We start from the raw sequence: 56,171 nt of genomic DNA, 5'->3' as shown, positions 1-56,171 counted from the left end.
GTCACGCATCCGGACGACGTCGAGGAGCGCTTCACGTGGGACGGCGCAGGCAACCTGCGCACCTACCGGGACGGCGCGGACCAGGTGACGGAATACGCGTTCAACGCGCGTCGGCAGCCGACGTGGCGCCAGGATGCGGCGGGACGGCAGCTGACGTATGCGTACGACCGGCAGTGGCGGCTGACCGCGCTGACCAACGAGAACCAGGAGCAGACCCGGTTCCGCTACGACCCGCTGGGGCAGCTGATCGAACAGACGGATTTCGACGGCAGCACGACCCGCTACCGGTGGGATGAGGCGGGGCGGCTGGCCGGCTCGCAGCAAGACGACGTCAACACGACCTACACGCGCGACCCGCTCGGGCGGCTCACGCGGCGCGAGATCGAAGGACCGGATGGCCGCGGCCGGGTTGCCGAGCACTTCTATTACGACGCGCGAGGCCGGCTGACGACCGCGCAGGGCCATGGCAGCAAGGTCCGGCTCCATTACGACGATGCCGACAACCTGATCGCCGAAGAGCAGACCCACTGCCCGGACACGGGCGTCGCCTACACGGCGGTGACGCGGCACGAATACGACGCGCTCGGCAACCGGATCCGCACGCAGTTGCCGAATACGCGCACGATCGACTGGCTGCGCTACGGCTCGGGCCACGTGCACGGGGTGCTGCTGGACGGCCAGCCGCTGGTCGACTTCGAGCGCGACAAGCTGCATCGCGAGATCACCCGCCGTCACCGCAGTTTCGAGCAGAAGCGCGAATACGACCCGGCCGGGCGGCTGCAGCGGATGATCGTGCGCCGCGATGCGCGCGCGCTGCCGACGGACTGGATCGCCGCACGGCAGTACCGATACGACGCGGCGGGCCACCTGACGCGCATCGAGGATCGCACGCGGGGGGCGACGGACTACACGTACGACCCGGTCGGACGGCTGCTGAAGGCGGTGACGCCGGATCTGAAGGAAGTCTTTGCGTTCGATCCGGCGGGCAATCCGGTGGACTCGGAGCAGCTGACGCCGCGCCCGACCGAGGAAACGCTGGACGAGATGACGGCGCGGCACGGCCGGGCCGCCGGGCGAGATGCGGAATGGCGGCGCGCGCATCCGGGCCAGGAAGAACCGCGGGCCCACTTCGAGCGACGCAAACAGGAGGCGGCGGAATACTGGAAGCTGATCGAGTGGGAACGTGCGCTGCCGAAGTGCGTGGGCAACGTGCTGAAGGCGCTGAACCGTACCCGCTACGACCATGATGCGCACGGCAACCTGATCCGCAAAACCGAGCCGGGCGGCGTGACGTGGCTGTACGCCTACGATGCGGCGAACCGGCTGAAGCGGGCCGATCGCTACGCGAAACCGCCGGCGGCGAACGAGATCGACCGGCTCGAGCGGACGCAGGACGGCACCGCGTTCATCCCGGGCACGGTGCGGCCGGCCTTGCAGGTGCGCTTCGAATACGACGCGTTCGGGCGGCGCACGCTGAAGGAGACGGGACGGCCGGACGGCAGCCTCGACCGGACGGTGTTCACGTGGACCGGCGACGTGCTGCTGATGGAGGAGCGTTTCCACCTGCCGCCGCGGCAGCCGGGCGAACGTGAGCCGTTGACCTTCCGCCCGGTGCAGATCGTGCGCGAGGATCCGGACGACGCGGACGCGCTGCCGGTGGCGCAGCGGATGCATACGCTGAGCGAGCGGCATCAGTGGCAAGGCGCGTCGCTCTATCTGCACGAACCCGGCACGTTCGTGCCGCTGGCGCGGCTGGACGAGACGCTGGTGGAGGCGGCGTTCATTGCGACGGGGACGGATGGCCGGTTCGTGCAGGTGCCGGCGAAGACGCGGCATGCGACGCTGTTTTATCAGAACGATCATCTGGGGACGCCGCAGGAGCTGCTGGACGAGTCGGGGAACGTGGTGTGGCTGGGCCGGTACCGGGCGTGGGGGGCGGAGAAAACCGTTTGGCAGCCGCAGCCGGAACGCCATGAAGCGGGGAACCCGGTCCGGTTCCAGGGGCAGTACCATGATGACGAGACGGGGCTGCATTACAACCGGCATCGGTACTACGATCCGACGTCGGGCCGCTTCGTTAGCAAGGACCCGATCGGGTTCGCTGGCGGCATCAACGTTTATCAGTACGCGCTTAGTCCGATTCAGTGGATCGACCCGCTGGGACTGGCCAAGACAACGTGTGACCTGTATGCGTTCGGAAACGCAAGTGGTCCGCGAGATCCACGTATCGCCGGAGTGAACAGGCCACTTGGAGAATCGGGAGACTTAACCGCGAACGCGGAAGGAATGGTCGGCCCAACAATCAAGGACGGCGCATCGACGTTTGGCGATCCCAATATGGCCCCTGTTTCTGGGGTGTACTACAAGATCCCGACTGGAACGGAACTTCCAGATGGAATTGACGTGGTAGCAGACGGTAAGGAGGTTGGCGGGAAGCACGCAGAAACACACCACACCATTTGTCCAAAGAAAAAAATGAAGGGCACAACTTTCATTGAAAAATTTAAATCACTACCGTGGATACGGGCAGGTAAGAAGTGAGATGAAAAATTTCAATTTAGAGGCTTGGGAAGACTTGGAGCGGAGATGTCAGGGCAAGATCGAATCACCGAATGAGTTGGTGCGTTTATTGATTTCCGAGAGGGAGCTAATTTTTAATGCCATCTCGATTAATGAGTCAAGGTTCAGGTCGGGGGCTTTGGAACTGATCAGGCTGCTTCCGAATTGCGAGAGGACATATTTCTTTCCTCAATTGATGCGCATTGCTAGTTTTGTAAATGGATTTACGGAGGATTATCGAAATATAATAAACGATCTTCCGCGCGATTGGGTTATGGCTCATATTGAGAATCAGGTCGAGGAGATTTTGAGGAGTGGGGGGTACGAGGAATATAGATGTCTACTGGAAGTTTGTCGTCAAGTAGATCGCGACTTAATGAAAAAAATAGCACGAAAGGCTGCCAACAATATCGACCCAGATATAAGGGAGGCGGGTTGCGATTACCTTGATATGTGAATTAAAAATATAGAGATGTAGGCTCGATTCTATATATTTCTACTCGACAGTAATAGTCAGGCTCCCTTTGTTCAATTGCAGCTGCACTATACGGTGTTCAATCAGAGCGACCACCTCGGTGAGATAAGGTCATTCGAGTACGGCTCGTTCGGGCGGCGCACACTGAAGGAGGCGGGACGACCGGACGGCAGCCTCGACCGGACGGTGTTCACGTGGGACGGCGACGTGCTGCTGATGGAGGAGCGTTTCCACCTGCCGCCGCGGCAGCCGGGCGAACGTGAGCCGTTGACCTTCCGCCCGGTGCAGATCGTGCGCGAGGATCCGGACGACGCGGACGCGCTGCCGGTGGCGCAGCGGATGCATACGCTGAGCGAGCGGCATCAGTGGCAAGGCGCGTCGCTCTATCTGCACGAACCCGGCACGTTCGTGCCGCTGGCGCGGCTGGACGAGACGCTGGTGGAGGCGGCGTTCATTGCGACGGGGACGGATGGCCGGTTCGTGCAGGTGCCGGCGAAGACGCGGCGTGCGACGCTGTTTTACCAGAACGATCATCTGGGGACGCCGCAGGAACTGCTGGACGAGTCGGGGAAAGTGGTGTGGCTAGGCCGGTACCGGGCGTGGGGTGGGGAGAAGACCGTCTGGCAGCCGCAGCCGGAACGCCATGAAGCGGGGAACCCGATCCGGTTCCCGGGGCAGTACCATGATGACGAGACGGTGCTGCATTACAACCGGCATCGGTACTATGATCCGCAATCAGGACGCTTCGTGTCGAAAGATCCGATCGGATTGGCCGGCGGGATCAATGTCTATCGATACGCACCAAATCCAGTACAGTGGGTTGATCCTCTCGGCTTGAGTGGTACGCCCGCAGGCAGGCTTGCAGATAAAGCGCAAAGTTTGCAGGCATCGCAGCGACCGAATACCGTTGCTGTGATTGTTTCCAAGGATGGGCGCGTCGTGATCGGGCGAAACCAGGGGGGCGTTACCAATCCGGAGGTCCAGGGTGCTTTGAAGGATATTCAGCCGAATGAGTTCGATGCTCAATGTGCCGAGGTGAATGCGATAGCTAGAGCAAGAAACAAGGGAGTCGATTTGGATGGTGCAACGATATCTGTTGCCAACGTGCGTGGTAAAAATAGTACAAGTGGAGTTCATGGAACGGACAAGACGCCGTGCTCCGTATGTAATCCATTGCTCAAGAAATTTAATATGAATTTGATTCAGCGATGTGGTCATCATGAATAGAACCGATCTGCTTAAAAAATTGGCGAGTTGTTCTTCAGAAGATAAACAGCTCTATGCATCTTTGTGCTTGAGACGGTATTGCGAATCTAAGGGGATTTCTCATCCTGCTATTGACGCCTTGTTGGATCATCTGGATTCGATGGCTTCCAGTCGAAGTTTGGCGGAATGGGATTCGCAAGGCGCATTGCTTGATCTAAACGGGCGAGGGGATCCAATACCGGATGGCATTAAAGGCATGCTGTCTAGCGAGGATTTGATTGAATTTTCAAATTTGGTTGATAGTGTAGTGGAGGTCGGAATTATCGATCTTTATGGGGAAAAGACAGATCTTCCATTGAGGTTTTTGGATGAGGTAATGTGTATATTGGAGCGAAATGATATTTATATTCCGGAGCTGACTCGTGGATCATGAGTCGCGAATATAAATTGGTGTTTGACGATTCTGATGTGGTGTGGCATGTTATAGATTCATTGAAGTCGAGTGACGCCTGTATAAAGGCACAAGCACAGGGCGTCTGCTTAGACTCTAGTTTCAAGTGCAAGGGCCACGGGAATTACTTCCAGAAATTCTCTATGGTTTCAGGGGCAGTAGTTCGATGAAGAGACCGGGTTTGCTTATAACCGGCATCGGTACTATGATCCATTCCATTACACACAAGTCGGCGTGAGCGGCTTGTAAACTGTCGCGGCTTGCCGTTTACTCTTGCTTTTTGCGCGGCACGCGAATGGCACGAGCAACGGAGAGCTGGGCAGCAATGGAATTCAAGGGCATCGATCTGGGCGACAAGCGGCTGAACCGGCGGGCGATCCTGCTGGCCGAGCAACTGTCGGGCAATCCGACGGCGAGCATTCCGCTGGCGTGCGGCGGCTGGGCTGAGACGGCGGCGGCTTATCGGTTCTTCGCGCAGGACAAGCTGGAATGGACCGACGTCATGGAGCCGCACTGGCAGAGCGCGACCGAGCGGATGCGGGCATGCGAGGTGGTGCTGTGCCTGGATGACACGACCGAGCTGAACTTTAACGGGCAGGAGATCGCTGGACTGGGGCCGTTGTCGTATGAAGCCCAGCGCGGCATGTACGTTCATGCGACCTACGCGGTCACGCCACAGCGTGAACCGTTGGGCGTGCTCAATGCCTGGATGTGGTCGCGTGAGCGCAAGGACGCCCGAGGCAAGCGGGGCGGTATCAAGGAAAGCACGCGCTGGATCGAGGGATACGAACGGGTGGCCGAGCAGGCGGTGGATCTGCCCGGCACACGGTTGGTGTATGTCGCGGACCGGGAGTCGGACATTGTCGAGCTGATGGCCAAAGCGCGCGATTTGGGTTACCCGGCCGACTGGCTGATTCGCGCCCAGCACAATCGCGTGTTGCCCGAGGGTCAAAGGCTCTGGGATCACGCCACGCAAGCTGAGCCGCTCGGTGAAATCCGCTTCACCTTGCATGGTCGCCAGCGACAGAAGACGCGGGAGGTTCAGCAGCAAATCTGGAGTCGTCGGATCGACGTGCCCGATGGCCAGGGCGGTGTGGTGTCGATCAATTGCCTTGTTGCGCGCGAGATTGACGCGCCCGCCGGGGTGACGCCGATCGAATGGCGCTTGCTGACCAATCGCGACGTGCCGGATATGACCGAGGCTGCACGGCTGATCGATTGGTACCGCGCCCGCTGGGAGGTGGAAACCTTCTTTCATGTGCTGAAGAACGGTTGCCGAGTCGAGGCGCTACAACTGAGCACGATCGAGCGCATCGAGCGGGCGCTGGTGGTGTTCATGGTGGTGGCGTGGCGCATTGCTCGTCTCATGCGGTTAGGTCGAACGTGCCCGGACCTCGATGCCGGACTGCTATTCGAGCCCGATGAATGGAGGGCCGCCTTCATCCTCAACAAGAAGGCCCCACCCGACAAACCGCCGCGGCTAAACGAAGTGGTACGGCTCGTCGCCAGGCTCGGCGGCTTCCTCGCCCGCAAAGGCGACGGCGAGCCTGGCGTCAAAACCATCTGGCTAGGCATGCAGCGAGTGGTGGATTTTGCTGCCGGCATCACATACGCGCGCGAGCTTGAGCAGCAGACTTGTGTGTAATGGAATGCCGTATGCGGCCCTTCGATCACGTGCAATTAGTCGTGCTCCAGCGCCGAATTCCATACGTCGTCCCCCTCAAATCGAACCGAACAGCGCGCGCGGCCGGTCCTTCAGCGTGCCGGCGAGAATCCGCAGCCCGTTGACGAGTTCGTCGCGCGAAGCCGGACACGCGAGGTTGATGCGCACGCCGTGCTCGATCTCCGCGCGATCGACCGCGAACGTCGACGACGGCATCACGATCACGCCGCGCGCCTTCGCGTTCGCGGCGAAGTCGTCGGCGCGCCACGGCGGCGGCAGGCGCAGCCACACGAACATGCACGCCGGGTCGGATTTCAGCTGCCCGGCCGGCAGCAGCTCCCGCGCGAGATCGACGCGCGCGCGGATCTCCGCGAGTTGCGCGCCCATGATCCGCTCGGCGGTGCCGTCCTCGATCCACATGGTCGCGATCAGCATCGACGTGGGGGCCGGCATCCATGCGGTCGTGCGCACCGCCTCCGCGCACAGTGCGACGCTGTCGCGCGGGCAGCTCAGGTAGCCGAGGCGCAGCCCCGGCGCGAGGATCTTCGACGTCGCGCCGATATGAAACGTCAGCTCGGGGCACAGCCCCGCGATCGCCGGCAGCCGGTCGCGCACGAGCGGGCCGTACACGTCGTCCTCGATGATCGTCACGTGATGGCGGCGCGCGATGTCGACGAGCGCCATCCGGCGCGCGAGGCTCATCGTCGTGACGGTCGGGTTCTGCAGGTTCGGCACGACGAAGATCGCCTTGACCGGCATGCGCTGGCAGATCCGCTCGATCTCGTCGGGCAGCAGGCCGTCGTCGTCGGCCGGCGCGCTGACGATCTCGAACTGGAACACCGGTGCGAGCGCCTTGAGCCCGTAATACGTGAGACGGTCGGCCACGATCACGCCGTCGGTGCCGATCAGGCTGTTCAGCACCGCGTACAGCCCGTGCTGCGCGCCGCTCGTGACGACCACCTGGTCGCGCGACGGCACGAAGCCCGGCGCGGCGAGCCACTGCGCGCCGGCGGCGCGCGCCCAGTCGGGGCCCTGCGGCGGCTGGTATTCCTGGAGGGCGGCGAAACGCGGGTCATTCGGCAGCGTGCCGAACGTCTGCGCGAGGCTCGCGAGAAACTCGCCGGTGGCCGGGCGGTTCACCGTCAGGTCGATCACACCGTTGCCCGCCGCGAGCGACGCGCGGGCCGGCTCGATGCTCGGCATCGCGCCGCCGGTGACGAGCGAGCCGCGCCGTTTGCTGCCGATCACGAGGCCGCGCAGCTGCAATTCCTTGTACGCCCGGGACACGGTCGACACGTTGATGCCGAGCTCGGTCGCGAGCTGGCGCTGCGGCGGCAGGCGGCTGCCCGGCGGATACATGCCGCTGCGGATTTCCTCCTCGATCGAGCTCGATACCTCGACGTAGGTCGGCCGCTTCACCGGCGTGCCGTTGCCGCGCGTGTCGGAATGTTTGTCTGATGCCATTTGTCGCCCGTGACCACACAAAAAGCGTTTGTCTGATGCGTTTGCCTGCAGCGATTGTATCCGACACCCCCGGGACGTCAAACAGCATCATAAAAATCAGACATTTACGCGCGAATCGGATCGGGTAAACACCGGTCCCACACAATGCAATTTTGATTGCACACAAAAATGCAATGTGTGATTCTAGATTCCATCTTTGTATGCTTTTTGGGTCCTGAAGGAGGGCGGTCATGGCGAATGTCGCCATCGTGGGTGCAGGCTTCATCGGGCTCGGTGCGGCGGCATGGCTGCAGCGCGACGGGCATCGCGTGACGCTGTTCGACCCGGCCGGCATCGGCCAGGGCGCGTCGTTCGGCAATGCCGCGACGTTCGCGCCGTACGGCTGCGTGCCGGTGAACAATCCGTCGGTGTTCGGCGCGATCCCGCACTACCTGTGCGGGCGCGACAGCCCGCTGCGCATCCGCTGGCCGTACCTGCTGCACGGCGCGCCGTGGCTGGCCCGCTTCCTGATCGCGTCGCTGCCGGCGCGCCACCTGCGCAGCGCGGGCGCACTGGCCGCGCTGCTCGCGCTCGCCCGCGACGGCTATGCGCCGCTGCTCGACGCGCCAAGGCTTGCCGCATTCGTGCGGCCGCGCGAATGCCTGTACCTGTATGCGCGGCAGGCGTCGTTCGACGCCGCGCAGCCGTCGCTCGCGCTGCGGCGCCGGCTCGGCGTGCCGTTCGAGACGCTCGACGCGAGCGCGATCCGCCGGCTCGAGCCCGCACTCGCGCCGATCTTCACGCGCGGCGTGCTGTTCGTCGGAAGCTGGCACTTCTCCGATCCGCACGGCTTTCTTGGCGCGCTGTTCGCGCATCTGGCGGCGGGCGGCGTGACGCTGGAGCGCACGAACGTCGAGCACGTCGCGCCGGCGGGCGACGGCGTGCGGCTGCTGGCCGGCGGCGCGACGCGGACGTTCGACCATGTCGTGATCGCGGCGGGCGCGCGTTCCGCGCCGTTCGCGGCGTCGTGCGGCGACCGCGTGCCGCTCGATACCGAGCGCGGCTATCACGTGCAATTCGGCGCGCACGAGCCGATCGTCTCGCGGCCGGTCGGCTGGGCCGAGCGCGGCTTCTACATGACGCCGCTCGACGAAGGGCTGCGCGCGGCCGGCACCGTCGAGCTGGGCGGGTTTCGCGCGGACAAGAACCCGGCGCTCGTCGCGCTGCTCACGCGTTCCGCGCGCGAAGCCGTGCCGTCGCTCGGCGCACCGACGCGCAGCTGGCTCGGCTTCCGGCCGACGCTGCCGGACGGCGTGCCCGTGATCGGCCGCGCGCGGCGCAGCGCGCGCGTGATCCATGCATTCGGCCATCAGCATCTCGGCGTGACGCTCGCCGGCATCACCGGGCAAATCGTCGCCGACCTCGTCGCCCAGCGCGCACCGCCGCTGGACCTCGCACCGTACCGGGCCGCGCGATTCTGACGCGGCCCCGGATGGCCGGCCCCCCGGTCCCCTATACAGCTTCGAGGCGTCGCGATCGAAGCGGCTGATCGCAAGGACGGCAACCCGCGACTTCAATCACCGCAAGGAGGCATCATGAATCGTCGTAACTGGCTGGCTTGGCTGGCCGTCTGCTCGATCGGCACGGCCGTCACGTCCGCGCAGGGTGCGGATGCGCAGGCCGTCAAGATCGGCTTCGCCGGCCCGCTGACGGGGCCCGTCGCGCGCGTCGGCAAGGATCTGCAATACGGCGCGCAACTCGCGCTCGACGAAGAAAACGCGAAACATCCGACCGTGGGCGGCAAGCCCGTGCGCTTCGTGCTCGACGTGCAGGACGACCAGGCCGATCCGCGCATCGCGATCCAGGTCGCGCAGAAGCTCGTCGACGACGGCGTGGTCGGCGTGATCGGTCACTACAACTCGGGCTGCAGCATTCCCGCGTCGGCCGTCTACAAGCAGGCGAACGTCGCGATGATCACGCCCGGCTCGACCAATCCGCAGCTGACGATGCAAGGCTTCAGGAACGTGTTCCGCACGATGGGGCACGACGGTGTCGGCGGCGTGGTGGCCGGCCGTTTCGCGGTCGAGCAGTTGAAGGCGAAACGGATCGGCATCATCGACGATCGCACCGCGTTCGGCCAGGGTCTCGCCGATGCGTTCGAGAAGGGCGTGAAGGATGCGCACGGCAGCATCGTGTCGCGCGAATACACGAACGACAAGGCCGTCGATTTCCGCGCGATCCTGACGACGATGAAGAGCAACAACGTCGACCTGCTGTTCTTCGGCGGCCTCGACGAACAGGGCGCGATGCTCGTCAAGCAGATGCGCTCGCTCGGCATCCGCGCGCAGCTGTTCGGCGCCGGCGCATTGAAAAGCAATGCATTCCTGAAGATCGCCGGCACCTCGGGCGAAGGCACGCAGGATCTCGAACCGGGGCCGGCGCTCGACAAGCTGCCGTCCGCCGTCGCGTTCGCACAGCGCTACAAGGCACGCTTCAACCAGGATGTCGAGCTCTATGCGCCGTTCTCGTACGACGCGGCGCTCGCGATGATCGCGGCGGTACGCAAGGCCGATTCGCTCGATCGCGGCAGGATCGTCGCGAGCCTGCCCGGCGTATCGGTCACCGGCGTGACCGGGAAGATCTCGTTCGACGAGCGCGGCGACCTGATCAAGCCGCCGTATACGCTGTTCCGCGTCGAACAGGGGCAGTGGCACAGCATCCGCACGGTGGGCGGCTCGGGGAGCTGAGCGCGTGGCCGCGGCGGTGCTGCGTCAACGGGAATCCCGCACCGACACCGCCCGAACGTCCGACGCCGGCGCGCTCACCGGCATCATGCCCGCGTTCGCATCGTCGCGCGGCTCGAGCACGAAGCGGAACGACTCGACGCGTTGCAGCACCTTCGACGCATACGCGTGCGAGCCGCCGTAGCTTTTCAGCGCGGCGCCGATGTCGCCGCCGGCGGCCTTCACATAGCCGGACAGGATCGCCGAGCCCGCGTTGACGTTCGCATTCGGTTCGGTCAGGTCCTTCACGTTACGCAGCATGCCGCGGTGTGCGGACGGCACGACCTGCATCAGTCCGGTCGCGCCGTGCTGGCCGCGCGCCTTTTCCTGGAAGCGCGATTCGATCGAGATGATGGCGTAAACGAGTGCGGGAGGCAGCGAATATTTCGTCGCAGTGACGCTCACGATGTCCGCGAGCTTCGTGGCCTTTTCCCTGGCAACGCCGAATTTCTTCGTCAGGTAGGACGTGATGCGGCGGTTTTCCTCGTTGGGCTGGTTGGCGGCGAGCGGCGCGGAGGCGTCGGACGCGGCGGCGGCAGGCGCGGACGCAGGTTGCGCAGGCAACGGTTGCGCAGGCATCTGCTGCGCCGACGCGTATTGCGCACTGCCGAGCAAGAACACGATCAGCCAGAAAAACCGTCGCATGGTCAGGGTGGTGGAAACGGGAGGCGCATAGTATATCGGCCAATTGTCGCGATTGTCCGCAAACCGCGCGTGGATGAAAGCCGGATGTAGGTTGTTGCCCGGACACGTATCGGAGTCCGCATGAAGCGCATGCTTCACGGCGCGCCGCGACTACGCACGCGGCCCCATCATCCCGGCGATCGCGCCGATCGCATCGCTGACGAGCACCGCAAGCAGCCCGACGATCACGCCGCCCTGCAGCACGAACGCGGTATTCGACGTCTGCAGGCCCGCGATGATCACGTCGCCGAGGCCGCGCGCGGCGACCGTCGAGCCGATCGTCGCGGTGCCGAGATTGATCACGACCGCGAGCCGGATACCGTTGACGATCACCGGGAACGCGAGCGGCAGCTCGACCGACACCAGTTGCTGCCAGCCGCTCATCCCCATCCCGCGCGCGGCGTCGACGACATCGCGCGACACGTCCTCGAGCCCCGCAATCGTGCTTTCGAACACGGGCAGGAGGCCGTACAGCACGAGCGCGATCAGCACGGGCTTCAAGCCGAAGCCGACGGCCGGCACCGCGAGCGCGAGCACCGCGACGGGCGGGAAGGTCTGGCCGATGTCGACGACGCTGCGCGCCACCGGCAGGAAATCCGCGCCCCACGGCCGCGTCACCGCGATGCCCGCGGCGATCGCGAGCAGCGTGCCGATCAGGCTCGACAGCGCGACCGTGCCGAGATGCGCGAGTGTCAGGTCGAGCAGGCTCGCGCGATCGTAGATGACGGGCGCGCCGTTGTCCGCGAACGGTGCGAAAAGGCCCTGCAGCCACATCGGCCGCACCAGCAGCACGAGCAGCAGCGCGAGCGCGGCCACGCGTGCGGCGGCGGGCGCGAGATTGCGCGGAGCGATTGCCGCGGGCCGCATCGTCATGCGGGCTGCCTGGCGTGCGCGCGGATCGCATCGAGCGTGATACGGCGCGCGCCGAGGCCGGCACCGGCCGCGTGCGGGGACGGGTTCCCGTCGTCGTCCGCGACCGGCAGCGCATCGACCCCGCGCCACAGCAGTTCCGACACCGCATCGCGCAGCGTGCGCGTCGCGTCGATCGGCGGACCGTTTGCGACGCCGGGCTCGGCCACGTCGCCGATCGGCGTCAGCGCGAGCAGGCGCAGCGGCCGGTCGACGCCCGCGACGAGCTGCTCGACGACGCCGGCCGCCGGCTTGCCGAGAATCTCGGCCGGCGGCGCGACCTGCAGCAGCCGCCCGCCGTCCATCACCGCGATCGTGTCGCCGAGCTTCAGCGCTTCCTCGATATCGTGCGTGACGATCACGACCGTGATGCCGAGGCGGCGCTGCAGCGCGAACAGGTCGTCCTGCGCCTTGCCGCGGATGATCGGATCGAGCGCGCCGAACGGCTCGTCCATCAGCAGCATCGCGGGCTCGGCCGCGAGCGCGCGCGCGACGCCGACACGCTGCTGCTGGCCTCCCGACAGTTCGTGCGGCAGCTTGTCCGCGAACTCGGCCGGCGCGAGATGGAACAGGTCGAGCAGCTCGTTCACGCGCGCGTCGATGCGCGCGGCCGGCCAGCCGAGCAGGCGCGGCACGGTCGCGATGTTGCGCGCGACGCTCCAGTGCGGAAACAGCCCATGCCCCTGGATCGCGTAGCCGATGCCGCGCCGAAGCTGTTCGGGCGCGACGGTCGCCGTATCGACGCCGTCGATGCGGATCGTGCCGCTGGTGGGCGCGATCAGCCGGTTGATCATGCGCAGCAGCGTCGACTTGCCGCTGCCCGATGCACCGACGAGCGCGGTGATCGTGCCGCGCTGCATCGTCAGCGAGACGTCGTCGACGGCGACGACATCGCCGAAGCGTTTGCCCGCACGTTCGATCTCGATCATCCTGTACGCCCCTTCGCGAGCGTGGTCGCGGCTTCGAATATGACGGCGGCCACCAGCGCGAGCGCGATCGTCGGGATCGCGCCGAGCAGCACGAGATCGGCGGCCGATTGCCCGATCCCCTGGAAGATGAAGGTGCCGAACCCGCCGCCGCCGATCAGCGCGGCGACCGCGGTCAGCCCGATGTTCTGCACGAGCACGATGCGCACGCCGCTCAGGATCACCGGCAGCGCGAGCACGAGGTCGACGCGCAGCAGCCGCTGAGCGCGCGTCATGCCCATCGCACGCGCGGCTTCGGTCACGTGCGGCGGCACTTGCCCGAGCCCGACCACGACACTCGACGCGATCGGCAGCAGCGAATACAGGAACAGCGCGAGCACGGCCGGCGCGACGCCGATGCCGCGGATGCCGAGCGCAGCCGCGAGCGGCACGTGTGCGGCGAGCAGGCCGAGCGGGGCCATCATCAGCCCGTACATCGCGATGCTGGGGATCGTCTGCACGACATTGAGGACCGGCAGCAGCGCCGCGCGCACGGCCGCGATGCGCGCGCAGGCGATGCCGAGCGGCACGCCCGCGACGAAGGCGGCCGCGACCGAGCCGCCGGCCAGCGCGACGTGCCGCACGGCCTCGCGCCAGAAATCGTCGCTGCGCACCGCGTATTCGCGCATCACGGAGAGGCCGTCCCACCAGCCGCTCGCGAGCGGCACCGAGATCGCGGCAATCGCGACGGCGAGCGCGGCGAGGCGCCGCCACGGCCCGAATGCGAGGCGTGCGAGCGCGTCCGCGACGAGCACGGCCCACGCGAACAGCAGCAGCCAGACGCCCGCGTCGGGCGACACGCGCGCGAGCGCGTCTTCCGGCGCAACCAGGTGCGCCGCGGCCGCGCCGGCCGCGTAGCCGAGCGTCGCGAGCAGGCCGCAGCCCGCGGCGAGGCGCGATGCGGGGCGGCTCGCCGTCATCGCCCACAGCGCGCCGACGATCCACAGCGCGGCTAGCGCGGCGGCCTGCGCGGCCGGCAGCGAGCCGAACACCGGCAAGCCGGCGCCCGCCGCGATCCGGTTCGGCCGCAGCACGACGAACGGCGCGAACAGCACCGCGCCGATCGTCAGCGCGCCGGTGAGGACGCCGACCTTGTCGATCGCGATGCGTCGCGCGCGTGCCGCCGCGCGCGCCGTCATTTCACGAAGCCCTTCGCTTTCAGGTAGCTTTTCGCGACGCCGGCGGCCGGCTCGCCGTTGATCTGGATGCGCGCGTTCAGCGACTGCAGCGTCTTCAGGTCGAGGCTCGCGAACACCGGTTTCAGGTAGTCGGCGATCTGCGGGTGCGCTTTCAGAACGGCTTCGCGGATCACGGGTGCCGGCGCGTAGACGGGCTGCACGTGCTTGTCGTCGTCGAGCACCGCGAGGCCGCTCGACGCGATGCCGCCGTCGGTGCCGTACACCATCGCCGCGTTCACGCCGTCGGTCTGGTTCGCTGCGGCCTTGATCGTCGCGGCCGTATCGCCGCCCGACAGCACGACGAGCTGCTCGGGCTTCAGCTTGAAGCCGTACGCTTTCTCGAACGACGGCAGCGCCGACGCGCTGTTCACGAATTCGGCGGACGCGGCGAGCTTCACCTTGCCGCCGCCCGCGACCCACTTGCCGAAATCGGAGAACGTCTTCAGGTGCTGCGACTGCGCGACGGGCGCGAGCAACGCGACGCCCCACGTGTTGTTCGCGGGCGCCGGGGCGAGCCACACGAGATGGTTCGCCGCGTAGTCGAGTTTCTTCGCGGCGTCGTAGCCCTGGCTCGCGTTCTTCCACAGAGGATCGTCGGCCTTGTTGAAGAAGAACGCGGCGTTGCCCGTGTATTCGGGATAGATGTCGATCTCGCCGCTCGTGAGCGCCTTGCGCACGATCGGCGTGGTGCCGAGCGCGATCTTTTCGGTGACGGGGATGCCGTGCGCCTTCAGCACTTGCGAAATCAGGTTGCCGAGCAGGTTGCCTTCGGTGTCGATCTTCGACGACACCACGACGGCGTCGGCGGCGTGCACCGCGGGCGCCGCAAGGGCGGCGGCGGCGAACGCGAGGCCCAGGATCCGGGCGGGCAGGGCATGCTTCATCGGGGCCAACCTCCTGCGAATGACGAGAAAGGGACGTACGCCGAAACTTACTTGACCGGGCCAGCTTTGGCAAACCGCCCGACCCGCTGCGCGTGCGGGTTATCCCGGGCATGGCCCGACGTCTTGCTATACACTGCCACGCATCCCTGCCGATGCGGAATTCCATCATGAAGCCCGAGTTGCTGGTTCTCATCGCATTGCGCGGCGACGCGCACCGCGAGATCGCCGCGTCGTTCGACGTGCACGATGCGCCGAGCGGCGACGCACGCGAACGCGCGATCGCCGAATACGGCGGCACGATACGCGCGGTGCTGACCAACGGCAGCACGGGGCTCACCGGCGCCGAGATCGACCGGATGCCTGCATTGACCCTGGTCGGCTCGCTCGGCGCGGGCTACGAGCACATCGACGTCGCGCATGCGAAGGCGCGCGGCGTCACGGTCGTGACGGGCGCCGGCACCAACGACGATTGCGTGGCCGATCACGCGTTCGCGCTACTGCTCGCGGCCGTGCGCAGGATCGTGCAGCTCGACGACGCGACCCGTGCGGGCATCTGGCGCGACGGGCTGCCGATGCCGCCGAACGTGTCGGGCAAGAAGCTCGGCATCGTCGGGCTCGGCAAGATCGGCGAGAAGTGCGCGCGTCGCGCAGCCGGCTTCGACATCGAGATCGGGTATCACAACCGCGCGCCGAAGGACGGCGCGCCGTATCGCTATTTCGATCGCGTCGACGCGCTCGCGCAGTGGGCCGATTTCCTGATCGTCGCGACGCCGGGCGGCGCGGGCACGCGGCATTTGATCGACCGCACTGTGCTCGACGCGCTCGGCCCCGGCGGCTTTCTCGTCAACGTATCGCGCGGCAGTGTTGTCGATACCGCTGCTTTGGCAGACGCGTTGCGCGAAGGGCGCATCGCGGGCGCGGGGCTCGACGTGTACGAAGGGGAACCGGAACCGCCGCGCGTGCTGACGGATCTCGACAGCGTCGTGCTGACGCCGCACATGGGCGGCTGGTCGCCGGAGGCACTCGATCGCTCGGTGCAGCAGTTTCTCGACAACGCGGCGCGGCATTTCGCCGGCGAGCCCGTGCTGACGCCGCTCTGATCTGAACGGGAACGCTTTTTCGGTCAACGAAGGAACCACGATGTCCACGTATTTCGCAGAAGTCGAATGGCAGGCGGGACCGGACGAGAAGTTCACCGACAACCGCTACAGCCGCCGGCACGAATGGCGTTTCGACGGCGGCGTGACGGTGCCCGCGTCGAGCTCGCCGCATGTGGTGCGGACGCCGTTCTCGGACCCCGCCGCGGTCGATCCCGAGGAGGCGTACGTCGCGGCGCTGTCGAGCTGTCACATGCTGTGGTTTCTGTCGATCGCCGCGCAGCGGCGCTTCGTCGTCCTGCGCTATCGCGACGCGGCGGAAGGCACGATGGCGAAGAACGACGCGGGCAAGGAGGTGGTGACGCGCGTCGTGCTGAAGCCGGCCGTGACGTTCGGCGGCGAGCGCGCGCCGACGGACGACGAGGTGACGGCGCTGCATCACGCCGCGCACGAAGCGTGCTTTCTCGCGAACTCGGTGCGCACGGTGATCGATGTCGAAGGGACGTGGGAGCATCGCGGCGCGCAGTGAGCGACGCATGCAGGGGAAATTTCTGCAGAAAGAGCACCGTGCCGACCTTTCGCGCTCCGCTTCGGCGTGCTCGGCAAGCGCCGCCCTGAACTGCCGCAAGTCTGCGCGCCGTTCCCGGGCGGCTCAAGGAGAGGCCGGTCTCCGATCGGGGAAGCTGCCACCGCAGCATGCTGCCGCAGTGGGCCGATGCGCATCCTGCGAGAAGTCCGGCCTCGTTGATGGGTTATCGACTGCTTTCACCTCACGCCGCGCGATCCGTTGCGTCCGTGCCCGTCTTCTTTCCTTCCAGCTGCAGGTAGGTGTCGGACGCAACTAGCCCGAACACGACATGACTGAAGAGGCTTGCCCAGTTTCGGGCGTCGGCAAACCAGGGGAACCACCGCGTCATCCCGTAGAAGTTGATCACGTACAGCGTGGCGCCAAAGACGGCTCCCACCAGCGAAGCCATCCCGACGCTGGAATCCAGGCTGAACGGTGCGATGATCACCGCGAGGATCACGGCGAAGAGGATGGACAGCGCGAAATCAACCACCAGCGCCACTAGCATGACGTCCGGTTCGAACATGGCGGGATGCGCTAGCGTATTCCGCCCGGTGACGATTGCCGCGATCATTCTTGGCGCGTCCCACAGGCTTCGCCCCGCCACTTGCATGGCAAGCATTTCAATCGCGAGAAAAACCACGCCTGCCACGCACCCGCCGATTATGGCTGCGCGCCAGTCCGGCATGCGTCGCGCGAAATGATGCGAATGCATGTGAAGTTCCATGACGACCTCCTTGAAAACTGCACACCAGCGATCCTGCCTCTCGATCAATCCGTCCGATCAATGTCGACGCATCCGCGCTGTTTCGCGCCGAACCGTCGACCAGGCGCCGGCAGCGCGCTCGGCGAGCGTGTGACAGGCGCGCGCCATCGTCGGCCGGACCTGGCGGGAGACCTGGGTTGTCTTGCGATGGAAACGCTCGAACAGGGCGGACAGATTCGAACGCAAATGGAAGTTGCCCATCGTTTTTCCTCCGACGCAGCAAGGAAGGAAATGGGCTTGCGCGCTCCAGTTCGCTTGCCATGCCGCGAGCAAACAAATCGAAACACGAACTATGCGACCCTCAACGGAAGGCGTACTGCCTGAGCAGGTGTAATTTAGTTTCCCTGATCGAAAACTTCAAGATCGAGCGTGGCGATTCGGTACCGAATTCCACGATGCCCTCCGGCCGAGCGCCGCTTGCCCGCGATGACGGCAATTGACTGAGGATTTTCAAGGGTGGAATTCCGCTTTCACCTCCATGCGTCAGTCGACGAGGACGGCATCATGAGTGATCTCTGCTTCGGCTCCGATCGCAGCATGCCGATCCCGACAAGGTTCAGGCGCGTTACGAGAATCAGCGATTCGCCGCGCCGTACCCGTCTTCGCCTTTTTCGTCGCGTAACGGACTTGCCCCTCTAGAGTGAGCGTGCCGTATCGGTTCGATCAACTCACTTGGAGAGGAGGCATTGCCATGCCTGCATCACGCATTTCCGGTCATTCTGTCGGCGGCAATTACGACAACCACGACTCGTCTTCCGACGAGCAATCGACATCGCGGGCGGGGTCCAGCCGCAACTCGCGCCAGACGTCGACGCTCACGGAGCATCTGCAACCCGCGCGGCAACGCGTGCCCACTTCGGCGGGCGGCGTGCGGCCGCACCGTCACGACGTGGGCCGCGATTTCCACTTGAATCTGTCTCCGGGCAGCGGCCACGACGTTGGCCGGTACATCGGTCCGTCGCAGAATGACGGGCGCCACGTGTTCCAGGTCGGCGGCCGGCAGGTCGAAGTGGCGGAGTCGCATATCCACGGCTATCGGCCGACTGTCGGCTTGATGCATCCGCCGGGCCAGATGCGCAGGCCCGAGGACAACCTGCGCGGTCGCGATCAAGTGTACCTGTCCGAAGGCGACCTTTCTGCGGCGGTGGCGCGCCAGCGCCGCGATCCGTCGCTCGCGAACCGGATGGCCGTCACGACGTACGAAACCGATGAGAATCGCCCTCATTACGCGCAATACCGGCAGAATGAGCGCGACCTGGCCGCGCTCGGCGTGCCGATCCTGCACGGCGTCGACCTCAGCCAGGCCGAAGCCGCGCAGCGATTGTCGCAGGTTCCGCCGAATTCGAACCTGCACTTCCAGATGCCGCGGGTGCCGCAGGGCACGCCCGGTTATTCGACGCAGCGCCTCGTGAACGATACGTTGCGCATGCCCGAGCGGATGGGCCGCCACGACGTGAGCGTGAGCATCACAACGCCGCATCCCAATGTCTATCCGCAACCGTCGACGCACAATCGCATCTATGGACTCGAATCCGGCAACGCGGTGAGGGGAACCAACATGCAGCGCTATGCATCGGGCAGCGATTCCGAAGGGGATCTCGAGGAATACGGGTACGGCCATCGGCGCACGACCGTCGACGAATCGACGGGCGCGGCCGAACGTCGCAAGAAGTACAAGTTCGAGCGGTCCGAATGAACGCGTGTTGTTGCAACCGCTGATGCGCGACGGGTGGCACGATGGCGCTGTGGTACTCCGCAATTCCTCCGGCGAGGCGGATCGTGTCCGCCTCGAGCGTTGCGCGTCGCTCACCGTCGCTGCAGCACCGTGCGCATTGCCGTGACGTCGTCGGGCGCGCGTTCGCCCGACGCGGCCTCTTCCGCGTACTTCCGGCCCGCGTCCGTCGCGCGGGCGCGCGACGTCGCCGCATCGTTCGCGAGACCGATCTCGATCCGCCGCACGATCAGGCTTTCGATTGCAACGCGCGCCTCGCCGTCGCGCATGCCGAGATCGCGCATCAGGTTGAGCGCGTCGACGAGGTCGGCATCGTTGTCGATCGCGTCGCGCAGCGCGCGCTGCTTCTGCGACGTCGACGCGTTCTTCACATGAATGCCCGCATAAAACGCATGCAGCTTCGCAGGGCCGGCACCGGCGAAGCGATCGATGCTGCGGTCGACGATCGTCATCGCGTGCTTGGCCGTCAGGTCGGCCATCTCGTTCTTGTTCGCCGTCGATTTCTTCTCGTTGATCCAGCGTCCCGGAAAGAACGTGCGGAACCTTTTCTGATTGGCCTCGATCCGGCCGTTGTCCTTCAGCACCGCATGGATGCCCTTGATCACCTCGTCGGGCGTTTCGTCGTCGATGACGCTCACATTGAGCATCATGCGGCCTCGCAACGCGTTGCGGTCGATCTCGCGCGCCTTGTCGTTGCGCATCCGCTGCTTCAGGCCGCGCACGCCCTTGCCGATGTCGAGCGCGTTCGCCAGCGCGAGCGCGAAGCCCGTCTGTTTTGCCGCGACGGCGCCCGCGCTCGCCGGCGCGACCGCGAGCCCGTGCGTGCCGGCGACCAGCGCCGCACCCGACGCGATGCCGAGCGCGTTGCGCCCGAGCTCGTAGGCGGCGCGGCTCATCCGCTTGCCGGCGACTTCGTGGCGAATGTACAGCGTCAGCAGCACGTCCTTCGCATGCGCGCTTTCGGCCGCGAGCAGCGGATCGTCGTTTGCCGCGAGCTTCATCACCTTGTCGACGTTGTAGTCGAGCTTGCCGTTGCGATCGCGCCCGAGAATCAGCCGGTCGAGCCGGCGCGCATCGCTGTCGATAGCGGCGTTGCGGAACGCCGCAACGTCGTGCTCGCGCATCGCCGACAACTGCCGGTCGTAGCGCTGCCGCTTGCGCCACGACGCGAACAGCGCATGGCCGTTCATGCTGGCGCCGGCGGTCTCGTGCGCGAGGCCTGCCCCGAGCCCGCCGATCGCGAGGCCGGTTGCGGCCGCGCCGTGCTGGTTGGCGGCGATGGCGCTGAGCAGCGGCGCGAGCGGGCGGATGCCGTTCGCCTCGACGAGCGTGAAGCCCGGCTTGCTGCGGTCGTAGGCCTGGCCGGGCTGGTGCCCGGGGTTCGGTGCGTGGAACGCGTTCGTGGCCGGCTGCAGTGGCGGGTCGGTCTGCGGGGGCGCGGTCGGTGTCGCTGGCGGAGGAGGAGGCTCGACCGGTTCGATGATGTCCGCCGCGGCGAGCGGAGGCTGCGCACGTTCGTTCGTCGGCGACGTAGTGCCGTGCGAGCCGGGCGTTTCTCCTGGCAGTTGCGTATGCGCCGGCTCGCCGATCAGGCCGCCGAACGCCAGCGGCGGCAACTGCGGCGGTTCGTCGTTGCGGGTCTGATGGGCCGAGGCGGGCGCGTGGCGACTGCGCAACTGGCCGTGCGAAAACACGCCGAGCGGGCGCGTCGGCCGCTGAGGCGGCCGGCTCGACGAGGGGTCCGACGCGTTCCGATCCGGATCGGCGACGGTGGACGACTGCGTTGACTGCTGAACGGATCTCAACATGACGACGTGCCTCCTGAGTGGATGAGTACGGGCAAAACGACATGAACGACGATGCCCGCTAATGACCGGCAAGCTGTTTAACCTGCTGCGCGAGTCCCGCCAGCGAAATCTGCCCGCGCATCTCGCTGACGAAACTCCCCGCCAGCACCGCGACGATCAGCACCGCGATCGCGCCCTTGAGCGGCTGGCTGACCGACATCAGGTCGAGCTTCTGCGCCGATCGCGAGACGAACGCGAGGCCCAGGTCGACGAGCAGCAGCATCGCCATCATCGGCGTCGCGATCCGCGCGACCATGTTCATCAGCATGTCGATCCGCGCTTGCGCGAACAGTTCGAGCAGCGGCGCGGGAACCGGGTCGAACGACCCGAGCGGCCACCACGCATACGATTCGTACAGCGCACCGAGCAGGAACGTCATGCCGCCGAGCATCCAGAACGACGCGATCGTCAGTTGCCCGAACAGCGTCGCCATCAGCGACGTCTGCGTGCCCGAACTCGGGTTTTGCATCTGCACGTTGTTGAAGCCGGCGAGGTCGTCGACGTAGGTGCCGATCGCCTCGGCGGCCCAGAACACGGTCGACGCCGCGATGCCGAGCACGAGCCCGATCACGGCCTCCTTCGCGCACGTGATCATGAGAAACGCGCCGTGAAGCTGCGGCATCAGCGCCTGTTGCCCGCCCGCGACGAACAGGCACCAGACCGCGGCCGCGCCGCTGCGCATCGGGCCTTTCATCACGTTGTCGGCGGTCGCGGGCAGGATCGTCATGATCACGAGCAGCCGCTCGCTCGACAGCGCGAGCAGCACGATGAAGCTGATGAATTCGTCGCCCAGGTGCTGCAGCGGAAAGATGTCGTAGGTGCTCATGCGTCCGTCTCGTTGGATGCCCGCCCGGCCGCGAGCCGGCGTGCGAGCACGCCTTCCTCGATTTCCTCGTCCTGCGCGTCTTCGGCGGCCGCCTCGGCCGCGCGCGCGAGCCGGCCGATCCGCTCGCGCACGACGACGATCTGCGCGTCGTTGCGCGCGATCCGGCGCGCGCTCGCCGCGAGCTGGTCGAGCTTCGCCTGCAATGCCGCGCGCAGCCGCGCGCATTGCGCGCTCGCGAGCGCGTGCTCGTCGAGCAGCGCGTCGCGATAGCGGCGGCACGCCGTGTAGTCGCCGATCAGGAACGGCGCCTGGCCGGCCGCCATCGCGTCGACGCGCGCCGCATGGCGATTCGCCGCATCGAGCTTCGCGTGCGCATGCGCTTCGCCCTGCGCGAGCTCGGCCGCCGCCGCGTCGCGTTCGGCGCGCAGCACACCCTGCTCCGCGCGCAGCTTCGCGCCGCGCTGCTCGCGCCGCGCGAGCAGCGTCTCGAAGGCGCGCTGTTTGCGGCTCTTCACTGGACGAGCGCGTGCAGCGCGGCGAGCGTCGCGTCGGGCGGCGAGTACTCGTCGGTGCGCTGGTTGAGGAACGCGCGAATCCGGTCGATCTTCGCGACCGCCTCGTCGGCCGCCGGGTCGCTGCCCGCCTGGTATTCGCCGAGCTGCAGCAGCGTCTCGATCTCGCGATGCTTCGCGAGCAGCTGGCGCAGCCGGCCGGCCGCGCCGACGTGCTCGCGCGTCGCGACCTGCGGCATGATCCGCGACAGGCTGCCGAGCACGTCGATCGCCGGATACTGGTTGCGCGCGGCGATCTCGCGCGACAGGATGATGTGGCCGTCGAGAATGCCGCGCACTTCCTCGGCGATCGGGTCGCTGCCGGAGTCGTCCTCGGCGAGCACCGTGTAGAGCGCGGTGATCGAACCCTGCTCGCCCATCCCGGTGCGCTCGAGCAGGCGCGGCAGCTCGGCGAACACGGAAGGCGGGAAGCCGCGCCGCGCGGGCGGCTCGCCGGCCGCGAGGCCGATCTCGCGGCCGGCGCGCGCGAAGCGCGTCAGCGAATCCATCATCAGCAGCACGCGCTTGCCTTGGTCGCGGAAATACTCGGCGATCGCGGTGGCGGCGTACGCGGCCTTCGCGCGCTCGATCGACGAGCGGTCGGAGGTCGCGCACACGACGACCGAGCGCGCCATGCCGTCCTCGCCCATGATCAGCTCGACGAACTCGCGCACTTCGCGGCCGCGCTCGCCGATCAGCGCGATCACGTTGACGTCGCACGACGCGCCGCGCGCGAACATGCCGAGCAGCGTGCTCTTGCCGACGCCGGCGGGCGCGAAGATCCCCATCCGCTGGCCTTCGCCGAGCGTGATCAGGCCGTCGACGATCCGCACGCCGGTCGCGAGCGGCGCGTCGACCATCCGTCGCGACATCGGGTTCGGCGGCGGCGCGAGCACGGGGCGCAGCGCATCGTAGTCGAGCGGGCCGCGCCCGTCGATCGGCTCGCCGAAGCTGTCGATCACGCGCCCGAGGATGCCGTTGCCGACCTTCACCGACAGCGGCCGCCGCAAGCCGATCACGCGCGTGCCGCGATTGATCTCGCCGAGCGTGCCGAACGGCGACAGCAGCGCGACGTTGCGCGTGAAGCCGACCACTTCCGCATGCTGGAGCAGCGCGCCCGATGCGCTGCGCAGCTCGCACAGCTCGCCGAGCGTCGCTTCGAGGCCGACGACGCGCACGAGCGTGCCGATCACTTCGAGCACCTTGCCGGTCATGCCGACGGCGGGCTCGATCGCGAGCCGCGCGGCCATCGCGTCGGCGACGCGGGACAGGTCGGTCAGCGCGTTCATGGGCGGCTCGCGTCGTCGAGCGCGCGGGTGAGCGCCGCGCGGATCGCGTTCAGTTGCGTGTCGAGGCTCGCGTCGACGGTGCCGAAATCGGATTCGCACACGCAGGTGCCGCGCGCGACGCGCGGCTCGACCACGACGTCGACGGGCACGTTGCGTCCCTGCCGGCGCCATGCGTCGGCGAGCAGCCCGAACTGCTCGCGCGCGGCGTCGTAATCGGCGTCGCACACGCGCACCGTCAGATAGCTCGCGCCGGCGACGACGCGCTCGACCGTCTCCGCCGCGCGCGCGAACAGCCCGCGCGCGTCCTCCGCGCGCACCATCTGCTGGACGGCCGCGGCGACGAGCTCCGCGAGCCGCTCGCGCATCCGGTCGCGCACGCGCCGCTCCTGCTCGAACGAATCGGCCGCCTGCGCGTGCCAGTCGGCGATCGCCTGCGCGCGGCCCGCGTCGTAGCCGCGCGCGTACGCGCTGTCGTGCTCGCGCTGCGCGGCCGCGACGAGCGCGTCGGCCCGCGCGCGCGCGTCGGCGGCGATCCGTTCGGCGTCGTCGCGGGCCGCGCGCAGCACGGCGTCGCGTTCCGCCGCGAGCGCGTCGAGCGCGGCGTCGAGCGCTTCGACCGTCTCGAACGCGTCGCGGCGCAGCACGCCGTGCGGCGCGTCGATGCAGAGATCGTCGGCGAGCGGAATCCGCCGGTTCTTCAGCCAAAAAGCCATGACCACTCCGGAAACAGCGACGGCAGGCGCGCGAGCAGCGTCGCGCCGTCCGCGTCCGCCGCCGCGCGTTCGATCCACGGCGCGCGCGCGGCGTCGCGCGGCAGCGCGAGGCGCACGATGCGCATCGGCCCCGCCGGCGACCAGGCCCGCTCGAGCTCGAACAGGCACCAGCCTTCCCATGCGAGGTCGTCGCCGCAGCGTTGCGCGAGCGGCACGGGCGGCTCGCGGCGCTCGAGGTCGCGCGCGCGCGGCGCGTCAGGCAGCGCCGAGAGTGCGGCGAGCGCGCGGCAGCCGTCGGCGCCGACCCAGCCGGCGAGCCGCATCCGGCTCGCGCGGTCGATCCAGTGGCGCAGCTCGGTGCGCCGGAACAGCAGCGCCCGCACGCGCAACAGCCGCAGCGTGTCGGCGACGGGCAGCGCGGCAAGCCGGTCGGCGGGCGCATCGAAGCCGTCGAGCGACGGCGACGGCGCTCCGAGCGTGCGCAACAGCAGCAGCGAGCATGCGGCGCGCAGCGCGGGCGCATGGTCCTGCATCGTCGCGACGAGCGGCGCGAGCGCGCCGTGCCAGCTCGCGTGAACCCAGTCGGCCGCGCGTCGCGCGTTCGCGTCGTAGCCGGCGAGCCATGCGGCCCGCGTCGAGACGCTGGCGACGCTCGCGGCCGGCGCGCCGCCGCTCATCGCGCGCCAGCCTGCTGAGGCGCAGCCGCGGCGTTCGCGCTGCCGCCGCCATTGCCGCCGCGCAGCCGCGCGGCGAGGCCGCCCGCGCCGCCGTGCCTGCGCGCGCGCCACCACAGCGCGCCGCCCGCCGCCGCGAGCGCGACGCACGCGAAGATCGCGACCAGCACGCCGACGAGCGTCGCGCCGCCGGACTTCTGCGCGGGAGGCTGCGCGGCCGACACGAGATCGACCGGATCGGCGGCGACCGACGTGACGCTCACTTCGTCGTAGGTCAGCCCTTCGACGCTGTGGACGACGAGGTTCTTGATCTGCGGCGTGAGCGTCGCGAGGTTCGCGTTCGGCCGGTACTTGATGAACACCGACGCCGACGACGGCTTCGCGACCTGCGCGAGCGGATCGTTGTTCGGCAGCACGATGTGCACGCGCGCGACGACGACGCCGTCGATCTTCGACAGCGTGTCCGACAGCTCCTGCGACACGCCGTAGATGAACCGCACGCGCTCCTCGGTCGGCGTCGACACGAGGCCGTCCTTCTTGAAGAGCGCGCCGAGATCGTCGTAGCGCGTCGCGGGCAGCCCGCGCGCGCGCAGCACTTCCATCGCCTTGACGATCTGCTTGTCGTCGACGGCGAGCGTCCACGTCTTGCCGCCGTCGGGCGTCTTCTTCTGCGCGTCGACGCCGTTCTGCAGCAGCGCGGCCATCATCTCGTTGCAGTCGCGCTCGGCGAGGCCGCCGTACAGCTCCTGCTGGCAGCCGGCGACGAGCACGGCGCTCGCGAGCAGCGCGGCGAGCCGGGCCGTGCGGCGGCGGCCGGCGGCGCAGGTCGGGGGACGAAGTCGGTCCATGATCATTGGTTCTTCATCAGCGAGCCGATCGCGTCCTTCGTCGACGTGACGACGCCCATCTTCGCCTGCAGGTCGATCTGCATCGCGGTGGCCTCGGCCGACGCCTGGATCGACGCCGCGAACATCTCGTTCATCGACAGGTCGTCCGCGTGCTGGCTCAGGTACGCGGCGTTGTCGAGCGTTTGCCTGATCGCGGCGTCCGACGTCTCGACGAGCTTCGAGATCGCGCTGCCTTCCTGCGCGTGCGAGACGGGCGGCGTCGGTGTCGCGTTGGCCATCAGCGCCTGGAAACGGCCGGCGACGTCGGGCGAAACGTCGGGCGGGACATGGCTCGTGGCGCCGGCGGGCGCCGCCGCCGTGTCGGAGAACGCGACGTCGAGCGCGCGGGTCAGGTCGATCGGGGAAAGCGGGGCGTTCATGCGTGCCTCCTCGTCAAAGACGCAGATACTGCTGATGCGCGAACGCGGCCTGCGCATCGAAGCCGACCGCCGGGTTCGCGGGCGCTGCGTTCGCTCCCTCGGCCCCATCGGTCGCATCGCCGTTCGCCGCCGCGGCCGATTCGGGCAGTTCCCACACACCGGTGCGGTCCGCATGCTCCTTCGCGAGCAGCACGTCGTGCTGCCGCTCGAGCGCGCGCACGAGCGCGACCGCCTGCGCGGGACTGCCCGCCGCGAGCACCTCGTCGGCGGCGATCCGCCATTCCGGATCGCGCTTGAGCTGCAGCGCGAACGCGAGCAGCGCCTTGCCGTAGATCGCGTTCGTCCTGCCGTTCGCGATCTCCGCGAACACGCGCACCGCGTCGTCGAAGTTGCCGAGCGCGACGTGCAGCATGCCGTCGAACATGTCGGCGGCCGGCAGTTGCGGCGCGAGCACGCGCAGCGCGTCGATCAGCAGGCCGATGTCGTAGGGATCGGCGGCCGGGCCGTCGAGCGCGCCGCCGAGCGCGAGGCTCGCCGCGTCGATCAGTTCGTTCAGCGCCGCTTGGCTGCATCGCAGATAGGTCGGCCGTGATTCGTCCATGGTGTGCGCTCCGTGTCGCCGCGCGAGCGGCGCATGTCGTTGAGGGAAAGGCGTATGGAGCGCAAGGTAGCAGCGCGCGCTGCCCGCCCGGCCATCGATGCGAAGCGCGCGCGCGCGGTGCGAAGCGTCCTGCGCGCTTCGCGCCCGACGGCGCGGCTTCGGGTCGGCGCGCGCCTGAAGCGCCGCGCGCCGCTAACGTACGCGCCATGTCCTACTCTCGACAGGAACGGCGGCGATGGCCGAAGAGAAAACCGAAGAGCCCACCGAGAAAAAGCTGAAGAAGGTGCGCGAGAAGGGCCAGGTCGCAAAGAGCAAGGACGTCGCGGACGCGGTGACGCTGGCGGCCGTGATCGGCGTGATGACGGCCGGCGAATCGATGCTGACGGGCGGGCTGACGCGCGCGATCCGCACCGCGCTCGACTTCGTGCAGGGCGAGCGCACGCCGCAGGCGACGCTCGCCGCGCTGCACGACCTCGCCGCGAGCGCCGCGCTGACGATGCTGCCGTTCGTCGTCGCCGCGATCGTCGCGGGCATCGTGTCGCAGGCGCCGCAGGCGGGTTTCATGATCACGCTCGAGCCCGTGATGCCGAAGTTCGACGCGCTCAATCCGATGAACGGCATCAAGCGGATCTTCTCGCTGAAGTCGCTGCTCGAGCTCGTGAAGATGATCGTCAAGGCGGTCGTGCTCGCATGCGTGATCTGGAAGATGATGACGTCGCTGTTCCCGCTCGTCGTCGCGAGCGTGTACGAGCCGACGCCGCAGCTGTCGCGCGTGCTGTGGACCGTGCTGATGAAGCTGCTCGGCGTCGTCGTGCTGGTCGTGGTGGTGTTCGCGGCGGCCGACTACAAGATCGCGCGCGTGATGTTCATTCGCGACAACCGGATGACGAAGGAAGAGACGAAGCGCGAGCACAAGGAGAGCGAAGGCGATCCGCACACGAAGGGCGAGCGCCGCCGGCTCGCGCGCGAGATCGCGACGAGCGCGCCGCCGCGCCAGAAGGTCGGGCAGGCGAACGTGCTCGTCGTCAACCCGACGCACTACGCGGTCGCGATCCGCTACGCGCCCGACGAGCATCCGCTGCCGCGGGTGATCGAGAAGGCCGTCGACGACGGCGCGCTCGCGCTGCGCCGCCACGCGCACGCGCTCGGCGTGCCGATCGTCGGCAACCCGCCCGTCGCGCGCGCGCTGTACCGCGTCGAGCGCGACGCGGCGATTCCCGAAGAACTGTTCGAAACGGTGGCCGCGATCCTGCGCTGGGTCGAATCGGTCGCGGGCGCCCGCGCCGAGGCCGCCGCCGTTCCCTCCGCGAGGTCGTCATGACGCTGAAAACCCTCAAGTTACCCGCCGGCGGCGAGGTCGGCATCACGGTGCTGGTCGTCGCGATCGTGTCGCTGATGATCCTGCCGCTGCCGCCGGAAGTGATCGACGTGCTGCTCGGCTTCAACATCGCGATCAGCGTCACGCTGCTGATGGTGACGATGTACGTCGGCAGCATCGTGTCGCTGTCGGTGTTTCCGTCGATCCTGCTGTTCACGACGCTGTACCGGCTGTCGCTGAACATCGCGTCGACGAAGTCGATCCTGCTGCACGCGAACGCGGGCGACATCATCGAGAGCTTCGGCGAGCTGGTCGTCGGCGGCAATCTCGTCGTCGGCCTCGTCGTGTTCCTGATCATCACGATCGTGCAGTTCATCGTGATCGCGAAGGGCTCGGAGCGCGTCGCCGAGGTCGGCGCGCGCTTCACGCTCGACGCGATGCCCGGCAAGCAGATGAGCATCGACGCGGACCTGCGCGCAAACATCCTGACGCCCGACGAGGCGCGCCGCAAGCGCGCGACGCTCGCGAAGGAGAGCCAGCTGCACGGCGGGATGGACGGCGCGATGAAGTTCGTGAAGGGCGACGCGATCGCGGGGCTCATCATCACGCTCGTCAACATCGTCGCGGGCATCGCGATCGGCGTGATGTACCACGGGATGACGGCGGGGGAAGCCGCGAACCGCTTCTCGATCCTGTCGGTCGGCGACGCGATGGTGTCGCAGATCCCGTCGCTGCTGATCTCGGTCGCGGCGGGCGTGATGATCACGCGCGTCGCCGACGATCACGACGAAGGCGAAGGCACGTCGCTCGGCGCCGAGATCGCGAAGCAGCTGGGCGGCAGCCATCGCGCGCTGTATTTCGCGGCGGTGCTGCTGGTCGGCTTCGCCGCGGTGCCGGGCTTTCCGGCAGCGTTGTTCGTGCTGCTGTCGGCGACGCTCGCGTTCGCCGGCTACCGGCTGCAGAAGGGCGCGCGCCGCACGGCCGCGCGCGGCGAGCCGGTGATCGCGCTGCAACGCGCCGGCGCGAAGAGCAGCACGCCGTCGATCCTGCCGCGCGCGCCGCTGTTCACGTGCGCGATCGGCGTGCGGGTGTCGCCCGATCTCGTCGCGCGGCTCGCGCCCGCCGCGCTCGATCGCGCGTTCGACGAGGAGCGCGCGAAGCTGCAGGAGGAGCAGGGGCTGCCGTTTCCCGGCATCACGCTGTGGACGAGCGACGCGCTGCCCGAAGCGACGTGCGAGATCCTGATGCGCGACGTGCCGCAGGCGCGGCTCGAATTGCCCGCCGGCCAGACGATGCTGCCCGACGCGGCGTCGGACCCGGCGCTCGCCGGCCGCTGCACGAAGCGCGGGCCCGCGGGCGGCCTCGCCGAGAGCTACTGGATCGACGACAAGGCGGTGCCGGCCGGCGCGCGCGCGTGGCAGGCCGGGCAGGTGATCGCGCACGAAACGATTGCGCTGCTCAGGCGCAACGCGCACCTGTTCCTCGGCATCCAGGAGACGCAGTGGATTCTCGACCAGCTCGGCCTCGACTATCCGGGGCTCGTCGCCGAGGTGCAGAAGGCGCTGCCGACGCAGCGCATCGCCGACGTGCTGCGCCGCCTGCTGGAGGAGCACATCCCGATCCGCAATGCGCGCGACATCATGGAGAGCCTCGTCGCGTGGGGGCCGAAGGAGAAGGACATGCTGATGCTCGCCGAATACGTGCGCGGCGACCTGTCGCGCTATCTCGCGTATCGCGCGTCGCGCGGCGCACGGCAGCTGCCGGCCGTGCTGCTCGACCTGCCCGTGGAGCAGCACATCCGGCAGTCGATCAAGCAGACGCCCGCCGGCAACTTCCTCGCGCTGCCGCCCGAGCAGGTCCGCTATCTGGTCGACAGCGTCGCGTCGTTCGTCGGCGAGACGCCGCGCGACGGCGTCGTGCTCGTCACGTCGATGGACGTGCGCCGCTACACGCGGCGGATGATCGAGGCGCGGCTCGGCTGGCTGCCCGTCTATTCGTACCAGGAGCTCGGCGACCAGGTCGAATTGCAGCCGGTCGGCCGCGTGACGATGCCGACGGCGGCCCACGCATGAGCGCCGCCGACCTGAGGCCCGTGCGGATCATCGCGGGCGAGCCGGTGGCCGAAACGGGCGGCGCGTCGGCGGCGCGCGCGGCCCGGCGCGGCTTCGACTATGCGCAATTGATGCGGCGCTCGCGCGTCGCGCCCGCCGGCGAGCGCGCATCGGCGGACGACGAGCGGCGGCGCGACGCGTCGCTGCCGTGGCGCGACGGCGCGCTGCCGTCGTTCGAGCGCGATCCGGCCGCGCTGCCGGACGCGGTCGGGCGCGAGGCGATGGCGCGCGCGTGCGCGGGCTCCGATGCGTTCGTCAACCAGGTGTTCGCGCAGCGCGAGCGGATGGTGCGCGTCGCCGAGGCGCTCGCGACCGAGATCGCCGCGCTGTGCGGTGGCGACGCGGCGGGCCAGTGGGAAATCAGCCTGCCGCTCGACGCCGCGCTGCTGCCGGACACGGTGCTGCACCTCGTTCTTTCGCGTTTCGACTTGCGGCTTCGGTTCGAAACGCCGGACGCGGCGACGCGGCACTTACTCTGCACCCATGGCGCGACGCTGCACGCGCGACTCGACACGCTGCTCGCGCATCACGGCGCGCCGCGCACGATCGAGATCGACGTCGACTGAGCGAGCGCGCGCAATCGAACCCGCAACCGATCCCGACCAGCCGCGACGATGGATACCGAGCCGATCGAACTGGAACCCGACACCGCCGCGCCGCGCGGCATCGATGCCGCCCTGCCGCTGCCCGCGTGCAGCGCGTTCGACGCGGCGCTTGCGCGCATCGTCGCCGACGCGCGGCTCGCCGCGTGGCTCGCGCGCTTCCCGGCGCTGTCCGGCTGGCGCGCGGCGACGGACGAGCGGCCGCGCTTCGAGCGCCCCGGCGTGCTCGACCTGCGATGGAACGGCGCGACCGCGCGCATCGCGATCGACCTCGCGGCGTTTCCGGCGCTCGACGTCGTCGCAGCGCCCGCGCTCGACGCGCGGGGCGACGCCAGCGTGTCGCTGCGCACGGCGCTCGCGTCGGCGCTGCTCGCGCCGCTCGTCGCCGCGTTCGCGGCGGCGGGGCTCGACGGCGTGACGATCGGCGGGCTGCGTGCCGCGCCTCCTGCGGCGCTCGACGCGACGCGCTGCGTGCTGTCGTTCGCGCTCGACGGCGCGCCGCTGCGCTGCGCGCTGCTCGACGCGTCGATGCCGTGGCTCGACGCGCTCGCGGCGCGATTGCGCGGCGAGCGGCTGCCCGACGCGGCAGGCCAGCTCGCGCGCGTGCGCCTGCCCGGCCGCGTGCGGCTCGGCTCGCGCAGGCTGCCGCTCGCGGTGCTGCGCAGCCTGCGGCCGGGCGACGTGCTGCTGGACCTCGCGCCGGCCGCGCTCGGCGCCGCGCGGGCGGGGCCGCTGCACGCATGGTGGGGCGCGCGTCGCGCGACGCAATGGCATGCAACCGTTCTGATCGAGGGAACCACGATGACGATGATCGAAACACCCGACACCGCCGACGATCTCGACGAGCCGATCGTCGCGGGAGACCTGCCGGCCGGCTCACCGGCCGATTCACCCGCCGATGCGCCGGACGACGACGCGCCGGGCGCTGCGCCCGAGCCGGCCGACCTCGGCGACGTCGACCTGCCCGTGCACGTCGAGATCGACACGCTGTCGCTGTCGATCGCCGAGCTGGCCGCGCTGCGGCCGGGCTACGTGCTCGAGCTGCCGCTCGCCGCGCGCGACGTGCCGGTGCGGCTCGTCGCGTACGGCCAGGCGATCGGCGGCGGCCGGCTGGTCGCGGTGGGCGCGCATCTCGGCGTGAGGATCGACCGGATGGCGGGCGACGATGGTTCAGTTTAACGACATCACCGGCCTGCTGATCGCCGTGCTCGTGATGAGCATGGTGCCGTTCATCGCGATGGTGGTCACGTCGTACGCGAAGATCGTCGTCGTGCTCGGCCTGCTGCGCAACGCGCTCGGCGTGCAGCAGGTGCCGCCGAACATGGTGCTGAACGGCATCGCGATCCTCGTGTCGCTGTACATCATGGCGCCGATCGGCTTCGCCGCGCAGCAGCAGCTGCAGGGGCAGGCGCTGTCGCCGCAGCCGACGCAGGCGATGCTGCAGGCGTTCGGCGCGGCGAAGGAGCCGTTCCGCCAGTTCCTCGCCGCGCACTCGCGCGAGCGCGAGAAACGCTTCTTCCTGCGCTCGGCGTCGGTGATCTGGCCGAAGGCCGCGGCCGCGCAGCTGCGCGACGACGACCTGATCGTGCTCGCGCCCGCGTTCACGCTCGCGCAGATGACCGACGCGTTCCGCATCGGCTTCATCCTCTACATCGCGTTCATCATCGTCGATCTCGTGATCGCGAACGTGCTGATGTCGATGGGGATGAACCAGGTGCAGCCGACCAACGTCGCGATCCCGTTCAAGCTGATGCTGTTCGTCGTGATGGACGGCTGGTCGACGCTCGTGCACGGGCTCGTGCTGACCTATTCCTGATTCCCGATTTCCCGTTTCGAGGAGGCTCGCCCGATGGAAACCGACGACCTGATCCGGCTCACGTCGCAAGGCATGATGCTGTGTCTCTACATTTCGCTGCCCGTCGTGCTCGTCGCGGCCGCGTCCGGGCTCGCGATCTCGTTCCTGCAGGCGATCACGTCGCTGCAGGAGCAGAGCATCTCGTACGGCGTGAAGCTCGTCGCGGTGACGGTGACCGTCGCGATCGCCGGGCCGTGGGCCGCCGCCGAGATCCTGCATTTCGCGCAGCAGCTGCTGTCGGCGGCGGTGCCGTCGTGAGCCGCATCACGCGCGCGATCGCGCAGACCCTCCACGCGGCGAAGCCCGATCCGCGGCGGCGCCGGCCGCTGCGCGCGCGCACCGCGACGACCTACGGCAAGTACGGCACGCGCTTCACGTATTCGAACGGCTTTCAGGCGAACGCGGCCGCCGCGCGCAACCAGATGCTCGCGAAGCTGAAGCCGCGCCCGAAGACGGCCGCGGCGGGCTCGCGCCGGCGGCGGCGCGCCGAGAGCCAGGAGGAATCGTTCGACGGCGGAGATGAAGCGGCGGTGTCGCACGCGCACGTCGCGCCGCACGACGAGCACGACCGGCATTCGGGCGGGCAGGGCGGCGGCAGGCAGCAGCGCGACCAGGACGAACGCGACGACGAAGCTACCGGCGTATCCGCTCTGCCGCGCGTGCGCGCGTCGCGCGCGCGGCCGGCGAACGCCCCCGAGCCCGCGCAGCGCGCGCTGCGCGACATCGCGCAGACCCTCGCGGACGCGGCGCAGCGCGAGCAGGCGCTGCGCCACCTGTGGGCCGACACGCTGCTCCAGCTCGGCCGGCGCATCGACGCGGAGCCCGCCGCGCGCATCACGCCCGCGCTGCTGAATCACAACGCGGACCTGCTCGCCGCGCGCTTGCATTCCGGCCCGTGGACGCCGATCGGCTGGAGCGGCGTGAAGCAGGTGCTGCTCGACGCGATGCAAGGCGCGGGCGCCGCGCCGCGCGACGCGTCGGCTGCGCGCAGCGAGCGCGCGAGCACGCACTATCTGCTGCTGCCGCTCCTCGTGTTCAACGCGGAACGTCCGTCGACGAACGCGCAGCTCGCACGCGCGATCGCAAGCGTCGGGACGCTGCGCGGCGGCGTGTCGGCCGCATCGCGGCCGCGATCGTGAGCGTCGCGGTGCTTCGCAAACACGGCGATGAATTCGCATGACGAACCAACTGCGAGGCCGCGACGAACTATTCTAGCTGCATGGAAGAACGAAGCGGCCAGCCGATCGCGATCGATTCGATCGATGCCGATGAAACCCGTGACACACGATAGGGAGCAACCGATGAAGCTGCTGCGAATCCTGACCGGCCTGCACGCCGGCGCGGAAATCGCGCTCGGCGCCGGCGAGCACCGGATCGGCGCGGGCGACGATGCGGCGATTCGCATCACCGACTGGCGCGACGGCGACCTGCTGCTGTCGATCGACGCCCAGGGCGCGACGCGCGCCCAGCGCGCGGCGCCGGTGCCGCCCGAGACGGCCGCCGATCCGTTCGACGCGGACGGCTCGCCGCTGCTGATGCAGGACTTCGTGCCGGTGCCGTTCGGCGAGACCGCGTTGTGCGTCGGGCCCGCGGACGGCGCATGGCCGAGCGATCTCGAACTGCTCGCGACGTTGTGGGCGCCGCCGCCCGGCGCCGATGCGGCGCGGCGCGGCGCGCAGCGCAAGCTCGCCGCGTGCGCGGCGGCGGGCGGCGCGCTGGTCGCCGGCCTGCTCGCGATGGGCGCGATGCTCGCGAGCGCGCATCCGAATGCGCCGCCCCCGGTCGAGCACGCCGACGCGCTCGCGACGCGCATCGGCGCGGAGCTGATGCGCGCGGGCTACGCGGAGTTGCATGCGGCGCCGCGCGGCGCGATGGTTGCCGTCACCGGCATGGTGGCGACGCCCGCCGACGACCTCGCCGCGCGCAAGCTGCTCGACCGGCTCGCCGCGCACCGCGTCGAGCGGCAGTACGACGTCGCGCAGGACGACGCGCAGAGCATCGGCGAATCGCTCGGCGCATCGGGCACATCGGGCGCGACGGTCGCCTATGCGGGGCAGGGGCGCTTTCGGGTGTCGGGCGTCGTGCCGGACCTCGTGCGGCTGCGCAAGGCGGTCGAGCGCGTGCGCGCCGACGTCGGTCCGAACGTGCGCGCGATCGAAGTCGATGCGCGCCAGTCCGGCGACGCGCCGGTGCCTGTCGCGTACTCGGGGATGCTCGAGATCGGCGACGTGCGCTACATCGAGACGCCGGACGGCGTGAAGCACGTGTTTGCCGGCGCGCCGGCCGACGGCGCGCCGGACCTCAACTGACTGGACTCAACTGACAGGAGAAGCAGCATGTACGAAGCATTGGAACAGGCAGCAGATGCATGCGGGCCGCTCGAGCAGGCGCTTGGCGCGCCCGACGCGGCGATGCGGATCGGCGCGCTGCGCCAGGCGCTCGGCGACACGGCCGAGCGGGTGAGCGTGGCCACCGCGCAGGCGGCGAGCGACTTCGATCGCGATGCGATGCAGAAGATCTATCGCGGGCTGCTCGCGGCGCAGCGGATCGTCGCGACGCTGCACGACGCGAACATCACGGCCGCATAGCGGCCACGGTTTCGCCGCGCAGCGTGCGGCGGCGGGCGGGGCGGCGCGAGCCGTGCCCGACGAGGCCGCACGCTGCGCGGCAAAAAAGCGGCGAGTCGCCCTGTCGGGCGGCGGGCCGGATCTTTGTCAACGCGTGAACGAATCACGCACTTTCTGGAGAGTAATCATGTCGGCATTGGTAGGCGGTGCACTGGGCGAAATGACCAAGGACACGATGGAAGGCATCGCGTTTTCGAAAGCGGCAACGAAGCTGCAGCAGATGCAGGAAATGACGAAGGCGGAGAACGACGTGAAGAAGCAGGCCACGAAGATGGTCTCCGACGCGTCGAAGCCGGCGCAGTAAGCCGGTTGCCGTTCGGCATCGTGTTGTCCGGCCGGCGCGCGAGCGCCGGCTGGTTTCTTTTCGGCAGCCGGATACCGGGGTGGAACGGTCATGAGTTGGGAACGTTATGAACAGGTCATCGCGGAGGTGTGCGCGATCGTCGATCTGCCGGACGTCGACTACGTGCTCGAGACGCGCACGATCGACGTCGAGGGCTTCGACGTGCGCATCGAGTACTTCGACGAGGATCCGGAGTCGATGTACGTGAACTTCCATTACGGGATCGTCAGCGCGGGCCGCACGCTCGCGGTGTACCGGCTGCTGCTGGAGGCGAACCTGCTGATCTACGCGCAGGACCAGGCGCAGCTCGGGATCGACGCGGACACGGGCAGCATCGTGCTGCTGATGCGGCTGCCGCTCACGCCGGACGTGACGGGCGAGACGCTCGCCGACCTGTTCGCGCACTACGCGGAGCACGGCCGCTACTGGCGGCAGAACATCATCGAATCGGGCGACGAGATGTTCAGCGGGATCGCGTCCGGCGAATATTTCTGGCTGAGGGTGTAGCGGCGCGCAACGGGCGAGCCCGACGTGAGACCCTGACGGGCGAGCCAATCGTAACGGAACGTCACAAACTGCTGCGCGGATCCGGCGCGAACGAGACGATAGCGGCACGCATCCACGCGCTGCGCCCCGCGACGAGCGGCGGCGCAGCGCGCGGATCGAGCCCGAACCCTTCGTATTCGAACCCGCTTGCCGAGAGGATCCGCGATGTTTTCGACACTCTATTTTGCCGCCGCCGCCACGCTCGCCAACCCGTCGTCGACCGGCGCCTACGCTGCGCGCGTGCTCGACGGCCGCTTCGCCGAAGCGGCCGCGTGCATCGCCGCGCGCTGCGACGCCGAGCCGGGCGACCCGGCCGCCGACGTGCGCGACGTCCACGCGTACGCCGACATTCAGCTCGTGCTCGGCCGCTTCGAGGAAGCCGAGGAGACGTTCCGCCGCGCGCAGAAGCTGCTGCGCGAATCGCGCGACCAGACGCGCGTGATGACCTGCCGCAACGCAAGCTGGCAGGCGTTCTTCCAGAACCGTTTCGGCGTCGCGCAGGCCGGCTTCCGGCGGATTGCCGACGACCGCGCGGCGAGCGCCGCGCAGAAGCTCGAGAGCCTCGTCGGCGAATGCGTGGTCATGCATCATCTGGGCCGCGCCGAGGACGCGATGACGGCGCTCGACATGCTCGACGCGGCCGCCCGCGACGCCGATCCGCGCTGGCTGCAGCTCACGGGCGCGCTGCGTGCGGACTTGCTGCTGCAATACGGTGTCGGCCGCGCCGACGCGCTCGGCGACCACGTCTACTGGCGCTCCGCGCTGGCCGACCTGCCGTTGTCCGCGTTCGCGGAAGCGGCCACGGCCACGCCCGCGGCCGGCGCCGACGCGCTGCCGCTGCTGCGGATGCGCGTCGACTACATGCGGCAGGTGCATGCGCTCGCGTCCGGCGACCACGCGGCGCTCGCGCGGATCGATGCGCACGTGAGCTGGTGCGCGAAGGCGGGCCTCGCCGACTACCAGCGCAGCGTGCGCCTCGAAGTCGCGCTCGCGGCGCTGGCCGGCCAGGCGCCGAACGTCGCCGACACGATGATCGCGCCGTATCGCGACGCGGCCGGGCGCTGCGGCTCGCACGTGCGCTGGACGCTCGACTATCTGTATTGCGCGGCGAAGGTGCGCGAGCAGCAGGGGCGGATTCGCGAATCGTCGTCGCTGTATGCGCGCTATGCGCTCGCGTCGGTGCGGCACGTGCGCTCGGACGGCGCGGCGCTCGCGCCCGCGCTCGCAATCGCGCGCTGCGGCACGCACGCGGCCGCGCCGAGCGACGACGTCAGCGCGCGGCTGCCCGGCAAGTACCGGCGCGCGTATCGCTACCTGATGGAGCGGCTCGACCAGCGCGACCTGTCGGTGCGCGAGATCGCGGCGCACATCGACGTGACCGAGCGCGCATTGCAGGCGGCGTTCAAGACCTATCTCGGGCTGTCGCCGAGCGAGCTGATCCGGCGGCAACGGATGGAGCGGATTCGCGGCGAGCTCCTGTCCGACGCGCCGCGCGCGGCGAGCGTGCTCGAAATCGCGAGCCGCTGGGGAATCCAGCATCGATCGACGCTCGTCAACGGCTATCGGCGGATGTTCGACGAAGCGCCTTCGCAGACGTTCGAGCGTTGAGGGCGCGGGCGGCGACGCATCATGCGTCGCCGCATCGCTTCGATGGCTACGACGACACCTCCTTCTTGATCATGTCGAGCAGCTTCATCCTGAAGCTGTTGAGCATCTCGGCCACCGCGAGCAACTGGTTCTGGAAACCGATGGCGCGCTGCATCCCGATCATCTGCCTCGTCTCGTGCTCGATCTGCTGGATGCCCGGCATGCCGGCCGCTGCGAACGCCTGCGAGCCATGCTGCGCGCCATGGGTTCCGTGCGCGGCGCCGAGCGGCGCAGCTTGCACATGGGCGGATGGCGTTGCCGGCGGCGCGTCGCTCAGGTCGATGAGATGGCCTTCCTGCGCATGGGCGGAATGCGGCACGGTCGGTTGCAGAACCGGATGATGCGCGACCGCCTGCAATTCGTCGGGCGTCGCTTCGAGCAGCGACGGTGGCGTACCGGCCGGCCTGGTCGTCGTCGGCGGATCGCTCAGGTCGATGAGATGGCCTTCGTGCGAACGCGCCGAATGAAGCACGGTCGGCTTCAGAACCGGGAGATGCGCGACCGCCTGCAATTCGGCAGGCGTCGCTTCGAGCAGGGACGGCTGGCCGGACGATGCGACGCCGTGCCTGCTCGACAAGCGCGCCCGTTGCAGCGGATTACCCGAAGACGTCAGCCCCGGCGGCTTGGCGCGGATAGCGTTGCGCCGCTTGAGCGTGACCGTGGCGTTCGCGCCGCCCGCCAGGCCGGCGCGGTCGTCTTGCCCCGCGTTCGTGGTGGTCGGCACGGACCGAGAGTCGATTCGAGTCACGATACGGCTCCTGAAGAAATGCGTGTGCCGGCGTGTCCCGTCGAGCGACGGGCAGGGGCGGCGCACGGCGGCACTGTACGCGGACCGGTGCGCCGCGGCCGGCTACCGCGCGAAGCGATGCACCCGCGCGCGAACGTCGTCGCGTCGGTGCGGCGCGCACGATCGCCGCACGATCGCCATTCGCGCACGCTGCCGCGTCTTCGTGCGCGTGCGGCGCGCTCGCGCGGCGGCACCCGACAATCGGCGCATCCCTTCCCTGACCCGGAGCCACCGATGAACGCCATCCGTCCGCCCGAGCGGATCGAAACCGACCGCCTCCACCTGCGCCCGCTCGCCGCCGACGACGCTCCCGAAGCCTTCGACGCGCTGTTCGGCGATCCGGCGACGACGCTCGACCTGCCGTGGCCGACGCATCGCAGCGTCGACGAAACCCGCGCGTGCATCGGCCGTCTCGCCGACGGCTGGCGCAGCGGCGCGTTCTTTAGCTGGGGGCTATTCGAGAAGCGCGACGGCCGCTTGATCGGCACGCTCGAGCTGCACGGCCGTTTGCCGCGCATGGAGATCGGGCTCGTGACGAGCTTCGCGCCGGGGCGCGTGCGCACACGTGCGTGGTCGGAGATGCTGCGCAGGTTCCTCGACTGGCTGATCGCGCAGCCGGGCGTGTACCGGATCGAGGCGTTCTGCTCGGTGACGGGCCGCGCCGCGCCGTTCATGCCGAAGCTCGGTTTCGTTCGCGAGGGCGTCGTGCGCAACTACGAGGCGCGGCCGAATCGCGGGATGAGCGCGGGCGACAGCTACCTGTTCGCGATCACGAAGGCGCCGCAGCCGCTGGGTGAGGTCGTGGCGGAGGATGACGTGCAGGCGTCGGAGAAGCAGGCGGCGTGATCGAGCGGATGGTTTGAACGGGCAGGCTTGAACGGGGCGTGACCAGGAGCATCCGCGCGCGCGTTCGCGCCGCGCGCCGCCGATCCCGAGCGATCCTGCCCGTTTCGACGCATCCGTTTCACCCCATCCCGCTCGCATGCACATGCCGCGCCCACTGATACCGGTCGAGCCGCAGCAGTTGCGAGATGCGCGCGGCGACGTCGTCGTCGTGCATGCCGACGGCGTCCGCGAGCTCGTCCACCTTCAGGAACCGGCCGACGAGCACCGTCGACGCCCGATCCCCCGACATCACCACGGTCTGCGCGTAACGCCGCCAGTCGTCGTCCTGCAGCGCATACAGGCACCAGCTTTGCAGCGCCGCGCACAGCGGCGTGCCGCGCTGCTGGTCTTCGAGCGTGCGCAGGATGTGCAGCGCGCCGATCCAGTCGCGCCGGCTGATCCGCAGCCGCACGTCGCACAGGTCGACCGCGGCGTTGCGCGGCTGCAGGACGCGCAGCGCGAGCAGCAGTTCGTCGAGGTCCGAGTGCGCGCTCGCGCGCAGCCCGGCCGAGAAGGCCGAGAGCAGCGCGCGCAAGGCGGCCTTGTTGCACGGTTTGATCGCCATGTCGGTGCGATGCGTCGAGTAGAGATGATCCGTCGACGATGATCGCCGTCACGCGCGCGCGAGCGGGCGGCGCGTGCGAAGCGGCGTCATGCGCGGCGAAGGGGGGCGAAGGGGGCGCGTCGCGCGTGGCGGCCGGGCGCGCGCCGCGTGCGATCGTTTCGGCCGCCGCGACGTCGCTTCGCGCGCTTCGCCGCACGTGCGAACACGCTGCCTAAGCTTGTCGTCGAACCGCGGGCGCATGAGTGCCGCGCGCGTTCCTTTCCCTTTCCCTCAATCGATTCACATTCATAGCGAGACGGTCATGAGCGTAAACGGCATTTCGAACACGACTCTCAATCCGACGCAGTTCCACTCGTCGTCGACGTCGGGCAGCCGCGATCAGAAGATCGAGGAGCTGCTCCACGAAATCGAGGAGCTGCTGATGCAGGACGATTCGGGCAGCGGCGACGACACGAACGTCGGCGACGATTCGTCCGGCAACACGCCGACGGGCAACAACACGCCGACCGGCAAGAACGGCCCGACCAACCATGTGTCGACGCCGACCGGCGGCAAGCCCGGCGAGGACATGCGCGACGTGAAGCTGAACACGAAGGCGGGCGGCGAGGCGCTGCACCTGAAGATGGACTCGCAGGGCAACCTGTACAACGGCAGCGGCAATTCGGTCGGCACCGTCGACAAGGACGGCAACGTGAAGCTGAACTCCGGCGCGACGAAGGAGCTGGAGCGCCTCGAGACGGGCGGCATTCCGCTCATGAACGCGCACGTCGGCAAGCAAGGCGCGGGCGGCAACATGGAGTTCACGTCGGACGAGGTGACGGTGAGCGCGGGCGACCTCAATCAGAAGGCCGACTTCTGACCGTGCGGGCGACGCGGCGCGGCGGCACTGGACAAGCGCTTTCGAATCGGGTCACACTGCGCGCTCGCGCCGCCGCGTCGCGGCCCGTCCAATCATTCGCGGACCGCGACGTCCGCCGGAGCAGAACTTGAGCGTGCCGCAACGGGCCGATGCCCGGATCTTCGAGGTGATGCAGGCCCGGCAGGCGTGGGGCACGCTCGCGCTCGACCGCGACGGCGCGATCGTCGCGGCCACCGAGCGCGCGCACGCGCTGTTCGGCCGCACGTTGCCGGCCGGGCTGCCGCTCGCCGCCGTGCTCGGCGATGCGGCGCACGCGGCGCTCGCGGACCCCGCCGCGCTGTTCGACACGCTCGAACAAGGATTCGAATTCGAAACCGACGATGCGATCCTGTGGCTCACGCTGCAGCCGGTCGAGGACGATCCGGTGCTCGCGGCGACGGTCACGGTCGCCGACGTCACGCCGCTGCGCCGCGCGCTCGACGAGCGCGTCGCGTCGCTGCGCTTTCTCGCGCACGACCTGCGTTCGCCGCAGAATTCGATTCTCGCGCTGACCCAGCTGCACGACGCCGATCCCGACGCGTTCGCCGCCTGCGGCGGCCTCGAACGGGTCGCGCAGCTCGCGCGGCACGCGCTGCTGCTCGGCCAGGACTACCTCGTCGCGTCGGCGGCGGACGATCTCCGGCAGCGCCATTTCGTGCGCTTCGACCTGCGCAAGATGCTGCGCGAGCTCGTGCCGAAGCTCGAAGTGGGTGCCGTCTATCGCGGTGTCTCCCTGCAGCTTTGGCTCGACGACGCCGCGCCGCTGTGGTTGCGCGGCGCGCGCGTGTTCGTCGCCCGCGCGCTGCAGAACCTGATCGACAACGCGGTGCAGGCGTCGCGGCAAGGCGCGCGCGTCGAGATCCGGCTGCACGTGCGCGACGCGCACGCGGAACTGACGATCCGCGACTGGGCGGGCGGCCTGCCCGGCCTCGCGCCGGACGCCCGGATGACGGATTTCGCGCCGCTCGCCAGGCGCGGCTCGATGGGCTTCGGCCTCGGGCTGCAGCTCGCCGCGCAGGTGGTGGCCGCGCATGCGGGCGCGCTGTACGCCGAATCGAATCGCGGCGTCGGCACGACGTTCGTGATGCGTCTGCCGATGCTCGCGCCGGCGGCCGGCGCGGCGCCGCCCGCCGTGCCCGAAGGCATCGCGCGCTGGCGCGCGAGCGTCGCGCCGGACGGCTGAGCGCGCGCGTTCTCCCTTAATTCGCTTGACGACCCCTGATTTCACGATGTCCGAACCGAACATGCAGCGCACCGTGCAGCAGCCCAAGCAGATCGTCGTCGTCGAGGACGATCCGGTGCAGCGCACGCTGCTCGTCACCTGGCTCAAGGCCGAGGGCTACCGCGTCGAGGCGTTCGACGACGGGCTCGACGCGCGCCGCTTCCTCGGCGACAGCTGGGCCGACCTGCTGCTGCTCGACTGGGACCTGCCCGGGATGACCGGCGAGCGGCTGCTCGCGTGGGTGCGCGGCCGTGCGCGCTCGATCGTCCCGGTGATCTTCCAGACCGTGCATTCGGACGAAGAGGACATCGTGAAGATCCTCGACGCCGGCGCGGACGATTTCCTCGTCAAGCCGCTCGAAAAGCAGACGCTGCTCGCGCGCGTGCGCGCGCTGCTGCGCCGTTTCGCGGCGCTGTCGGTCGACAGCGGGCGCATGCAGCTCGGCGGCTACGTGCTGGCGCGCGCGACGCTGACCGTGTCCGACGACCGCGCGTCGCACGCGTTCAGCGCGAAGGAATTCGACATCCTCTGGCACCTGGCCGAGCATCCCGGCACCGTCGTGCAGCGGCAGGACCTGCTGCGGCTCGTGTGGGGCGCGGACGCGTCCGCGCAGACCCGCACGGTCGACATGTACGTGAGCCGGCTGCGCAGCCGGCTGAAGGCGGCGGGCATCGGCTGGACCGTGCATGCGGCCTACGCGACCGGCTATCGCCTGAACCTGGGCGCGGACGCGGAACCGGCGGACCGCGCATCGTGACGCCGCGCGCGGCCGTGTCGGCCGCCGCCGTCGCGCTCGCGCTCGCGAGCCATGCGCCGGCGCTGTACGCGGTGCCGCTCGCGTGGCCGCTCGCGCGCTTCGACTATCGGGTCGGGCCGGTGAACGCAGCCGACGCATTGAGCGAGCTGAGCCGCCGTTCGGGCGTCGCAATCGACATCAAGACAGACGCACCGTGCCGGCTCGACGTGCGCGACGCACTGCCGCCGCAGCGCTTCGTCGACTGGGTCGCGCGCACCTGCGGGCTCGCGTCGTACTACGACGGCGCGGTGCTGCAGCTCGTCGCGCCCGATGCGTTCGAGCGCGCGGCGGTGCGGCTCAATTACGCGACGCCCGCCGAGCTGCGCGCGACGCTCGCGCGGCAGCGGATCGTCGATGCGCGCTGGCGGCCCGGCTACGACGACGCGGCGCGCATCGTGCGGGTTGCCGGCCCGCCGCGCTACGTCGCGCTCGTGCTTGCCGCCGCGCGCGCGCTCGACGAGGCCGCGCAGGCGCGGATGCGGACCGAGACGCGCGCGTTCCGGCTGCGCACGCGCGCATCGGCTGACCACGCGGCGCGCGGTGACGCGGGCGATACGATCGTGCCGGGGCTGGCGACGCGGCTGCGCCGCCGGCTCGAACAGGACGGCGTCGCGCCGCGCGCGGTGCCGGGCGTGCGCGAATTCACCGCGTCGCTGCCGATCGTCGACGCGGACGCGCGCTCGAACACAGTGCTGATCCGCGACGTGCCCGCGCGGCTGGCGCGCGACGCGCGGCTCGTCGCGCAGCTCGATACGCTGCCGGCGTCGATACGGATCGATGCGTTCGGCGTGACGCTCGCACCCGCGCGGCTCGACGCGCTGGGGCTGCGGTGGCGCGACGGCGCGCAGGCGTCCGGATCGTCCGAACCCACAGGCGCAACCGCCCCGCGCATCGCGGTCGCACCCGCGCCGGACGGCTGCGCGGCAACGCGCGCGCGTGTCGCCGAACTCGCCGCGCATGGCGACGCGTCGATCGACGCCGACGGTTCGACGCTGACGCTCCCCGACGGCAGCGCGGATTTCGGCCGCCTGCGGCAGGCGTTCGTCGCGTCGGGCGACGGCGATGCGCGCGCGCTCGACGCGCAGCGCAACGGCTTCGCGATGCGGGTCACGCCGCGCGAGACCGCGCAGGCGGGCCGCTACGCGCTCGACATGCGGATCGTCGAGCGCTGGGCGGACGGCGCGTCGCCGTCGCGCGAAACCGTGTCCGGCGTGACGCTCGCGGCAGGGGAATGCGCGGCGCTCGCGCTGCCGCTTGCCGCCGGGCGGGGGGAGCAGCGGCTCGTGCTGGTGACGCCGCGCGTGAGCGCCGCCAGCCCGCCCGAACCCGCGAAGCCCGCGGCACGGCCGCGCGCGCCGTCGCGTGCGCGGCCGCCGGCGACGCCGGACAGCCTCGGCCTCAGGACGCAGACGCGCCTGCTCGGCAATTGATGCAAAGCCCGCTCATTATTAAACGACGATCGAGCCCGATTTTAGCGCTCGACGGCAGGCGTCTATTGAAATTAATGCGGCAAGTCAATTAACGCACGATTTTGCGTGTTTATATTGTTTTTTTCCGGTTTTAGATCGACGGCTAAAAATGCCGGATCGGGTGCGCGCACGGCTAACAGGTTAACTAACGGCTAACAATGGACTGCATCATTTCATGCAGCTCGATCCGGTTGTAAGTCGCCCGTAACGCGTCCTTCGTCGTGATCCGGTTGCGGGCCGCGAGCGCGGCGAGATCGTCGTTCAGCGAGCGCGACATGTTGTCCTCGCGGCGCCGCAGGAACTCGTTGACGAGGTGCAGCTTCGTCGGGTCCGCGATCAGCTTCGCGACCTGGTTGTTGTTGTTGAACAGCAGCTCGCTCGCGAGCACGAGGCTCTCGCCGTCCGCGCTCGGCACGAGGCTCTGGCAGACGACGCCGATCAGCGATTCGGCGAGCGCGACCGCGTGCCGGTCGCGCTGCTCGACCGGAAAGAACGACAGCAGCTTGTTGAGCGCGCTGACCGCGCTGCCCGTGTGCATCGTCGCGAGCACGAGGTGCCCGGATTCGCCCGCCTGCAGCAGCGTGTCGGCCGTCTGCGCGTCGCGCACCTCGCCGACCATCACGACGTCCGGCTTCTGCCGCAGCGCCTCGCGCAGCCCGTGCTGGAAATTCGGCGTATCGGTCGGCACTTCGCGCTGCGAGATGATCGACTGGCGGCGCTCCAGATAGTATTCGATCGGCTCCTCGATCGTGACGATATGCGTGTTGCGCGTCGCGTTGACGTGCTCGAGCAGCGACGCGATCGTCGTCGTCTTGCCCGAGCCCGTCGGGCCGGTGACGAGGATGATGCCCTTCGTGCTGTCGAGCATCGAGCGCACGTAGACGGGCAGGCCGAGCTCCTCGAGGGGCAGCGGCTTGAGCGGCAGGCGGCGCATCGAGATCACGATCTTGCGGCCGCCGCCCGCGCGATACACGTGGCAGCGCAGCCGGCAGCGCGTGAGGACGAACGGGCGGTCGAGCGTGCCTTGATGCAGCGCGCTCTCCCAGTGCTCGTCGATCGCGTCGAGCAGCGGCCGCATGTCGTCGACGAGCACCGGCTCGTCGCTCGTCTCGACCCAGCCGCGCGGCGTCTTGATCGTGATGGGGCGGTCCTGTTCGATATGGATGTCGGTGAACATCTGCTTCAGGTCGATCAGGCCGAGCACTTCGCCCGCGAGATCGCGCAGCGGGGCGGCGGCATGCTGGTTCATTTTGGCGATCCGAATGAATGGAATGGACGGCGCAATGCGCGCGGTGACTGGAAAATCGAATGGTCTATTTAATTTTGCACGCAAACTAGCTTTTGTCAAACTGTTCGGGGTATATTTGCCGCGCAATAATCAATTCAATAATTCGACTGCATGCGTAGACCTATTATGTAAAGCCGAGGTAATCCCGGAATCGGAAAGGCATTTCCGGCCGCGCAGGCGGTCCGAGGCGTCGGATGCGGCCTCCGGGATCGACACTCGGCAAAGCGCGGGGCCAGCGGCGCACAGCAGTCGAGTAACGAGGACATTCATGATGCACGGCGCCACGGTCGCCGCGGCCGCGTTCATCGCGCTCGCGCTTTCTGCAACCGACTGCGCGGCGAGCGGCCCGCCCGCCGGCACCGATCCGGCGCCGGGGGGGCCGTTTGCCGAGCGCTTCGATCACGCGCCGCTGACGGCGCAGCGCAGCGACGTCTTTCGCGCGCCGGCGTCGGCCGCGGCCGCGCCAGGCGCGCAGGCGCTGCCCGCGGCGGCGACAGCGACGACGGCCGCCGCGCCTGTCCCGGCCGCGTCGAGCTGGGACGTGCGCGCATCCGACGGCACGATTCGCGGCGTCCTGTCGCGCTGGGCGCGCACGGCGGGCTGGCAACTGGTCTGGGATGCGCCGGTCGATTTCAGCGTCGACGCGCAGGCGACGCTGCGCGGCTCGTTCGAGGATGCGCTGCAAGCGCTCGTCGCGAGTCTCGGCCGCACGTCCACGCCGATCCAGGCGATTCTCTATCAAGGCAATCATGTATTGCGCGTCGTCGCGCAAGGAGCGGGCTGATGCGCGTCTTTCTCGTCATTTCGTTACTCGCAGCGCTGCTGGGCGGCTGCACCGGGCTGCGCGGCGGCATCGAGCGGGACGCGCAACGCGATTCGAACGAATCCGGCGCGCTCCTGAAGCGCGTATCCGACGGCGACAACAGCGTGCACGCGCTCGCGCCCGTCGTCGTGAACGACGGGCTGTGGGTGTCGGCGGGCGCCGTCAAGCTGCAGCGCGGCGAGCAGTTGCCGTCGCTGTTCGACGAGCCCGCGTCGTTTGATCGCCCGGTCGCTTCGTTGTCCGAATTCGCCGAGCAGGTCACGCGGCTCACGCAGGTGCCGACGCAGGTTGCCGCGAGCGCGCAGCAGGCGGCCGCACGTTCGCAGAACGGCGGCGCGGACGGCGCCGCGCGCAGCGCGCCCGCATTCCTCGACGCGTCGGGCGCTCGCTCGGTGCCGCCGCTGCCGCCCGGCATGCCGGCCGGCGCGTCGTCCGGCGGCAAGGCGGGCGGTGGTGCGGGCGCAGACGGCGGCGGCACGTCGTTCGCGCCGGTGCGGATCGTGTATGCGGGCGGCACGCTGCGCGGCCTGCTCGACGCGGCGTGCGCGCGCTTCGGCGTCTTCTGGAAATACGAGCAGGGGACGATCCGCTTCTTCTTCACCGACACCCGCACGTTCCAGGTGAACGCGATTCCCGGCGACTCGTCGCTGAACGCGTCGGTGGTAAGCGGCGCGACGAGCGACGGCACGTCGGGCGGCTCGCAGTCCGGCGGCGCGGGCGGCGGCGGCAACGGCGCGAATTCCGGCTCGACGGGCCTCACCGCGAACAACACGGCGAACACCGCGGTGAACTCGCAGCTCTCGGTGTTCAACGGCCTGCAGAGCGCAATCCAGTCGATGCTGTCGCGCTACGGCAGCTCGGTGTCGTCGCCCGCCACCGGCTCGATCTCGGTGACCGACACGCCCGACGTGCTCGAGCGCGTCGCCGCGTTCATGACGCAGCAGAACCGCTCGCTGTCGCGGCAGGTGCTGCTCAACGTGACCGTGCTCAGCGTGTCGCTGAATGCGGGCGACGCGTATGGAATCGACTGGAGCCTCGTCTACAAGACGATGTCGGCGAGTTTCGGCGTCACCAATCCGTTCACGCCGGTCGCGCTGACGTCGCCGGCCGATTTGTCCGCGACGGTGCTCAGCCCGACGAGCCGCTTCAACGGCACGAAGCTGCTGATTCGCGCGCTGTCGCAGCAGGGCACGGTGCGGCGCAAGACGTCGGCGTCGGTCACGACGCTCAACAACCAGCCGGTGCCCGTGCAGGTCGCGAAGCAGACGGGCTACCTCGCGTCGGTGTCGACGACCAACACCGCGAACGTCGGCTCGTCGACGGCGCTCACGCCGGGCACCGTGACGACGGGCTTCAACATGACGCTGCTGCCGCACGTGCTCGACGACGGCACCGTGATGCTGCAGTTCTCGACCAACATCTCGTCGCTGCTCCAGTTGAAGGACGTGACGAGCAGCGAGGCCAAGGGCGCGACGAAGATCCAGACGCCCGACGTCGACATGCGCAACTTCCTGCAGCGGGTCGCGATGAAGTCGGGCGAGACGCTCGTCATCAGCGGCTATGAAGGCACGAACGATTCGCTCGACGAACGCGGCGTCGGCACGCCGAAGATGATCGCGCTCGGCGGCGGCTACGAGGCGCAACGCACGCGCGAGGTGATCGTGATCCTGATCACGCCCGTCACGCAGCGCGGCGGCGCCTGACGGAGCCGGCGATGAGCGCGCAAGTGATTCAAATCGGCCGCCAGCGCTTCGTCGCCGGCCTGTTCTGGCAATCGCTGTCGCGGCGCAACGAGCTGCGCGCCGAAGCGGTCGAGCTCGCGAAGAAGCTGAAGTTCGACCTGATGGTGCTGCGGATCGATCGCGGCGGCGCGGCGGCGGGCTATGCGAACACGCGCGACGGCTTCACGCCCGGGCATCTGTCGCTCGGCGCGATGGTGTCGCGCGCGATCGCGCTCGAAGGCGCGTTCTACAACGGCCGCCGGCAGCCCGCGCCGAACTGGCTCGGCGCGTTCGCGCTGCCGGACGGACGCTGGGCGTACTTCGCGGTGCGCGACCACGCGTTCATGCCGCAAGGCGACTGGATCGGCACGCGCGACGAAGCGCTGGAGCGGCTGCACACCGATTACGCTTGGGGCGGCTGGAACGTCGTGATCGGCGAGCCGGAGCTCGAGCGGCAGGGCTTCCAGAATTTCCAGCCGAAGCGGCTCGACGAACTGCTGCCGCGCCGCGGCGGCCGGCCGCGCACCGAGCGCTGGTGGGCGCTGCGGCCCGTCGAGCGGCGCCTGCCGCCGCGCACCGCGCTGATCGCCGCGACGCTCGTGTGCGTCGCGGCCGGCAGCGCGCTCGCGTATTGGCATCATCGCGCGAAGGTCGAGGCCGAGGAGCGCGAGGCGGCGCTCGAGCGCGTGCGCGCGGAGCTCGCGGCGCGGCAGACGAGCGCGCCCATCGTGCATCCGTGGGCGACGCTGCCCGACGCGGTCGGGTTCGCGCGCGCATGCGCGGCGCGTTTCGGCCGGCTCGCGCCGGGCGGCTGGCGGCTCGAGCGCTACGAATGCACGCCGGACGCCGCGCACTACGCGTGGGCGCGCAACGGCTCGAACGTGCGCTACCTGCTCGCCGTGGAGCCCGGCGCGACGGTCGACACCGACGGCGAGCGCGCGACGCTCGACGTGCCGCTCGCCGCGCCGAAGGCCGGCGACACGCCGCTCGTCGACGATTCGGCTGTCAGGACACAACTTCTGTCGCGTCTCCAATGGCTCGACACGGCCGCTAAACTCGACCGGCTGCTTCCCGATCAGGCATCGGGCGCCCCGCTCGCGAATCTCGCGCAGCAGGCGGCCGCCGCGGCCGGGTGGCGCGCGTACCGGCTGAACGCGACCCTCGGCGGCATCGCGCCGCCCGAGTTCGTGCGCGCGATCGACGTGCCGGGGCTGCGCGTGCAGCGCATCGCTTACCAGAACAATCAGTGGACTCTCGAAGGAGTGCTCTATGCGAAATAGTCGCGTTCGATCGATGTGCTTGCTTGGCCTGGCGTTGTTCGCCGGCGTCGCGCGCGCGGCCGGGCCCGCGTCGCCCGACGACGGCGCCGCGACCGCCGCGCGGCTCACGCAGCTGCAAAGCGAGACGGTGCTGCTGCAGGCGCAGCTGAAGAAGCTCGAAACCCAGCAGCAGGTCATCGAGCGTGCCGCGCAGCTCGCGCGTGCGCTCGGCGGCGGCGCGCCGGCCGGCGGGCAATTCACGGTGACGGCGATCGAAGGCGTCGGCAAGCGCGCGTTCGCGACGCTGCGGATGAACGGCGGCGCCGAATTCGAGGTGCAGCGCGGCGACGCGCTGCCGGACGGCGGGCGCGTCGTCGCGATCGAGCCGCGCGCGGTCGTCGTGTCGAGTCGCGGGCGCACGGTCCGGCTGTCGACGGCGTCGCCTTCCTATGCGGGCAATCCGCCGCTGCCGGCCGACGCGGCCGCGCCGCTGCCTTCGGTGCCATCGTTGCCGGCGAGCGGGTCATGAACCAGGACGCGCAACGACCCGACCCGATGTTCGCGCGTGCGACGCCGTCCGCCGGTGCCGACGCCGCGCAGCCGCGCGGCCCGCGCGCCGTCAGCGAAGCGGGCGATTTCGCCGCGAGCGTCGAGGAACGCAAGTTCGTCTGCCTGTTCGACGACGGGCGCCTGCTGATCGCCGAAGGCCACGAGATGAACCCGTTCGTGCTGTCGTATCGCGCGCGGCTCGACCGGATGGGCCGGCCATATCGACTGACGCCCGCGACGCTGACGCAGGTGCGCGAGGCGTACCGGCAGCATGTGGCGGGCGGCGGCGAGCGGCTCGATCACACGGTGATGCAGGTGCTCGCGAAGGAGCTGATCGGCCGCGCGTGCCGCGAGCGCGCGTCGGACATCCATATCCGCGTGCGCCGCTTCAGCACCGAGGTCTACTTCCGCATCCACAACGAGCTCGTGCGCGTGAACGAGCACACGCGCGAGCACGGCGAGCGGCTGCTCGCGACGCTGTACGGCGCGATGACGACCGTGTCGGACAACAGCTACCGGCCGAACGAGCGGCAGGATGCGAGCATCGGCGACCGCGACAAGCTGCCGGACGACCTGTACGGCGTGCGGATCGCGACGACGCCGACCAACGAAGGCAGCCTGATGGTGCTGCGGCTGCTGTACAACGATGCGGGCGACGCGTCCGATCTCGCGGCGCTCGGCTTCGCGCCCGAGCACGTCGCGGCGTTTCGCACGCTGCGCGCGCAGCCGCACGGGATGAACATCATCAGCGGGCCGACGGGCTCCGGCAAGTCGACGACGCTGCAGCGGATGCTTGCCGCGCAGATCGACGAATCGCGCGGCAGCCTGCACGTGATCACGGTCGAGGACCCGATCGAGTATCCGATCGGCGGCGCGGTGCAGACGCCGGTGGCGAACGCGCCGACCGAGGAGGCGCGCGCGCTCGCGTTCGCGGCGGCGATCACGAACGCGATGCGGCTCGACCCGGACACGATCATGATCGGCGAGATCCGCGACCGCGCGTCCGGGCAGACGGCGCTGCGCGCGTCGATGACGGGCCACCAGGTGTGGACGACGGTGCACGCGAACAGCGCGCTCGCGATCGCCGACCGCCTGATCGATCTCGGCCTGCACGCGCGGATGGTCACCGATCACACGGTGGTCTCCGGGCTGATCAGCCAGCGTCTCGTGAAGCTGCTGTGCCCGCATTGCAAGCTGCGGCTCGTCGATCATCCGGACCGCATCGAGCCGGGCCTGTTCGCGCGGCTGCGGCTCGCGCTCGACAGCCGGATGCACGACGTGTGCATCGCGGGCGACGGCTGCGCGCATTGCCGCACGGTCGGCACGATCGGCCGCACGGTCGTCGCCGAGGTGATCCTGCCCGATGCGCGGCTGTTCGAGTTCCTGCGCGACGGCGACAAGGCCGGCGCGCTCGAGTACTGGACCCGCACGCTCGGCGGGATGACGCTCGCCGAGCACGCGCTGCGCAAGGTCGCGGCGGGGCTCGTCGATCCGCGCGGCGTCGAGCGCATCGTCGGCACGCTCGCGCCGGTGTCGGGCGAGGCGCGGCAGCAGTTGTCGCTCGTCGGATTCAGCTATGGCACTTGAGCTGAACCGCCGCTGGGCGAAGCTGTGCCTGAATGCCGACGAGCGGCTGCGCATCTACCGGAAGATCGCGAAGATGCTCGGCAACGGGCTGCCGCTGCTCAAGGTGCTCGAGGAACTCGAATGGCGTGCGTCGCGCGAGGGCCGCAAGCCGCGCGAGCCGCTCGCGATCGTGCTGTCCGACTGGCGTCTCGCGGTGCAGAACGGCCGGATGCTGTCCGAGGCGATGGAAACGTGGGTGCCGGCGACCGAGCAGATGATCGTCGCGGCGGGCGAGCAGGCGGGGCGCATCGAGGACGCGCTCGCGTCGGTGGCCGACATCGTGCAGTCGGGCCGCAAGATCCGCCGCGCGGTGACGGGCGGCGTCGCGTATCCGGTCGGGCTCGTCGTGATGGTGATCGGCTACCTGTACCTGTTCGGCACGCACGTGATCCCGAAATTCGCGCTGATCGCCGATCCGACGCACTGGCATGGCGCCGCGCGCTCGCTGTATCTGATGTCGCTGTTCGTGCAGGGCTGGATGCTCGTCGTCGTCGCGCTTCTGGTTGCGGCGCTCGCCGCGCTCGCATGGTCGCTGCCGCGCTGGCGCGGGCCGCTGCGCATCTATGCGGACCGCGTGCCGCCTTATTCGATTTACCGGCTCGTCACGGGCAGCGGCTTTTTGATCGCGTTCTCGGCGCTGCAGGCGTCGGGCGTCACGGTCGAGAAGGCGCTGCTGAAGATCGGCGCGGTCGCGGGGCCGTGGCTGCGCGAGCGGATCGACGACACGCTGGACGGCGTGAAGTCGGGCCTCAACGCCGGCGAGGCGCTGCACAACACCGGCTATCAGTTTCCGTCGCGCGAGATCGTCGAGGATCTGTGCATCTACGCCGAATTCGGCGGCTTCGACGCGGCGCTCAAGATGCTCGCCGACGAGTGGCTCGAAGAGGGCGTCGCGCGGATCGCCGCGCAGATGCGCGTGCTGAACGGCGTCGCGATCGTCGTGCTCGCGCTGCTGATCGGCTGGCTCGTGGCGGGATTTTTCGGAATTCAGCAGGAAATCGCCGCGATGACGCGCGCGATGCATTGACGTCGCGCATTTTCAATTCAGGAGAAGGACCATATGAAACCACTCGCTAATCATCCCGCGTATCGACACCAGCCCGCGTTCTGCCGGCGCCACCGCAAGCAGCGCGGCGCGTCGCTGCTCGAAAGCATCGCGTATCTCGGCGTCGCCGCGATCGTGATCGTCGGCGCGATCGCGCTGCTCGGGTCGGCGTTTTCGAGTGCGAATACGAATCGGCTTGCCGAAGAGCTGAATGCGATTCAGACGGGGACGAAGAAGCTTTATATGGGGCAGGTGAATAATTATGGAAATGGCGTCGATCTCAACGCAAACCTGATTGCGGCGAGGGTGTTTCCGAGCACGCTGCCCACGGGCAACAACAATGCCGTAGCGAATGCATGGGGCGGGAACGTCACGGTGACGGGACGCGGGCAGACCTTCACCGTCCAGTACACGAACGTTCCGCGTGACATCTGCATCAATACCCTGACGGCAGGTGGAAACTGGCGGACGGTGGCGATCGGCCAGAACGGCCAGAACGGCCAAGGAATCCCATATCCGGTTGCTCCGGACGCCGCGACGCGGGCCTGCGTTGACAACGCCACGATCACCTGGACGTCGAACTGACGCCGACCGTCTCTTTCTCCATCATCCACGCCGCTCCTCATGTACGCCCTCGCCGCCGTGCTGGCCTTCGCGTCGATCGCCGCCGTCTACGCGACGCTGCAAGGCCCGTCCGCCGTTCCCGCGCTGCAGCCGTCGCGCAACGCGCAGGCGCTCGCCGAAGACCTCGCCATCTACCGTCAGGCGGCGCTCGACTACGCACGCACGCATCCGGGCACGCGCGGGGCGGTGCCGAACACGAAGCTGCCATTTCCGACCTGGTATCCGAACGCGAATCCGCCATGGCGCAACTATGTCGCGGACGGCACCGTCGTCGCGTATGCGGCGGCGATGCCGCCCGTCAACATCGCGGGCGAGATCGCGACGCTCGCCGACGGCTCGCTGCTCGCGGGCGTCGCGTATCGCAACGCGGTCGTGCGCCCCGGCCATGCGAATCCGAACGCGCCGGCGGATGGCGTGCCGTTGCCGGCCGGGTTGACGATTGCGGACGGTGCGCCGGTCTGGATGGGGCAAGCTTACTGATGCATCTCATGTCTTCCCGCCGCCGCGCGCGCGGCTTCGCGCTGATCGAAATGCTCGCGGCGCTCGCAATTGCCGCGCTGATGCTCGCGGGCATCGCGATGATGATGGATACGTCGCTCGACGACGTGCGAGCGCAGCAGGCCGCGCAATACCAGGCGCAGGTGACGGCCGCGGCGACGCGTGCGTTGAAGCGCGACTACGACGCGTGGTGGCAGCGCGCGAACACGCAGACGCCCGTCGTGATGAGTCTGGCCGATCTGCAGGCGACGAACGATCTGCCGGCCGCACTGCGGCCGGAGAACGCTTACGGCCAGCACACGTGCGTGCTGGTCAAGCGGACCGCGACGGGGACCGGACTCGACGCGCTCGTCGTGACGACGGGCGGCGCGGCGATCGGCGACAAGGAGCTCGGGCTCGTCGCCGCCAGCGCGGGGCCGGGCGGCGGCTCGATTTCCGAGAGCGATCCGACGCTCGCTCGCGGCGCGTTCAACGCGTGGCGGATGCCACTTGGCACGTTCCTGAGCGGAAGCTCGCCGAAGTGCGATCCGAACGACGCCGCGCCACCGAACGCGGGCCATCTCGCGAACGAAATCTTCTTCAACGGGCCGGGCCAGCAGATCAACAGCGATTATCTGTACCGCGTCGGCGTAGGCGGCCATCCGGAGGCGAATGCGATGCAGGTGCCGATCTGGCTCACGCATACGTTCGACGATGGCAGCGCGGACGCGGCGAACTGCGGTACCGCCGGCAACTACACGAACGGCAAGCTTGGCGCAGACTCCACCGGCAAGCTGCTGAGCTGCAGGGACGGCGTGTGGCGCGGCGCGGGCGGCCACTGGAAGGATCCTGTCGAGCAGACCGACCAGTTGCCCAATACATCGAACGAACGCGGCGACGTACGCCTTACGCTCGACACGTTCCGTGCGTATGCGTGGACGGGGGCCGCCTGGCAGGCACTCGCGATCGATCAGAACGACAACCTGATCGTGCCCGGCGTCGTCTCGGCCAAACAGTACGAAATCACCCGCCGCGTCGTCGTCAACACGCCGTGCGCGCCCGATGAAAACCGGAAGGACGCCGGCCTCATCTCGATGGGCCAGGACGGCCAGGTGCTGTCTTGCCAGAACGGCAAGTGGCTCCCGCAGTCGGGGATCAAGATCGGCAGCACCGACATCGATTGCCAGATCCTGATGGCGACGCCTGGCGCGAGGGACTTCCCGCAATGCTCGTACACCTACACCGGCAACTATCCGAACGGATCGTTCATCACGTATGAACCGGACGGCACGTACACGTACACGATCGACCGGCAGTTAAAGCTCGACAACAACGGGCTGATCGCGGTGAGCGCGTACATGCACATGGCCTATTCGACGTGCGACCAGAAAGGAAGGGAAGGACAGATGCGCCTCGTCGTCGAGGTCATCGACGTCAGGAGCGGCAAGGCGATCGCTCACAACGAGGCACAGTCGTCGAAGCTGAAGGAAGACGCCGCGACGATCAACGTCACGCTGAACGTGGCCGCCGAGCCGCGCAGCGGCTACACGGTCAGGCTTTCGAGCAAATGGGCGACGTACGACGGCTATGCGAAGACGCCGTGGACGTCCAGCTATTGCAGCAACGGCCAGACCTTCCTCCAGACGCCGCTCGCCACCGGCTGGACCATCAATTCGTTCTATTGAACGGACCTTCGCCGCGCGCGGCCGCCGCCGCGCGCGGCTGCGGTTTACTGCACGGGTCTCCCATCTGCGGCGCGCGCACGTCCGACCGACGTGCCGCGCGCCCCCACCGGACGGACCCATGAAGGCCAAGATCCCCGTTTTGCTGTCCCTGCTGTGCTCGCTTGCAAGCCTATCCGTCGACGCCGCGCCGATCCGCTGGCGCAGCACCGAAATCCAGTACGCGGCGGAAGGCAAGGACGTGAAGGACGTGCTGCGCGACCTCGCCGCGAGCC

The 56,171-nt window shown here is 68.8% G+C and carries 56 protein-coding genes and 1 pseudogene (2 of these 57 only partly in view); 37 read left to right on the top strand and 20 right to left on the bottom strand.

Annotated elements, in window-relative coordinates:
• The 5 genes from WT26_RS32605 to WT26_RS32590 all read left to right on the top strand — a co-directional run.
• Positions 1-2,541 carry the 3' portion of an RHS repeat-associated core domain-containing protein gene (locus WT26_RS32605; RefSeq protein ID WP_080485801.1) on the top strand. 2,361 nt of this gene lie to the left of the window's left edge, so the window shows 2,541 of its 4,902 coding nt (coding positions 2,362-4,902); its start codon lies off the left edge, out of view; its stop codon occupies positions 2,539-2,541.
• A 1-nt stretch (position 2,542) separates the two neighbouring features.
• Positions 2,543-3,016: a hypothetical protein gene (locus tag WT26_RS32600; RefSeq protein WP_069274859.1), complete on the top strand. Its 474-nt coding sequence runs from the start codon at positions 2,543-2,545 to the stop codon at positions 3,014-3,016.
• A gap of 75 nt (positions 3,017-3,091) precedes the next feature.
• On the top strand, positions 3,092-4,261 hold the full coding sequence (locus tag WT26_RS38900) for an RHS repeat-associated core domain-containing protein (RefSeq protein WP_080485800.1): 1,170 nt from the start codon (positions 3,092-3,094) through the stop codon (positions 4,259-4,261).
• Positions 4,254-4,673 (top strand): hypothetical protein, encoded by a 420-nt coding sequence (locus WT26_RS37845; RefSeq protein WP_155123276.1) that lies wholly within the window; start codon positions 4,254-4,256, stop codon positions 4,671-4,673. Before WT26_RS38900 ends, WT26_RS37845 begins: the two co-directional genes overlap by 8 nt.
• 313 nt (positions 4,674-4,986) lie before the next feature.
• Positions 4,987-6,336: an IS4 family transposase gene (locus WT26_RS32590; RefSeq protein WP_069271651.1), complete on the top strand. Its 1,350-nt coding sequence runs from the start codon at positions 4,987-4,989 to the stop codon at positions 6,334-6,336.
• Between the two features lie 75 nt (positions 6,337-6,411).
• On the opposite strand, the gene WT26_RS32585 is transcribed toward WT26_RS32590, so the two are convergent.
• A complete protein-coding gene (locus tag WT26_RS32585; RefSeq protein WP_069274858.1) occupies positions 6,412-7,818 on the bottom strand; it encodes a PLP-dependent aminotransferase family protein in 1,407 nt (468 codons plus the stop codon).
• Between the two features lie 230 nt (positions 7,819-8,048).
• Between WT26_RS32585 and WT26_RS32580 the strand changes: the two genes are divergently transcribed.
• Together WT26_RS32580 and WT26_RS32575 are read left to right on the top strand one after the other, a co-directional pair.
• Positions 8,049-9,278 carry an NAD(P)/FAD-dependent oxidoreductase gene (locus WT26_RS32580; RefSeq protein WP_069274857.1) on the top strand — a complete coding sequence of 410 codons (1,230 nt, stop codon included), beginning with the start codon at positions 8,049-8,051 and terminating at the stop codon, positions 9,276-9,278.
• 114 nt (positions 9,279-9,392) lie between these two features.
• Positions 9,393-10,544, top strand: coding sequence for a branched-chain amino acid ABC transporter substrate-binding protein (locus WT26_RS32575; protein ID WP_069274856.1), 1,152 nt, complete (start codon positions 9,393-9,395; stop codon positions 10,542-10,544).
• Positions 10,545-10,568: 24 nt separating this feature from the next.
• On the opposite strand, the gene WT26_RS32570 is transcribed toward WT26_RS32575, so the two are convergent.
• The 5 genes from WT26_RS32570 to osmF form a co-directional block, all read right to left on the bottom strand.
• A complete protein-coding gene (locus tag WT26_RS32570; protein ID WP_069274855.1) occupies positions 10,569-11,225 on the bottom strand; it encodes a transglycosylase SLT domain-containing protein in 657 nt (218 codons plus the stop codon).
• Positions 11,226-11,375: 150 nt separating this feature from the next.
• The gene (locus tag WT26_RS32565; protein ID WP_069274854.1) at positions 11,376-12,137 is read right to left on the bottom strand and encodes an ABC transporter permease; all 762 of its coding nucleotides are present in this window, start codon (positions 12,135-12,137) and stop codon (positions 11,376-11,378) included.
• Complete coding sequence (locus WT26_RS32560; protein ID WP_069274853.1) at positions 12,134-13,102, bottom strand: ABC transporter ATP-binding protein; 969 nt, start codon at positions 13,100-13,102, stop codon at positions 12,134-12,136. The genes WT26_RS32565 and WT26_RS32560 overlap by 4 nt, the downstream gene beginning before the upstream one ends.
• Entirely contained in the window at positions 13,099-14,277 is a 1,179-nt protein-coding gene (locus tag WT26_RS32555) for an ABC transporter permease (RefSeq protein WP_069274852.1), read from the bottom strand. The genes WT26_RS32560 and WT26_RS32555 overlap by 4 nt, the downstream gene beginning before the upstream one ends.
• On the bottom strand, positions 14,274-15,200 hold the full coding sequence (gene osmF / locus WT26_RS32550; protein ID WP_069274851.1) for an ABC transporter substrate-binding protein: 927 nt from the start codon (positions 15,198-15,200) through the stop codon (positions 14,274-14,276). The genes WT26_RS32555 and osmF overlap by 4 nt, the downstream gene beginning before the upstream one ends.
• 167 nt (positions 15,201-15,367) lie before the next feature.
• On the opposite strand from osmF, the gene WT26_RS32545 reads away from it, so the two are divergent.
• Complete coding sequence (locus WT26_RS32545) at positions 15,368-16,300, top strand: 2-hydroxyacid dehydrogenase (RefSeq protein ID WP_069274850.1); 933 nt, start codon at positions 15,368-15,370, stop codon at positions 16,298-16,300.
• Between the two features lie 40 nt (positions 16,301-16,340).
• Positions 16,341-16,826: an OsmC family protein gene (locus WT26_RS32540; RefSeq protein WP_069271642.1), complete on the top strand. Its 486-nt coding sequence runs from the start codon at positions 16,341-16,343 to the stop codon at positions 16,824-16,826.
• Positions 16,827-17,067: 241 nt separating this feature from the next.
• Here the strand turns inward: WT26_RS32540 and WT26_RS32535 are convergent, their stop codons facing one another.
• Positions 17,068-17,592, bottom strand: coding sequence for a hypothetical protein (locus tag WT26_RS32535; protein ID WP_069271918.1), 525 nt, complete (start codon positions 17,590-17,592; stop codon positions 17,068-17,070).
• Between the two features lie 57 nt (positions 17,593-17,649).
• The gene (locus tag WT26_RS37840; protein WP_060169476.1) at positions 17,650-17,832 is read right to left on the bottom strand and encodes a hypothetical protein; all 183 of its coding nucleotides are present in this window, start codon (positions 17,830-17,832) and stop codon (positions 17,650-17,652) included.
• A gap of 490 nt (positions 17,833-18,322) precedes the next feature.
• On the opposite strand from WT26_RS37840, the gene WT26_RS32530 reads away from it, so the two are divergent.
• The gene (locus WT26_RS32530; protein ID WP_059803568.1) at positions 18,323-19,327 is read left to right on the top strand and encodes a hypothetical protein; all 1,005 of its coding nucleotides are present in this window, start codon (positions 18,323-18,325) and stop codon (positions 19,325-19,327) included.
• A gap of 110 nt (positions 19,328-19,437) precedes the next feature.
• Here the strand turns inward: WT26_RS32530 and WT26_RS32525 are convergent, their stop codons facing one another.
• The 9 genes and pseudogenes from WT26_RS32525 to WT26_RS32485 form a co-directional block, all read right to left on the bottom strand.
• Positions 19,438-21,171 (bottom strand): hypothetical protein, encoded by a 1,734-nt coding sequence (locus WT26_RS32525; protein WP_069271641.1) that lies wholly within the window; start codon positions 21,169-21,171, stop codon positions 19,438-19,440.
• A 67-nt stretch (positions 21,172-21,238) separates the two neighbouring features.
• Positions 21,239-22,036 (bottom strand): annotated as a pseudogene (gene sctT, locus WT26_RS32520) (type III secretion system export apparatus subunit SctT); the annotation flags it as partial.
• A complete protein-coding gene (locus tag WT26_RS32515) occupies positions 22,033-22,551 on the bottom strand; it encodes a type III secretion protein HrpB7 (RefSeq protein WP_069271640.1) in 519 nt (172 codons plus the stop codon). The pseudogene sctT and the gene WT26_RS32515, both read right to left, overlap by 4 nt.
• Entirely contained in the window at positions 22,548-23,876 is a 1,329-nt protein-coding gene (sctN, locus tag WT26_RS32510) for a type III secretion system ATPase SctN (RefSeq protein ID WP_059479802.1), read from the bottom strand. Before sctN ends, WT26_RS32515 begins: the two co-directional genes overlap by 4 nt.
• Entirely contained in the window at positions 23,873-24,589 is a 717-nt protein-coding gene (gene sctL, locus WT26_RS32505) for a type III secretion system stator protein SctL (protein ID WP_069271639.1), read from the bottom strand. Before sctL ends, sctN begins: the two co-directional genes overlap by 4 nt.
• Entirely contained in the window at positions 24,574-25,266 is a 693-nt protein-coding gene (locus WT26_RS32500) for a type III secretion protein HrpB4 (RefSeq protein ID WP_069271638.1), read from the bottom strand. The genes sctL and WT26_RS32500 overlap by 16 nt, the downstream gene beginning before the upstream one ends.
• Positions 25,263-26,117 carry a type III secretion system inner membrane ring lipoprotein SctJ gene (gene sctJ / locus WT26_RS32495; RefSeq protein WP_060025463.1) on the bottom strand — a complete coding sequence of 285 codons (855 nt, stop codon included), beginning with the start codon at positions 26,115-26,117 and terminating at the stop codon, positions 25,263-25,265. Before sctJ ends, WT26_RS32500 begins: the two co-directional genes overlap by 4 nt.
• Complete coding sequence (locus WT26_RS32490) at positions 26,114-26,530, bottom strand: type III secretion protein HrpB2 (RefSeq protein WP_059917481.1); 417 nt, start codon at positions 26,528-26,530, stop codon at positions 26,114-26,116. The genes sctJ and WT26_RS32490 overlap by 4 nt, the downstream gene beginning before the upstream one ends.
• A gap of 13 nt (positions 26,531-26,543) precedes the next feature.
• On the bottom strand, positions 26,544-27,131 hold the full coding sequence (locus WT26_RS32485) for an HrpB1 family type III secretion system apparatus protein (protein ID WP_060138729.1): 588 nt from the start codon (positions 27,129-27,131) through the stop codon (positions 26,544-26,546).
• Between the two features lie 235 nt (positions 27,132-27,366).
• Between WT26_RS32485 and sctU the strand changes: the two genes are divergently transcribed.
• The 12 genes from sctU (at position 27,367) to WT26_RS32430 (ending at position 38,141) form a co-directional block, all read left to right on the top strand.
• Positions 27,367-28,452, top strand: a complete 1,086-nt coding sequence (gene sctU, locus WT26_RS32480) for a type III secretion system export apparatus subunit SctU (RefSeq protein ID WP_010089244.1) — start codon at positions 27,367-27,369, stop codon at positions 28,450-28,452.
• Positions 28,449-30,521: a type III secretion system export apparatus subunit SctV gene (gene sctV / locus WT26_RS32475; protein ID WP_010089245.1), complete on the top strand. Its 2,073-nt coding sequence runs from the start codon at positions 28,449-28,451 to the stop codon at positions 30,519-30,521. Before sctU ends, sctV begins: the two co-directional genes overlap by 4 nt.
• Entirely contained in the window at positions 30,518-31,126 is a 609-nt protein-coding gene (gene sctP, locus WT26_RS32470) for a type III secretion system protein SctP (RefSeq protein ID WP_059589159.1), read from the top strand. Before sctV ends, sctP begins: the two co-directional genes overlap by 4 nt.
• Before the next feature lie 48 nt (positions 31,127-31,174).
• Positions 31,175-32,341 carry a type III secretion system cytoplasmic ring protein SctQ gene (gene sctQ / locus WT26_RS32465; RefSeq protein WP_069271637.1) on the top strand — a complete coding sequence of 389 codons (1,167 nt, stop codon included), beginning with the start codon at positions 31,175-31,177 and terminating at the stop codon, positions 32,339-32,341.
• On the top strand, positions 32,328-32,978 hold the full coding sequence (gene sctR, locus WT26_RS32460) for a type III secretion system export apparatus subunit SctR (RefSeq protein WP_010089250.1): 651 nt from the start codon (positions 32,328-32,330) through the stop codon (positions 32,976-32,978). Before sctQ ends, sctR begins: the two co-directional genes overlap by 14 nt.
• A 33-nt stretch (positions 32,979-33,011) precedes the next feature.
• Positions 33,012-33,275: a type III secretion system export apparatus subunit SctS gene (sctS, locus tag WT26_RS32455; RefSeq protein WP_010089251.1), complete on the top strand. Its 264-nt coding sequence runs from the start codon at positions 33,012-33,014 to the stop codon at positions 33,273-33,275.
• Positions 33,272-34,156 (top strand): type III secretion system protein, encoded by an 885-nt coding sequence (locus tag WT26_RS32450; protein WP_069271636.1) that lies wholly within the window; start codon positions 33,272-33,274, stop codon positions 34,154-34,156. The genes sctS and WT26_RS32450 overlap by 4 nt, the downstream gene beginning before the upstream one ends.
• A gap of 162 nt (positions 34,157-34,318) precedes the next feature.
• A complete protein-coding gene (gene hrpD5, locus WT26_RS32445; protein ID WP_069271917.1) occupies positions 34,319-35,326 on the top strand; it encodes an HrpD5 family protein in 1,008 nt (335 codons plus the stop codon).
• A gap of 27 nt (positions 35,327-35,353) precedes the next feature.
• Complete coding sequence (locus WT26_RS32440; protein ID WP_060415212.1) at positions 35,354-35,605, top strand: hypothetical protein; 252 nt, start codon at positions 35,354-35,356, stop codon at positions 35,603-35,605.
• A gap of 166 nt (positions 35,606-35,771) precedes the next feature.
• A complete protein-coding gene (locus WT26_RS38205) occupies positions 35,772-35,948 on the top strand; it encodes a hypothetical protein (protein ID WP_010089258.1) in 177 nt (58 codons plus the stop codon).
• A gap of 90 nt (positions 35,949-36,038) precedes the next feature.
• Positions 36,039-36,494: a CesT family type III secretion system chaperone gene (locus tag WT26_RS32435; RefSeq protein WP_042588545.1), complete on the top strand. Its 456-nt coding sequence runs from the start codon at positions 36,039-36,041 to the stop codon at positions 36,492-36,494.
• Between the two features lie 204 nt (positions 36,495-36,698).
• Positions 36,699-38,141: a helix-turn-helix transcriptional regulator gene (locus WT26_RS32430; RefSeq protein WP_069271635.1), complete on the top strand. Its 1,443-nt coding sequence runs from the start codon at positions 36,699-36,701 to the stop codon at positions 38,139-38,141.
• Between the two features lie 46 nt (positions 38,142-38,187).
• On the opposite strand, the gene WT26_RS36835 is transcribed toward WT26_RS32430, so the two are convergent.
• Entirely contained in the window at positions 38,188-38,928 is a 741-nt protein-coding gene (locus WT26_RS36835) for a hypothetical protein (protein WP_080485798.1), read from the bottom strand.
• Positions 38,929-39,201: 273 nt separating this feature from the next.
• On the opposite strand from WT26_RS36835, the gene WT26_RS32420 reads away from it, so the two are divergent.
• Positions 39,202-39,813 (top strand): GNAT family N-acetyltransferase, encoded by a 612-nt coding sequence (locus tag WT26_RS32420; RefSeq protein WP_069271634.1) that lies wholly within the window; start codon positions 39,202-39,204, stop codon positions 39,811-39,813.
• 118 nt (positions 39,814-39,931) lie between these two features.
• Here WT26_RS32420 and WT26_RS32415 read toward each other — a convergent pair whose 3' ends face one another.
• The gene (locus WT26_RS32415; protein ID WP_069271633.1) at positions 39,932-40,417 is read right to left on the bottom strand and encodes an HrpB1 family type III secretion system apparatus protein; all 486 of its coding nucleotides are present in this window, start codon (positions 40,415-40,417) and stop codon (positions 39,932-39,934) included.
• A gap of 238 nt (positions 40,418-40,655) precedes the next feature.
• On the opposite strand from WT26_RS32415, the gene WT26_RS32410 reads away from it, so the two are divergent.
• The 4 genes from WT26_RS32410 to WT26_RS32395 all read left to right on the top strand — a co-directional run bounded on the left by WT26_RS32410 (position 40,656) and on the right by WT26_RS32395 (position 44,763).
• On the top strand, positions 40,656-41,276 hold the full coding sequence (locus WT26_RS32410; RefSeq protein WP_196222173.1) for a hypothetical protein: 621 nt from the start codon (positions 40,656-40,658) through the stop codon (positions 41,274-41,276).
• 133 nt (positions 41,277-41,409) lie between these two features.
• Entirely contained in the window at positions 41,410-42,498 is a 1,089-nt protein-coding gene (locus WT26_RS32405; RefSeq protein ID WP_059635402.1) for a sensor histidine kinase, read from the top strand.
• 46 nt (positions 42,499-42,544) lie between these two features.
• Positions 42,545-43,294: a response regulator transcription factor gene (locus WT26_RS32400; protein ID WP_059489262.1), complete on the top strand. Its 750-nt coding sequence runs from the start codon at positions 42,545-42,547 to the stop codon at positions 43,292-43,294.
• Positions 43,291-44,763: a secretion protein gene (locus WT26_RS32395; RefSeq protein ID WP_069271632.1), complete on the top strand. Its 1,473-nt coding sequence runs from the start codon at positions 43,291-43,293 to the stop codon at positions 44,761-44,763. Before WT26_RS32400 ends, WT26_RS32395 begins: the two co-directional genes overlap by 4 nt.
• A gap of 184 nt (positions 44,764-44,947) precedes the next feature.
• On the opposite strand, the gene WT26_RS32390 is transcribed toward WT26_RS32395, so the two are convergent.
• Entirely contained in the window at positions 44,948-46,051 is a 1,104-nt protein-coding gene (locus tag WT26_RS32390; protein WP_059535030.1) for a type IV pilus twitching motility protein PilT, read from the bottom strand.
• Positions 46,052-46,358: 307 nt separating this feature from the next.
• On the opposite strand from WT26_RS32390, the gene WT26_RS32385 reads away from it, so the two are divergent.
• The 10 genes from WT26_RS32385 to sctC all read left to right on the top strand — a co-directional run.
• Positions 46,359-46,874, top strand: a complete 516-nt coding sequence (locus tag WT26_RS32385; protein ID WP_069271631.1) for a toxin co-regulated pilus biosynthesis Q family protein — start codon at positions 46,359-46,361, stop codon at positions 46,872-46,874.
• The gene (locus WT26_RS32380; RefSeq protein ID WP_060198715.1) at positions 46,874-48,616 is read left to right on the top strand and encodes a PilN family type IVB pilus formation outer membrane protein; all 1,743 of its coding nucleotides are present in this window, start codon (positions 46,874-46,876) and stop codon (positions 48,614-48,616) included. The genes WT26_RS32385 and WT26_RS32380 overlap by 1 nt, the downstream gene beginning before the upstream one ends.
• Before the next feature lie 11 nt (positions 48,617-48,627).
• Entirely contained in the window at positions 48,628-49,914 is a 1,287-nt protein-coding gene (pilO2, locus tag WT26_RS32375; RefSeq protein WP_059552819.1) for a type 4b pilus protein PilO2, read from the top strand.
• Between the two features lie 13 nt (positions 49,915-49,927).
• Positions 49,928-50,422: a type IV pilus biogenesis protein PilP gene (pilP, locus tag WT26_RS32370; protein WP_059479844.1), complete on the top strand. Its 495-nt coding sequence runs from the start codon at positions 49,928-49,930 to the stop codon at positions 50,420-50,422.
• The gene (locus tag WT26_RS32365) at positions 50,419-52,029 is read left to right on the top strand and encodes a GspE/PulE family protein (protein WP_059712552.1); all 1,611 of its coding nucleotides are present in this window, start codon (positions 50,419-50,421) and stop codon (positions 52,027-52,029) included. Before pilP ends, WT26_RS32365 begins: the two co-directional genes overlap by 4 nt.
• A complete protein-coding gene (locus WT26_RS32360; protein WP_069271630.1) occupies positions 52,019-53,095 on the top strand; it encodes a type II secretion system F family protein in 1,077 nt (358 codons plus the stop codon). The genes WT26_RS32365 and WT26_RS32360 overlap by 11 nt, the downstream gene beginning before the upstream one ends.
• A 33-nt stretch (positions 53,096-53,128) precedes the next feature.
• Complete coding sequence (locus tag WT26_RS32355; protein WP_069271629.1) at positions 53,129-53,698, top strand: type 4 pilus major pilin; 570 nt, start codon at positions 53,129-53,131, stop codon at positions 53,696-53,698.
• 39 nt (positions 53,699-53,737) lie between these two features.
• A complete protein-coding gene (gene pilM, locus WT26_RS32350; RefSeq protein ID WP_059589131.1) occupies positions 53,738-54,217 on the top strand; it encodes a type IV pilus biogenesis protein PilM in 480 nt (159 codons plus the stop codon).
• Positions 54,217-55,899, top strand: a complete 1,683-nt coding sequence (gene pilV / locus WT26_RS32345) for a shufflon system plasmid conjugative transfer pilus tip adhesin PilV (protein WP_069271628.1) — start codon at positions 54,217-54,219, stop codon at positions 55,897-55,899. Before pilM ends, pilV begins: the two co-directional genes overlap by 1 nt.
• A 118-nt stretch (positions 55,900-56,017) precedes the next feature.
• On the top strand, positions 56,018-56,171 hold the beginning of the coding sequence (sctC, locus tag WT26_RS32340; RefSeq protein WP_069271627.1) for a type III secretion system outer membrane ring subunit SctC. The gene runs 1,658 nt beyond the window's last position; only the first 154 of its 1,812 coding nucleotides appear in the window; the start codon lies at positions 56,018-56,020; the stop codon falls past the right edge of the window.

Origin of the sequence: Burkholderia cepacia (assembly GCF_001718835.1) — a bacterium.
Taxonomy (GTDB): domain Bacteria; phylum Pseudomonadota; class Gammaproteobacteria; order Burkholderiales; family Burkholderiaceae; genus Burkholderia; species Burkholderia cepacia_F.
The sequence above is the reverse complement of the archived record's forward strand: the minus strand, read 5'-3'. Positions and strand labels throughout refer to the sequence as shown.

Coding starts and splice junctions, on each gene's coding strand:
- WT26_RS32360 (WP_069271630.1), top strand. CDS start 52,019: ATGGCACTTGAGCTGAACCGCCGCTGGGCGAAGCTGTGCCTGAATGCC.
- WT26_RS32570 (WP_069274855.1), bottom strand. CDS start 11,225: ATGCGACGGTTTTTCTGGCTGATCGTGTTCTTGCTCGGCAGTGCGCAA.
- sctJ (WP_060025463.1), bottom strand. CDS start 26,117: ATGATCATGGACCGACTTCGTCCCCCGACCTGCGCCGCCGGCCGCCGC.
- WT26_RS38205 (WP_010089258.1), top strand. CDS start 35,772: ATGTCGGCATTGGTAGGCGGTGCACTGGGCGAAATGACCAAGGACACG.
- pilM (WP_059589131.1), top strand. CDS start 53,738: ATGTACGCCCTCGCCGCCGTGCTGGCCTTCGCGTCGATCGCCGCCGTC.
- pilO2 (WP_059552819.1), top strand. CDS start 48,628: ATGAGCGCGCAAGTGATTCAAATCGGCCGCCAGCGCTTCGTCGCCGGC.
- WT26_RS32500 (WP_069271638.1), bottom strand. CDS start 25,266: ATGAGCGGCGGCGCGCCGGCCGCGAGCGTCGCCAGCGTCTCGACGCGG.
- WT26_RS32535 (WP_069271918.1), bottom strand. CDS start 17,592: ATGGAACTTCACATGCATTCGCATCATTTCGCGCGACGCATGCCGGAC.
- WT26_RS32440 (WP_060415212.1), top strand. CDS start 35,354: ATGTACGAAGCATTGGAACAGGCAGCAGATGCATGCGGGCCGCTCGAG.
- osmF (WP_069274851.1), bottom strand. CDS start 15,200: ATGAAGCATGCCCTGCCCGCCCGGATCCTGGGCCTCGCGTTCGCCGCC.
- WT26_RS32365 (WP_059712552.1), top strand. CDS start 50,419: ATGAACCAGGACGCGCAACGACCCGACCCGATGTTCGCGCGTGCGACG.
- WT26_RS32485 (WP_060138729.1), bottom strand. CDS start 27,131: ATGGACGAATCACGGCCGACCTATCTGCGATGCAGCCAAGCGGCGCTG.
- pilP (WP_059479844.1), top strand. CDS start 49,928: ATGTGCTTGCTTGGCCTGGCGTTGTTCGCCGGCGTCGCGCGCGCGGCC.
- WT26_RS32430 (WP_069271635.1), top strand. CDS start 36,699: ATGTTTTCGACACTCTATTTTGCCGCCGCCGCCACGCTCGCCAACCCG.
- WT26_RS32530 (WP_059803568.1), top strand. CDS start 18,323: ATGCCTGCATCACGCATTTCCGGTCATTCTGTCGGCGGCAATTACGAC.
- WT26_RS32540 (WP_069271642.1), top strand. CDS start 16,341: ATGTCCACGTATTTCGCAGAAGTCGAATGGCAGGCGGGACCGGACGAG.
- sctU (WP_010089244.1), top strand. CDS start 27,367: ATGGCCGAAGAGAAAACCGAAGAGCCCACCGAGAAAAAGCTGAAGAAG.
- WT26_RS32600 (WP_069274859.1), top strand. CDS start 2,543: ATGAAAAATTTCAATTTAGAGGCTTGGGAAGACTTGGAGCGGAGATGT.
- WT26_RS32585 (WP_069274858.1), bottom strand. CDS start 7,818: ATGGCATCAGACAAACATTCCGACACGCGCGGCAACGGCACGCCGGTG.
- WT26_RS32590 (WP_069271651.1), top strand. CDS start 4,987: ATGGCACGAGCAACGGAGAGCTGGGCAGCAATGGAATTCAAGGGCATC.
- sctN (WP_059479802.1), bottom strand. CDS start 23,876: ATGAACGCGCTGACCGACCTGTCCCGCGTCGCCGACGCGATGGCCGCG.
- sctS (WP_010089251.1), top strand. CDS start 33,012: ATGGAAACCGACGACCTGATCCGGCTCACGTCGCAAGGCATGATGCTG.
- WT26_RS32415 (WP_069271633.1), bottom strand. CDS start 40,417: ATGGCGATCAAACCGTGCAACAAGGCCGCCTTGCGCGCGCTGCTCTCG.
- sctQ (WP_069271637.1), top strand. CDS start 31,175: ATGGATACCGAGCCGATCGAACTGGAACCCGACACCGCCGCGCCGCGC.
- WT26_RS32385 (WP_069271631.1), top strand. CDS start 46,359: ATGATGCACGGCGCCACGGTCGCCGCGGCCGCGTTCATCGCGCTCGCG.
- WT26_RS32560 (WP_069274853.1), bottom strand. CDS start 13,102: ATGATCGAGATCGAACGTGCGGGCAAACGCTTCGGCGATGTCGTCGCC.
- WT26_RS32490 (WP_059917481.1), bottom strand. CDS start 26,530: ATGAACGCCCCGCTTTCCCCGATCGACCTGACCCGCGCGCTCGACGTC.
- WT26_RS32390 (WP_059535030.1), bottom strand. CDS start 46,051: ATGAACCAGCATGCCGCCGCCCCGCTGCGCGATCTCGCGGGCGAAGTG.
- WT26_RS32435 (WP_042588545.1), top strand. CDS start 36,039: ATGAGTTGGGAACGTTATGAACAGGTCATCGCGGAGGTGTGCGCGATC.
- WT26_RS32525 (WP_069271641.1), bottom strand. CDS start 21,171: ATGTTGAGATCCGTTCAGCAGTCAACGCAGTCGTCCACCGTCGCCGAT.
- sctR (WP_010089250.1), top strand. CDS start 32,328: ATGGTTCAGTTTAACGACATCACCGGCCTGCTGATCGCCGTGCTCGTG.
- WT26_RS32355 (WP_069271629.1), top strand. CDS start 53,129: ATGAAACCACTCGCTAATCATCCCGCGTATCGACACCAGCCCGCGTTC.
- WT26_RS32580 (WP_069274857.1), top strand. CDS start 8,049: ATGGCGAATGTCGCCATCGTGGGTGCAGGCTTCATCGGGCTCGGTGCG.
- WT26_RS37845 (WP_155123276.1), top strand. CDS start 4,254: ATGAATAGAACCGATCTGCTTAAAAAATTGGCGAGTTGTTCTTCAGAA.
- WT26_RS32545 (WP_069274850.1), top strand. CDS start 15,368: ATGAAGCCCGAGTTGCTGGTTCTCATCGCATTGCGCGGCGACGCGCAC.
- WT26_RS32555 (WP_069274852.1), bottom strand. CDS start 14,277: ATGACGGCGCGCGCGGCGGCACGCGCGCGACGCATCGCGATCGACAAG.
- sctL (WP_069271639.1), bottom strand. CDS start 24,589: ATGGCTTTTTGGCTGAAGAACCGGCGGATTCCGCTCGCCGACGATCTC.
- hrpD5 (WP_069271917.1), top strand. CDS start 34,319: ATGAAGCTGCTGCGAATCCTGACCGGCCTGCACGCCGGCGCGGAAATC.
- sctV (WP_010089245.1), top strand. CDS start 28,449: ATGACGCTGAAAACCCTCAAGTTACCCGCCGGCGGCGAGGTCGGCATC.
- WT26_RS32575 (WP_069274856.1), top strand. CDS start 9,393: ATGAATCGTCGTAACTGGCTGGCTTGGCTGGCCGTCTGCTCGATCGGC.
- pilV (WP_069271628.1), top strand. CDS start 54,217: ATGCATCTCATGTCTTCCCGCCGCCGCGCGCGCGGCTTCGCGCTGATC.
- WT26_RS37840 (WP_060169476.1), bottom strand. CDS start 17,832: ATGGGCAACTTCCATTTGCGTTCGAATCTGTCCGCCCTGTTCGAGCGT.
- WT26_RS32410 (WP_196222173.1), top strand. CDS start 40,656: ATGAGTGCCGCGCGCGTTCCTTTCCCTTTCCCTCAATCGATTCACATT.
- WT26_RS32400 (WP_059489262.1), top strand. CDS start 42,545: ATGTCCGAACCGAACATGCAGCGCACCGTGCAGCAGCCCAAGCAGATC.
- WT26_RS32380 (WP_060198715.1), top strand. CDS start 46,874: ATGCGCGTCTTTCTCGTCATTTCGTTACTCGCAGCGCTGCTGGGCGGC.
- sctP (WP_059589159.1), top strand. CDS start 30,518: ATGAGCGCCGCCGACCTGAGGCCCGTGCGGATCATCGCGGGCGAGCCG.
- WT26_RS32420 (WP_069271634.1), top strand. CDS start 39,202: ATGAACGCCATCCGTCCGCCCGAGCGGATCGAAACCGACCGCCTCCAC.
- WT26_RS32565 (WP_069274854.1), bottom strand. CDS start 12,137: ATGACGATGCGGCCCGCGGCAATCGCTCCGCGCAATCTCGCGCCCGCC.